The sequence below is a fragment of the Actinocatenispora rupis genome (assembly GCF_016861975.1).
GTDB lineage: Bacteria > Actinomycetota > Actinomycetes > Mycobacteriales > Micromonosporaceae > Actinocatenispora > Actinocatenispora rupis.
In genome coordinates this window covers 1-57,671 of record NZ_BOMB01000033.1, presented here as the reverse complement: position 1 = coordinate 57,671, position 57,671 = coordinate 1, and the positions used below count along the sequence as shown (strand labels likewise).

The 57,671-nt window shown below is 73.1% G+C and carries 39 protein-coding genes and 3 pseudogenes (1 of these 42 running past the window's edge); 25 read left to right on the top strand and 17 right to left on the bottom strand.

The features are described from left to right. Positions 1-339, top strand: the 3' portion of a protein-coding gene (locus Aru02nite_RS28065; RefSeq protein WP_239076999.1) for an Rv2175c family DNA-binding protein. The gene continues 9 nt to the left of window position 1, outside the view; the window shows 339 of its 348 coding nt (coding positions 10-348); its start codon lies off the left edge, out of view; its stop codon occupies positions 337-339. Here the strand turns inward: Aru02nite_RS28065 and mptB are convergent. Further along, positions 308-1,789 (bottom strand): polyprenol phosphomannose-dependent alpha 1,6 mannosyltransferase MptB, encoded by a 1,482-nt coding sequence (gene mptB / locus Aru02nite_RS28060; protein ID WP_203662688.1) that lies wholly within the window; start codon positions 1,787-1,789, stop codon positions 308-310. The genes Aru02nite_RS28065 and mptB overlap by 32 nt on opposite strands. 14 nt (positions 1,790-1,803) lie before the next feature. Between mptB and Aru02nite_RS28055 the strand changes: the two genes are divergently transcribed. After that, positions 1,804-2,214 (top strand): guanyl-specific ribonuclease, encoded by a 411-nt coding sequence (locus Aru02nite_RS28055; protein WP_203662686.1) that lies wholly within the window; start codon positions 1,804-1,806, stop codon positions 2,212-2,214. Between the two features lie 40 nt (positions 2,215-2,254). On the opposite strand, the gene Aru02nite_RS28050 is transcribed toward Aru02nite_RS28055, so the two are convergent. From Aru02nite_RS28050 to Aru02nite_RS28035, 4 genes are all read right to left on the bottom strand, one after another. Next, positions 2,255-4,774, bottom strand: a complete 2,520-nt coding sequence (locus Aru02nite_RS28050; protein ID WP_203662685.1) for a carbohydrate-binding protein — start codon at positions 4,772-4,774, stop codon at positions 2,255-2,257. A gap of 395 nt (positions 4,775-5,169) precedes the next feature. Next, positions 5,170-6,198, bottom strand: a complete 1,029-nt coding sequence (locus Aru02nite_RS28045) for a LacI family DNA-binding transcriptional regulator (RefSeq protein ID WP_203662684.1) — start codon at positions 6,196-6,198, stop codon at positions 5,170-5,172. 10 nt (positions 6,199-6,208) lie between these two features. After that, a complete protein-coding gene (locus tag Aru02nite_RS28040; RefSeq protein ID WP_203662683.1) occupies positions 6,209-6,964 on the bottom strand; it encodes a tyrosine-protein phosphatase in 756 nt (251 codons plus the stop codon). A 96-nt stretch (positions 6,965-7,060) separates the two neighbouring features. Then, a complete protein-coding gene (locus Aru02nite_RS28035; protein ID WP_203662682.1) occupies positions 7,061-8,281 on the bottom strand; it encodes a DUF349 domain-containing protein in 1,221 nt (406 codons plus the stop codon). A 219-nt stretch (positions 8,282-8,500) separates the two neighbouring features. Between Aru02nite_RS28035 and Aru02nite_RS28030 the strand changes: the two genes are divergently transcribed. From Aru02nite_RS28030 to Aru02nite_RS28005, 6 genes are all read left to right on the top strand, one after another. Further along, positions 8,501-9,205, top strand: coding sequence for a class III extradiol ring-cleavage dioxygenase family protein (locus Aru02nite_RS28030; protein ID WP_203662681.1), 705 nt, complete (start codon positions 8,501-8,503; stop codon positions 9,203-9,205). Next, the gene (gene miaA / locus Aru02nite_RS28025; protein WP_203662680.1) at positions 9,202-10,113 is read left to right on the top strand and encodes a tRNA (adenosine(37)-N6)-dimethylallyltransferase MiaA; all 912 of its coding nucleotides are present in this window, start codon (positions 9,202-9,204) and stop codon (positions 10,111-10,113) included. Before Aru02nite_RS28030 ends, miaA begins: the two co-directional genes overlap by 4 nt. A gap of 181 nt (positions 10,114-10,294) precedes the next feature. Beyond that, positions 10,295-13,606, top strand: coding sequence for a lectin (locus Aru02nite_RS28020; protein WP_203662679.1), 3,312 nt, complete (start codon positions 10,295-10,297; stop codon positions 13,604-13,606). 49 nt (positions 13,607-13,655) lie between these two features. Then, the gene (locus Aru02nite_RS28015) at positions 13,656-14,651 is read left to right on the top strand and encodes an asparaginase (RefSeq protein ID WP_203662677.1); all 996 of its coding nucleotides are present in this window, start codon (positions 13,656-13,658) and stop codon (positions 14,649-14,651) included. A gap of 61 nt (positions 14,652-14,712) precedes the next feature. Continuing rightward, on the top strand, positions 14,713-15,531 hold the full coding sequence (gene dapF / locus Aru02nite_RS28010) for a diaminopimelate epimerase (RefSeq protein ID WP_203662859.1): 819 nt from the start codon (positions 14,713-14,715) through the stop codon (positions 15,529-15,531). Further along, a complete protein-coding gene (locus tag Aru02nite_RS28005) occupies positions 15,528-16,100 on the top strand; it encodes a DUF3885 domain-containing protein (RefSeq protein WP_239076998.1) in 573 nt (190 codons plus the stop codon). The genes dapF and Aru02nite_RS28005 overlap by 4 nt, the downstream gene beginning before the upstream one ends. Before the next feature lie 51 nt (positions 16,101-16,151). Here the strand turns inward: Aru02nite_RS28005 and Aru02nite_RS28000 are convergent. After that, positions 16,152-17,724: pseudogene (locus tag Aru02nite_RS28000) on the bottom strand (NAD-dependent malic enzyme). Positions 17,725-17,862: 138 nt separating this feature from the next. Between Aru02nite_RS28000 and hflX the strand changes: the two are divergent. After that, positions 17,863-19,326 (top strand): GTPase HflX, encoded by a 1,464-nt coding sequence (hflX, locus tag Aru02nite_RS27995; RefSeq protein ID WP_203662673.1) that lies wholly within the window; start codon positions 17,863-17,865, stop codon positions 19,324-19,326. Positions 19,327-19,473: 147 nt separating this feature from the next. Beyond that, positions 19,474-21,087, top strand: coding sequence for an NHL repeat-containing protein (locus Aru02nite_RS27990; RefSeq protein ID WP_203662671.1), 1,614 nt, complete (start codon positions 19,474-19,476; stop codon positions 21,085-21,087). A gap of 301 nt (positions 21,088-21,388) precedes the next feature. Here Aru02nite_RS27990 and lexA read toward each other — a convergent pair whose 3' ends face one another. Further along, complete coding sequence (gene lexA, locus Aru02nite_RS27985; RefSeq protein WP_373324995.1) at positions 21,389-22,054, bottom strand: transcriptional repressor LexA; 666 nt, start codon at positions 22,052-22,054, stop codon at positions 21,389-21,391. Between the two features lie 765 nt (positions 22,055-22,819). Here lexA and Aru02nite_RS27980 point away from each other — a divergent pair. From Aru02nite_RS27980 to Aru02nite_RS27970, 3 genes and pseudogenes are all read left to right on the top strand, one after another. Next, positions 22,820-23,113, top strand: coding sequence for a LysM peptidoglycan-binding domain-containing protein (locus Aru02nite_RS27980; protein ID WP_203662669.1), 294 nt, complete (start codon positions 22,820-22,822; stop codon positions 23,111-23,113). A 299-nt stretch (positions 23,114-23,412) separates the two neighbouring features. After that, a pseudogene (gene nrdR, locus Aru02nite_RS27975) lies at positions 23,413-23,865 on the top strand (transcriptional regulator NrdR); the annotation flags it as partial. Positions 23,866-24,395: 530 nt separating this feature from the next. Further along, positions 24,396-27,254, top strand: coding sequence for a vitamin B12-dependent ribonucleotide reductase (locus Aru02nite_RS27970; protein WP_203662666.1), 2,859 nt, complete (start codon positions 24,396-24,398; stop codon positions 27,252-27,254). Positions 27,255-27,762: 508 nt separating this feature from the next. Here the strand turns inward: Aru02nite_RS27970 and Aru02nite_RS27965 are convergent. After that, a complete protein-coding gene (locus Aru02nite_RS27965; RefSeq protein ID WP_203662665.1) occupies positions 27,763-28,218 on the bottom strand; it encodes a QcrA and Rieske domain-containing protein in 456 nt (151 codons plus the stop codon). 236 nt (positions 28,219-28,454) lie between these two features. On the opposite strand from Aru02nite_RS27965, the gene Aru02nite_RS27960 reads away from it, so the two are divergent. The 5 genes from Aru02nite_RS27960 (at position 28,455) to Aru02nite_RS27940 (ending at position 35,320) form a co-directional block, all read left to right on the top strand. Next, complete coding sequence (locus tag Aru02nite_RS27960; protein WP_203662664.1) at positions 28,455-29,423, top strand: GNAT family N-acetyltransferase; 969 nt, start codon at positions 28,455-28,457, stop codon at positions 29,421-29,423. A gap of 573 nt (positions 29,424-29,996) precedes the next feature. Beyond that, positions 29,997-30,332 (top strand): WXG100 family type VII secretion target, encoded by a 336-nt coding sequence (locus Aru02nite_RS27955; protein ID WP_203662663.1) that lies wholly within the window; start codon positions 29,997-29,999, stop codon positions 30,330-30,332. Between the two features lie 141 nt (positions 30,333-30,473). Then, the gene (locus Aru02nite_RS27950) at positions 30,474-30,764 is read left to right on the top strand and encodes a hypothetical protein (protein ID WP_203662662.1); all 291 of its coding nucleotides are present in this window, start codon (positions 30,474-30,476) and stop codon (positions 30,762-30,764) included. A 581-nt stretch (positions 30,765-31,345) separates the two neighbouring features. Then, positions 31,346-32,767, top strand: a complete 1,422-nt coding sequence (locus Aru02nite_RS27945; RefSeq protein WP_203662661.1) for a PP2C family protein-serine/threonine phosphatase — start codon at positions 31,346-31,348, stop codon at positions 32,765-32,767. Between the two features lie 207 nt (positions 32,768-32,974). Further along, positions 32,975-35,320, top strand: a complete 2,346-nt coding sequence (locus Aru02nite_RS27940; RefSeq protein ID WP_203662659.1) for a fibronectin type III domain-containing protein — start codon at positions 32,975-32,977, stop codon at positions 35,318-35,320. 37 nt (positions 35,321-35,357) lie between these two features. Here Aru02nite_RS27940 and Aru02nite_RS27935 read toward each other — a convergent pair whose 3' ends face one another. After that, complete coding sequence (locus Aru02nite_RS27935; RefSeq protein ID WP_203662657.1) at positions 35,358-38,426, bottom strand: protein kinase domain-containing protein; 3,069 nt, start codon at positions 38,424-38,426, stop codon at positions 35,358-35,360. A 275-nt stretch (positions 38,427-38,701) separates the two neighbouring features. Here Aru02nite_RS27935 and pgi point away from each other — a divergent pair, with 275 nt between their 5' ends. Next, the gene (pgi, locus tag Aru02nite_RS27930; RefSeq protein ID WP_203662655.1) at positions 38,702-40,324 is read left to right on the top strand and encodes a glucose-6-phosphate isomerase; all 1,623 of its coding nucleotides are present in this window, start codon (positions 38,702-38,704) and stop codon (positions 40,322-40,324) included. 385 nt (positions 40,325-40,709) lie between these two features. Here the strand turns inward: pgi and Aru02nite_RS27925 are convergent, their stop codons facing one another. The 4 genes from Aru02nite_RS27925 to Aru02nite_RS27910 all read right to left on the bottom strand — a co-directional run bounded on the left by Aru02nite_RS27925 (position 40,710) and on the right by Aru02nite_RS27910 (position 45,668). After that, positions 40,710-42,065 (bottom strand): ADP-ribosylglycohydrolase family protein, encoded by a 1,356-nt coding sequence (locus tag Aru02nite_RS27925; protein ID WP_203662653.1) that lies wholly within the window; start codon positions 42,063-42,065, stop codon positions 40,710-40,712. A gap of 77 nt (positions 42,066-42,142) precedes the next feature. Beyond that, positions 42,143-42,916, bottom strand: a complete 774-nt coding sequence (locus Aru02nite_RS27920) for a LysE family translocator (protein ID WP_203662651.1) — start codon at positions 42,914-42,916, stop codon at positions 42,143-42,145. A gap of 60 nt (positions 42,917-42,976) precedes the next feature. Continuing rightward, positions 42,977-44,767 carry a bifunctional metallophosphatase/5'-nucleotidase gene (locus Aru02nite_RS27915; protein ID WP_203662649.1) on the bottom strand — a complete coding sequence of 597 codons (1,791 nt, stop codon included), beginning with the start codon at positions 44,765-44,767 and terminating at the stop codon, positions 42,977-42,979. Between the two features lie 166 nt (positions 44,768-44,933). Beyond that, on the bottom strand, positions 44,934-45,668 hold the full coding sequence (locus Aru02nite_RS27910) for a hypothetical protein (protein WP_203662647.1): 735 nt from the start codon (positions 45,666-45,668) through the stop codon (positions 44,934-44,936). A gap of 226 nt (positions 45,669-45,894) precedes the next feature. Here Aru02nite_RS27910 and Aru02nite_RS27905 point away from each other — a divergent pair, with 226 nt between their 5' ends. The 5 genes from Aru02nite_RS27905 to Aru02nite_RS27885 all read left to right on the top strand — a co-directional run bounded on the left by Aru02nite_RS27905 (position 45,895) and on the right by Aru02nite_RS27885 (position 53,223). After that, positions 45,895-46,563 carry a response regulator transcription factor gene (locus Aru02nite_RS27905; protein ID WP_203662645.1) on the top strand — a complete coding sequence of 223 codons (669 nt, stop codon included), beginning with the start codon at positions 45,895-45,897 and terminating at the stop codon, positions 46,561-46,563. A 12-nt stretch (positions 46,564-46,575) separates the two neighbouring features. Then, on the top strand, positions 46,576-47,991 hold the full coding sequence (locus Aru02nite_RS27900; RefSeq protein WP_203662643.1) for a sensor histidine kinase: 1,416 nt from the start codon (positions 46,576-46,578) through the stop codon (positions 47,989-47,991). After that, on the top strand, positions 47,988-48,935 hold the full coding sequence (locus tag Aru02nite_RS27895; RefSeq protein WP_203662640.1) for a TAXI family TRAP transporter solute-binding subunit: 948 nt from the start codon (positions 47,988-47,990) through the stop codon (positions 48,933-48,935). Before Aru02nite_RS27900 ends, Aru02nite_RS27895 begins: the two co-directional genes overlap by 4 nt. A gap of 87 nt (positions 48,936-49,022) precedes the next feature. After that, entirely contained in the window at positions 49,023-52,952 is a 3,930-nt protein-coding gene (gene hrpA / locus Aru02nite_RS27890) for an ATP-dependent RNA helicase HrpA (RefSeq protein ID WP_203662638.1), read from the top strand. 31 nt (positions 52,953-52,983) lie between these two features. Then, complete coding sequence (locus Aru02nite_RS27885) at positions 52,984-53,223, top strand: hypothetical protein (RefSeq protein WP_203662636.1); 240 nt, start codon at positions 52,984-52,986, stop codon at positions 53,221-53,223. 32 nt (positions 53,224-53,255) lie between these two features. Here Aru02nite_RS27885 and Aru02nite_RS27880 read toward each other — a convergent pair whose 3' ends face one another. From Aru02nite_RS27880 to Aru02nite_RS27870, 3 genes are read right to left on the bottom strand one after another with little or no spacing between them, the layout of a single operon-like run. Next, positions 53,256-54,146, bottom strand: a complete 891-nt coding sequence (locus Aru02nite_RS27880) for an SDR family oxidoreductase (protein ID WP_203662633.1) — start codon at positions 54,144-54,146, stop codon at positions 53,256-53,258. Beyond that, positions 54,127-55,041: an alpha/beta fold hydrolase gene (locus tag Aru02nite_RS27875; RefSeq protein ID WP_203662631.1), complete on the bottom strand. Its 915-nt coding sequence runs from the start codon at positions 55,039-55,041 to the stop codon at positions 54,127-54,129. Before Aru02nite_RS27875 ends, Aru02nite_RS27880 begins: the two co-directional genes overlap by 20 nt. Continuing rightward, the gene (locus tag Aru02nite_RS27870) at positions 55,038-56,522 is read right to left on the bottom strand and encodes a flavin-containing monooxygenase (protein WP_239076997.1); all 1,485 of its coding nucleotides are present in this window, start codon (positions 56,520-56,522) and stop codon (positions 55,038-55,040) included. Before Aru02nite_RS27870 ends, Aru02nite_RS27875 begins: the two co-directional genes overlap by 4 nt. A gap of 66 nt (positions 56,523-56,588) precedes the next feature. Here Aru02nite_RS27870 and Aru02nite_RS27865 point away from each other — a divergent pair, with 66 nt between their 5' ends. Further along, entirely contained in the window at positions 56,589-57,179 is a 591-nt protein-coding gene (locus tag Aru02nite_RS27865) for a TetR/AcrR family transcriptional regulator (RefSeq protein ID WP_203662628.1), read from the top strand. Positions 57,180-57,200: 21 nt separating this feature from the next. Here the strand turns inward: Aru02nite_RS27865 and Aru02nite_RS27860 are convergent. After that, positions 57,201-57,671 (bottom strand): annotated as a pseudogene (locus tag Aru02nite_RS27860) (hypothetical protein); the annotation flags it as partial.

Here is a 57,671-nt window from a genome sequence, read left to right as displayed (position 1 = left end):
ACGCCGAACGAGCCGGCCGAGTGGCTGGCCCTCCCCGACGTCGCCGAACGACTCGACATGCCCGTGAACCGGGTGCGGCAGTTGGTGCGTGAAGGCAGGCTCCTGGCGCTGCGGAAGGACGGTGTCCTGCGGACACCGGTCGAGCTGGTCGGCTCGCCCACCACGCTGAAGCACCTTCCCGGAGTTCTCACCCTGCTGCACGACGCGGGGTACAACGACGAGGAGGCATTCCGGTGGCTCTACACGCCGGATGATTCACTCCCGGGTGTCCCCGCGGAAGCGCTCGGTGACAACCGGGCGACCGAGGTCAAGCGTCGGGCCCAGGCGCTCGGTTTCTGAGGGTGACCGACGGGGTGACGATCCTCATCCGGCCGTCACCCCGGATCCGCCGCAGCCCGACCACCGCGAACCAGACCACCACCGCCACGTCCAGCGGGGCACCGACCGGGGCCGTCACCCGCGCCAGGTTGAACCCGTCCGGGAGTACGAGGACGGTGAGGACGACGAGCAGCACGGTCAGCGTGCGTACGACGCGGTCGTCGGTGACGGCGGCGGCGAGCACCGCCACCGGCCACAGCACGTACCAGGGATGGACGGTGGGGGAGCACAGCAGCAGCGCCGCCAGCGCCCACCCGGCCCGCGCCACGACGGTACGGGTCGGCGCGCCGTGCCGCAGCGGCCACCACAGCGCGACCAGTACGACCGGGAGTACCGCGTAGAAGGCGACGGCGCGGGAGACGGTGAGGACGCCGCCGGCGCCGGGCAGCCCGGCCAGGTGGAGCGGGAAGCCGAGCACCATGCCGACGCCGGTGGGTACCGACGTCCACTGCACGGACGCCTCGGTGCCGGACAGCGCGGGCAGCCAGCCGAAACCCAGCCCGGCCACCACCGTCACCGCCGCGAACGCCACGGCCGCGGCACCGGCCACCACCGCCGCGGCGCGCGCCAGCTGCCGCCCGGTGGCCGGGTTCGCGGCCAGCAGCAACACCACCGCGAACGGTGCGGCGACCAGCGCGGTGGCCTTGACCGCGACGGCGAGCCCGAGCGCGACGCCGGCGGGCGGTCCACGCCGGTCCGCCGCGTACGCCAGGCCGGCGACCAGCAGGCCGATCATCAGCGCGTCGTTGTGCGCCCCGGACACCAGGTGCACCAGCAGTACGGGGCTGCCCAGGCCCAGCCAGCACGCCGCGCCGGCCGGTACGCCGCAGGCCCGCGCCAGCCGCGGCAGGTACGCCGCCAGCAGGAGCACGCCGAGCAGGGCGGCGAGCCGGAGTACGACCAGCGCCACGGTCAGGTTGCCGGACAGCGCGGCGAGCCGGGTCACCAGCAGCGCCAGCGGCCCGTACGGCACGGGGTTGTCGCGCCAGGACGGCGACATCTCGGCCAGCCAGCGCGACGGCAGCGCCGACGGTCCCACCTGGTACGGGTCGAGGCCGTGCGCGTACAGGTCGCCCTGCGCGGCGTACGCGTAGACGTCGCGGCTGCCGAGCGGTACGGACAGCAGCATCGGCAGCGCCCACAGGCCGACGGTGCCGAGCATCCAGCGCGCCGGCAGCACCCCCCGGTACGCGGGCCGGCGCAGCCGTACCCACGCCGTCAGCAGCAGCACCAGGCCGAACACCCACGCGGCGATGCCCACCGCGTACGCCGGGTGGGCGAGATGTCCCGGGGTGGGTGCCTGACCGGCCGGATCGTGGCCCGGTAGCGCGCCCGCGCCGAAGCCCGCGGCGGCGAGCAGGACCGCGCCGGCCAGCCCGACGTACCGCTCCGCACGACCGTCCCCCGACACGGCACCATGCTCCCATGGCGTTCGTTCGGCTCCGCGGCGTGATCGCCGCCCTGGCCCTGGCCCTCGTCGTGACCGGCTGCGGTGGCCCCGCGACCACCCCGCCGGCACCGTCCGGCCCCGCCACCGCGTCCGCCACCCCGGCGTCCACCCTGCCGACGGTACGCACGGCCGAGCTGCCGGCGCAGGCCCGGCGGACGCTGGCGCTCATCGACGCCGGCGGACCCTTCCCGTACCGGCAGGACGGGGTGGTGTTCGGCAACCGGGAGCACGTCCTGCCGGGGCGCCCGACCGGCTACTACCACGAGTACACGGTGCCGACGCCGGGCGCGTCGACCCGGGGAGCCCGCCGCCTCGTCACGGGCCAGCGCGGCGACGTGTACTACACGGCCGACCACTACGCCACGTTCCGCCAGGTGTTGCGCTGACGTGGCCGGGCCGGCGCGGTGGCCGGCCCGGCCGCTCGGGTCAGCGCCCGAGGGTGATCGTCACGTGCCCGGTACCGGCGGGCAGCGTCACCGTGCCGTCGGCGTACGTGCCGGCGGAGACGGCGGTGACGCCGCGGGCGAGTACCGGGAGCTGGACGAGGATCCGCTGCCGGCCGGCGCCGGTGACGGTCACGGACAGCTGCCGCTGGGTGCCCGAGATGGCGAGCGACACGCGCCCGCCGTCGAGGGTCGGCACGTTCGACACGCGGACCGGCCGGCCGGTCCACGAGACGGGGATGCCGCGGCCGACGAGCAGGTCGCCGTTCATGCGCTGGGCGACCAGCGAGTCGAGCAGCGCCTTGTTCGCGGTGGAGATGCCCCAGGCGTGCGGCGCGGAACCGTTGCCGTGACCGGGATGCGAGCCCGTCCAGGCGCTGTCCGGGTCGGGCGCGGACGTCGACTCCCACCAGGAGTACGGGCCGGCCTGGGTGTACCGGATCATCATCTGGTACGCCCGGATCGCCTCGTCGCGGTGCGTGCTGCCGCGCAGGCCGGCGGCGCCGTACCCGGCGTTGTAGGCGGAGGAGTAGAGCGCGCCGGGGTAGCCGCCGAAGTCGTGCGCGGGCAGGCTGTCGCCGATCCGGCCGAAGCCGTACGCGTAGGTGGCGTCGACCGCGTCGAGTGCCGGTCCGTCCTGCCGGGCGCCGAGCAGGTACCCGTCCCAGTTCCAGCGGCCGAACAGGAACGGCGCCGCCCAGTTCGCGTCGGTGGCGACGTTGCACCGGTTGGCGGTGTTCGGCTCCAGGATGGAGCACGGCAGGTAGTCGATTCCGTTGTCCCCCATGGTTTTCGTCAGCGTCGCGTTGGTCGCGTCGAGCAGCGCGTCGTACTCCTTCGCCGCCCAGTCCGCCTCGCCCGTCTCGCCGAGCCGCTGCGCCAGGTACCGGTAGGACGCCAGCCCGGTCAGCGCCGAGAAGTCGTCGATCGTCCAGTAGCCGTTGGAGTCGATGTCGTTGGTCATCCTCATGATGCCGCCCGGCCCGGTCCGGTCGGCCGCGATCTGGTGCGCGGTGTCCATGATGGACGGTTGGCTGCGCCCGGCCGGTCCCTCGGTCGCGAAGTGCGCCCGCACGGTGTCCACGTCACCGGTCTTCGCCAGGTACACCGCCCACGGCCACGCGTACTTCCAGACCCCGTCGACGTACTGCGGCTGGCCGCCGATCAGGTCGCGGAGCCGCAGCAGCAGCGCCGACGCGTCGTCGAAGTCGCCGAGACCGAACTGGGTGGCGAGGATGCCGATGCTGTCGTGGCTGTACTCCTCGTCGTAGCCGTTCTCGCCGGTGTTGAGCCGCACGCCGTCCTTGGCGATCAGCGTGGACACGTACCCCGACTTGTACGCCTCGGCGAGGCTCGGGTCCGGCAGCGCGTCCAGGTGGGCGAGTTGCCCGAGCCGGCCGTCCCAGTAGCGCTTCATGTGCCCGAAGTGCGGGTCGTACCCGCCGGCGGCGGTGAGCGCGGCGGCGTCCGGCCACGGCTGCGTGCCGCCGAACCGGTCCGCGGCCACCACGTAGTCGTGCCGCACCGTACCGCCCGGGGCGACGGTGTTCCCGTTGCGGTCCAAGGGAACCAGGTCCCTGGTCGGCGCCGGGTCGACGGTCAGCGGCCGGGTCGTCGGGTTGTGCACCGACACCCGGCTGTACACCGCGACGTAGTCCGCGCCGCCGACCGTCACCCGGTCCGCGAAGTCGGTCACGGTCACCCGCGCCCCGTCCGCCGTCGTGAACGTACTCGCCAGCGCCGGCAGGTAACCGTCCACAGTGGACCAGGTGAGCCGGGTCGGCGCCGCGGCGACACCGAAGCCCTCCGCGGTGTTCCGCCCGTCCCGCAGGTAGAACGAGCCGTTGCGGCAGACGACCACGCCGTCGGTGTCGCCCTCCCAGCCGATCAGCCCCGCGTCGTCGTGCAGCCCGCCCGTACGCCGGCACTGCTCCGCCGGCTGCGGAACCGGCGCGCCCGGCGCGGACAGCGCCAGGTAGTCCAGGTTCACCATGCAGCCGTCACCCGCGCCGCAGCGCAACCCGACCGTCCCGGTACCGGCCGGCAGCGTCACCGTGACGTGCGCCGTCGCCCAGGCGTCCCAGCTGCCCGTCGGCGGCAACGTGAGCGTGCCGAGCCGCGTGTCGTCCCCGTACACGCCGAGGGTGCGGGCGGCGGAACTCCCGTCACCCGGATCGGCGTTCGCGTACCGCACCGTCGCGACGTACTCGCCGGCCGCGGTCACCGGCCACCGGGTGTCCGCGCCGACCACCGGACGCGCCTGCGTCCCGTACCCGTCGACGAACCCGGTCCCCGCGTACCCCCGGTGGTTGGTGGTGGCATGCGCGCCGCCCGACAGCTGGGCGGTCTCGGTCTGGCAGACGGTGCCGACGGTGCAGGTGTCGGCCGCGGCGGCCGGCGCGGTGGCCGTCGCGACCAGCGTGCCGGCGAGCAGTGCGCTGGCGGCCACGGCGACGACCAGGCGCTGCGGCCGGCGTCGGCGGGCGGGGGCAGGGGATCGCATCCATCCTCCACAACGTTGACGACTCCGCATACTTAAGGGCTTAAGTACGGTCGCTGTCAAGACTCGTCCCGAACCGCGCGCCGAGTACCGGACGTCCGGTCACGGCGCCGGGACGGGGCAGTCGGAGGCGATCGCCCGGGCCCGCCACGGGCGATTCCGACCCGGCGGTGCCCGTCCGTCCACTATGGACTGATGCGTGTCGGGATGCAGAGCCACTCTGCAACCGTCGAGGTGTGGGGCGCGATCGGGACGCCGCACGGCGAACGGAGGCCACCGACCGGTGTACCGGCGGAAACGGCCTGGCGGCGCCGATCGCCGGCGACGAAGGACGGTCGACGACCGGCGCCCGACGGTGCGGTTTGGGCAGGGCAGTCGGCGCGCCGGGGACGGGCGGGTCAGGGTGGGGGTGCGGTGGAGCCGCGGACGACCAGTTCGGCGGAGATCGGCTCGGGGCTGGGGCGGGGGGTGTCGAGCAGGGTGGCGAGCAGCAGCTCGGCGCAGTCCCGGCCGAGGCGTACGTAGTCGACCCGGACGGTGGTGAGCGGTGGCGTCAGGTGCGCGGCGAGCCGTACGTCGTCGAAGCCCACGACGGACACGTCGGCCGGCACCCGCAGTCCGGCGTCGCGCAGGGCGCCGAGTCCGGCGATGGCCATCAGGTCCGAGGCGTACACGACGGCGGTGGGGCGCGGGGTGGCGGCGAGGACGGCGCGGGTGGCGCGGGCGCCGCCGAGTTCGGTGGCGTCGTCGTGGACGGCGGGACCGGGCGGCAGGCCGGCGCCGGCGAGCGTCTCCTGCCAGGCGGCGCGGCGGTCGGCGACGTGTCGCAGGACGGCCGGACCGCCCACGAACGCGATCCGCCGGTGGCCCAGCCCGACCAGATGCCGCACCGCGCGGGCCACCCCGGCCGCGTGGTTCGAGTCGAGGGTGAGGAAGCCGGCGGCCGGGTCGAGCCGGTCGACGACCACCGCCGGCATGCCCGTCTCGGCCAGGAACCGCAGCCGAGGGTCCGGCTCCCGGACGTCCGCCACGAGTACGCCGTCGACCTGGTGCTGCTGCCACATCCGTTGGTACGCCCGGACCTCCGCGTCCTGCCCGCTGCCCACCGCGCGCAGCAGCAGCGCGTACTCCCGGGCCGACAGCGCCTGCTCCACGCCGGTCACGAACGGCGCGAAGAAGTCGTTGCCGTCGAGCAGGTGGGTGGCGGCGAGCACCAGCCCGACCGCCTGCACCCGCTGCCGCATCAGCGCCCGCGCGTTGCTGCTCGGCTCCCAGCCCAGCTCGGCCGCGGCCCGCCGGATCCGCTCCCGGGTGCGGTCGCTGACGCCGGGCCGCCCGTTCATCGCGTACGACACCGCGCCGGTGGACACCCCGGCGAGGCGTGCCACGTCGGCGATCGTCGGCGCCCGCCGCGGTTCCCGCCCCACGCCGGCAACCCTAGTCGGCGGCGGCCGGCTCCGTGTCGACGAGCAGCCGGGCGCGCAGGGCCGCCCGGACGGCGCGGTCCGCCCCGGCCCGTTCCGCGTACCCGGCGACCGATCCGTACCGGGTGCGCAGGCCGGCGAGGAACGTCAGGATCGCCTCCGCCGGCGCCGCGTCCCCCGTACCGGTGGGCGCCGGCGCGTCCGGCCGCTGGCTCGCCCGCCACGCGAAGTACTGCTCCTCGGCGGCCTGGCTGAGCGCGTAGTCCGCGGCGATCGTCTCGTCGGGCACGTCGAGCAGGGCCAGCAGGACGGCCGCGACGACGCCGGTGCGGTCCTTGCCGGCCATGCAGTGGAACACCGTGCCGCCGGGCGTGTCGTCGGCGATCAGCCGCAGCACCGTGCCCATCGCCCCGCCGACCGCCTCGTCGGCGATCTCTCCGTACCGCGCGGCCAGGTACTCGGCCATCGCGCCCGGCCGGACGTCGGTCGCGGTCCACGCGGTCGTCTGCAGGCACACGTTGTGGTACGTCAGGCCCGGCACCTCCGGCACCCGACCGTACGTGCCGACCTCGTCGGCCCGGCGCAGGTCGATGACGCGGCGCACGCGCAGCCCGGCGAACCGGTCCACGTCGGCGCCGGTCAGCCGGTGCAGCCCGTCCGCCCGGTACACCAGGCCGGACCGGACGCTCCGCCCGTCGGCCGCTTCGTACCCACCCAGGTCACGGAAGTTGAACACCGCCGAGAACGTGACACATCGACCCGTATCCATGCGGATCAACGTACCCGCCGGTTGTGACAAGGCCGCGCGCCGAGGCCCCGGGTGGTCCGGTGCCCCGGCGCGCGGCGGGGTCTCGCGTGTCGGTCGTCAGCCGGTGTGCTCGGCCAACTCCAGGAACCGGCGCTTGCCGGCCAGCGACTCCTCGGCCTCCTTGATCCGCCGGGTGTCGCCCGCCGCCTTCGCCCGCTCCAGCCGCTGCTCGGCCTCGGCGACCTGCTCGCGCATCTGCGCCAGCAGCGGGTTCTGCTCGATCGGCGTACGCCGCCAGGCGGTGTCCATGGCCGCCCGTACCTTCTCGTCCACGGCCCGCAGCCGGCGCTCCAGCCCCGACACGGCCTCCCGCGGCACCCGGCCGATCTCGTGCCAGCGGCCCTGGATCTCCCGCAGCTTCTGCTGCGCGGCCTTCGGATCGGCGTCCACGTCCAGCGCCTCGGCCTCGGCGAGCAGCTCCCGCTTCGCCGTCAGGTTCCCCTGGTACTCCGCGTCCCGCGCGCTGAACACCTCGCTGCGGCGCGAGAAGAACGTGTCCTGCGCGCTCCGGAACCGGTCCCACAGCCGCTGCTCGGACTCCTTGGAGGCGCGCCCGGCGGCCTTCCAGTCGGCCATCAGCTGCTTGAGCCGCGCCGCGGTCTGCGCCCAGTCCTCGGAGTTCGCCAGCGACTCGGCCTCGGCGACCAGCTGCTCCTTGACCGACTGGACCTCCTTACGGCTCGCGTCCAGGCTGGCGAAGTGCGTTCCGCGGCGGCGGGCGAACGCGTCCCGGGCCGCCGAGTACCGCTTCCAGAGCTCGCCGTCGGTCTTGCGGTCGACGCCGTGGATGGTCTTCCACTCGTCGAGGATCTCCTTGAGCCGGTCGCCGGCCGCCTTCCACTGGGTGGAGTCGGTCGCGATGTGCTCCGCCTCGACGACCAGCGCCTGCTTGCGCTCGACGGCCTCGACCTTGGCCGCCTCGCGCGCGGCCTTGGCCTCCTCGGCCTTCTTCTGGGCGACCACGGCCAGCTCGTCGAGCCGGCCGGACAGCATGTCGATGTCGCCCACCACGTGCGCGGTGGACAGCTCGTTGCGCAGCCGGCGGATGGTGGCCGCCGAGTGGCTCGCGTCCGCCTTGCCCGAGGCGAGCCGGCTGCCCAGCAGGTCGACCTCGGTCACCAGGTCGGCGAACCGACGGGCGAACAGCGCGAGCCCTTCCTCGGGCGTCCCGGCCTGCCAGGAACCGACCGGCCGTTCACCGGCCGCCGTCTTGACGTAGACCGTGCCGTTCGCGTCGACCCGACCGAATGTCGTCCAGTCGCGCCCGTCACCGCTCATCGAAATCCACCTTCAGGTTCCTTCCGGTCCGGTGCCGCGTGCCCCGGTCCGCCGGCCGGCTCGACCGGCCCATGAGTCTCGTGTGTCTCGGAGCATTGTCACAGGTCTGTCCAGCCCCTCGGGAACCGGTCGAAGCCGAACCGTGATCTGATCGCCGCGTCGGACGACCGCGCGTCGCCGACCCGGGGTCGTACCGGCGGGGCCGCTACCGTGGTCCGCGTGATCGTCTCCGCCGCCGTCTGCCCGCACCCGCCCCTGCTCGTCCCGGAGCTCGCCACGGGCGGTGCCGCCGACCTCGCCGAGGTACGGGCCGCGGCCGGTGCGGCGGTCCGGGCGCTGCTCGACCCGGGTGTCGAGGAGGTCTGGATCCTCGGCGCCGGCGCGGACCGTACGGTCTGGGAGGCGGACGACCGCGGCACGTTCGCCGGGTACGGGCGGGACGTACCGGTCGGGCTCGGCGGAACCGGCACCGGGCGGACGTTCACCGATCTGTCCGTACTGGTGGGCGCCTGGCTGCTGCGCCGTACGGGGGTGCGCCGGCGCGCGTTCACGGTGCCGGTCGACCTCGCGCCGGCGGAGTGCGCGGCGATCGGCCGGGAGCTGGCCGCCCGCAGCGGCGCGCGGCGGGTCGGCCTGCTGGCCATGGGCGACGCGGCGGCCCGGCGGGCGGTGGCGGCGCCGGGCGCGGCCGACCCCGACGCCGACCGGTACGACGCGTCCGCGCTCGCCGCGGTCGGTTCCGGCGATCCCGCGGCGCTGCTGGGTCTGGACCCGGATCTCGCCACCCGGGTGGACGCCGCCGGCCGCGCCGCCTGGCAGGTACTGGCCGGTGCGCTCGGCAACCGCCGGTACGTGGCCGAGGTCCGGTACGCGGGCACCCCCGCCGAGGTGACGTACCTGGTGGCGACGTGGGTGCCGGCATGAGGGTGCGGCCGGTGGCGGTGGTGGGCCCGACGGCGGTGGGCAAGTCGGCGCTGGGTGTCGCGCTGGCGCGGGCGCTGTCCGGCGAGGTGGTGAACGCCGACTCGATGCAGCTGTACCGGGGGATGGACATCGGGACGGCGAAGGTGACCGCGGCGGAGGCCGGCGGGGTGCCGCACCACCTGCTGGACATCTGGCCGGTGACGGAGCCGGCGAGCGTCGCGGCGTACCAGGGGTTGGCGCGGGCGGTGCTGGACCGGTTGCTGGCGGCTGGGCGTACGCCGGTGCTGGTGGGCGGGTCCGGGCTGTACGTGCGGGCGGTGCTGGACGCGTTCGAGTTCCCGGGCACCGATCCGGTACTGCGCGCGGAGCTGGAGGCGGAGCTGGCGCGCGTCGGCCCGGCCGCGCTGTACGAGCGGCTCGCGGCGCGGGATCCGGCCGCGGCGGCGAACATCCTGCCGAGCAACGGGCGCCGGATCGTCCGGGCGCTGGAGGTGCTGGCGCTGACGGGCGGCCCGTTCGCCGCGACGCTGCCCGAGGGCGCCGCCCCGGTGTACGACGCGGTCCGGATCGGCCTGGACTGCCCGCCGGAGCTGCTGGACGAGCGGGTCGCGGCGCGGGTGGACCGGATGTGGGCGGCCGGCTTCGTCGAGGAGGTACGGACGCTGGCCGAGCAGGGCCTGCGCGCGGGGCGTACGGCGAGCCGGGCGCTGGGATACCAGCAGGTGTTGCGGTTCCTGGACGGTGAGCTGACGGAGGACACGGCGCGCGAGGAGACCGTGCGGGCGACGAAGCGGTTCGTGCGGCGGCAGCGGTCGTGGTTCCGGCGGGACCGGCAGATCGTGTGGCTGGACGCGACCCGGCCGGATCTCGTGGACGCCGCTCTCGCGTGCATAACCGACAGATCTTGATACGAGGTACAGAACGGGCCTAGCATCCGGGATCGGTGGGATTCCCGGCGCCTCCTGACAACGATGTCAGTCGAGGCGGGTGGTGCCGGCCCCGCCGACCTCGGACGACGACCCGAGGCCTGCTCCTTCGACCCCTCGCGGTCCGCTCCGGGCACGGCGCGGACCGCCGAAAGGACGGGCAATGAGACTCCGAACCCGCCGGCGCGCGGCACTCGTCGCGCTCGGCACCCTCGCCGCCGTGCTCCCCTTCGCCGGCACGGCGAACGCCGCACCCGCCCCCGTCGCCGACCCCGCATCCCTCGTCAACCCCCTCATCGGTACGTCCGGCGCGGTGGACACGTTCCCCGGTGCCGACGCGCCGTTCGGAATGGTGCAGTGGAGCCCGGACACGTCGCCGCACCGTACCGACGGCGGCGGCTACGAGTACGACGACACGAACCTGCTCGGGTACAGCCTCACGCACATCTCCGGGCCCTGCTGCGGGGCGCTCGGCGACGTGCCGATCCTGCCGACGGTCGGCGACATCGGTACGAAGCCGGGCAGTACGACGGACACGTACAGCCACATCAACGAGCGGGCCACGGCCGGGTCGTACACGGTGACGCAGGGGTCGGGGGTGACGACGACGCTGAGCGCGACGACCCGGGCCGGCATCGGCACGTTCGCGTTTCCCCGTACCAGCAAGGCGAACCTGCTGCTGAAGGTGTCCGGCAGCGCGAGCACGGTGGACGGGACGAGCGCGACGGTGGTCGGCGACCGGGAGGTGACCGGGTCGGTCACGTCCGGGCACTTCTGCGGCCAGTCCAGCACCCGGGAGCGCGACTACACGCTGCACTTCGACATCACGTTCGACCGGCCGTTCAGCGCGTACGGCACGTGGCAGGACGGGGACGTCGCGGCGCAGGACCGTACACTGTCGCAGCACGCGACGAAGGCGACGCCGAAGCCGACCGCACCGGCGGACGCCCGGCCGCACGGCGCCGCCACGAAACCCTTCCACGGTACGGCGAAGCCGGACTTCCGCGCCCCCGTACGGGACGCGCCGCGGGCGCACGACAGCGCCACGCCGACCGCGGCGACCGGCCCCGGCGGCGTGTACCTGACGTTCGACGCGACCGGCGACCAGACGGTCACGGCGAAGGTCGGCATCTCGTTCACCAGCGACGCCAACGCGAAGGCGAACCTGGCCACCGAGATCCCCGGCTGGAACCTCGGCGCGGTGCGGCGCCAGACCCACGACGCCTGGAACGCGCTGCTCAAGCGCATCGCCGTCGCCGGCGGTTCGACCGCGCAGCAGCAGCAGTTCTACACCGCGCTCTACCACGTTCTGTTGCACCCCAACGTGTTCAGCGACGTGAACGGCCAGTACACGGGGTCGGACGGGGCGGTGCACCAGGCCGCGGCGGGGCACCAGGAGTACGCGAACTATTCGGGGTGGGACATCTACCGGTCGCAGGTGCAGCTCGCGTCGATCGTGGCGCCGAAGCAGACCAGCGACTCGATCCGGTCCATGCTCGACGACTACGGCCAGTCCGGGACGATGCCGAAGTGGTCGCTGGCCAACGGCGAGAGCTACGTGATGGTCGGTGACCCGGCCGACCCGATCATCGCCGGGGCGTACGCGTTCGGTGCGCGCGACTTCGACCGGCAGCACGCGCTGGCCGCGATGGTCGACGAGGCCACCAACCCCAACAACGTCCGGCCCGGCCAGGCCGAACTCGACTCCTACGGATACCTGCCGTACGACCTGAAGTACGGGTGCTGCAACTTCTACGGGCCGGTCTCCACGCAGCTGGAGTACGACAGCGCCGACTACGCGATCGCCGCGTACGCCAAGGCGTTGGGGAAGTCCGACACGTACACGAGGTTCGCGACGCGCTCGCAGAACTGGCAGAACACCTTCAACGCCGGATCCGGCTACGTGCAGGCGAAGCAGTCCGACGGGCAGTTCGTCGCGGGCTTCTCCCCGGGTACCGGCACCGGCATGGTGGAGGGCACGGCCGCGCAGTACACGCCGATGGTGCCGCACAACCTGCGGGCGCTGATCCTCGCCAAGGGCGGCGACGCCGCCTACGAGAAGTACCTGGACAGCCTGTTCACGTCGATCGACCATCCCGGCCCGACCAACGCCGGCCTGTCCAACGAGCCCAGCATCGAGATCCCCTGGGAGTACGACTACGTCGGCGCGCCGTGGAAGACGCAGCAGGTGGTGCGCGAGGCGCAGCAGAAGCTGTACTTCGACGCGCCCGTCGGCCAGTTCGGCAACGACGACCTCGGCGCCATGAGCTCCTGGTACGTGTTCAGCGAGCTGGGCATGTACCCGGAGACGCCCGGCACCGACATCCTGACGCTCGGCAGCCCGGTCTTTCCGAAGGCCGTCGTCACCCTGCCGAACGGCAAGACGCTGACCATCTCCGCCCCGAACGCCACCACCGAGAACATGTACGTGCACGGGCTGACCGTGAACGGGACGGCGTCGCAGCGGCCGTGGCTGCGGTACGCGGACCTGGCCGGCGGCGGCACCCTCGGGTACGACCTGGCGGCCACGCCGGACAAGGACTGGGGCGCCGACCCGGCCGACGCGCCGCCGTCCGACGGTACGGGGCAGCAGTCGACGTTCACCGCGGCGAGCCCGTCCGACGGGCTGGTCGTCGCGCCCGGCGGGCACGACACGCTGACCGTGTCGGTCACGAACGTGTCGGACAGCCCGATGTCGGTGCGCTGGACCGGATCCGGCGACGGGGTGACGCTGTCGCCGACGTCCGGATCGTTCGACGTACCGGCACGGTCCACCGGCAGCGCGCCGGTCACCGTCACCGCCGGCCAGACCGAGGGCCGGTACACGGTGACGTTCGGGTTGACGACCGCGGACGGTACCGCGCTCGCGCCGGCGTCCGCGCACCTGTCCGTGGCGAAGCCCGGCGAACTCTGGCCGTACTACACCAACGCCGGCGTCTCCGACGACGGCAAGGCCAGCTCCGCCAGCCTCGACACCAGCGGGTACGCGTACTCCGCGCAGGCGCTCGCCGCGAACGGTCTCACCCCGGGCGGCACGGTGCACGCCGGCGGCGTGACGTACACGTGGCCGGACGCGGCGAGCGGGGAACTCGACAACATCGAGGCGTCCGGGCAGACCGTGCCGCTCACCGCGCCCGCCGGCGCGACCCGGCTCGGGCTGCTCGGCTCCGGTACCAACGCGGACGCCTCCGGCGCGGTCGGCGACCTCGTCGTCCACTACACCGACGGCAGTACGCAGACGCTCACGCTCGGGTTCAGCGACTGGACCCTCGGCGCCGGCGGCTACGACCCGCTGCCGGGCGACACGACCGTCGCCACCATGGCGTACCGGAACGCCACGAACGGTACGTCGGAGAAGGTGACCACGTACGTGTTCGCCACCTCCGGCGCGCTCACGGCCGGCAAGACGGTCGCCTCGGTGACCCTGCCCAGCCCGTCCGCGACGATGCACGTGTTCGCGATCGGGCTCGGTTGAGCCGGACCGGCCCCGGGGCACCGTCCCGGGGCCGGTTACCGTGTCCGGCATGGACATCGGCGTTCCGGTACGGGTCGCGCTGTGCACCCTTGGCGGCACCATCGCGATGGCCGGCACGGACGGCGGCGTGGTCACCCGGCTGACCGGCGCGGAGCTGACCGCGGCGGTGCCCGGCCTCGCCGACACCGGCGTCACCCTCGACGTCCGCGACGTGCACGCGGTACCGAGCGCGAGCCTCACGTTCCGGGACATCCTGGCGGTGGTGGCGGACGCCGAGGCGGCCGTCGACGCGGGCGCCACCGGGATCGTAGTCACGCAGGGCACCGACTCCCTGGAGGAGACCGCGTACCTGGCGGACCTGGTGTGGCGGCGGCCCGAGCCGATCGTGTTCACCGGCGCGATGCGCAACCCGACGCTGGCCGGTGCCGACGGCCCCGCCAACCTCCTCGCCGCGGTACGGGTCGCCGCCGCGCCCGCCGCCCGTGGACTCGGCGCGCTCGTCGCGTTCGACGACGAGATCCACGCCGCCCGCTGGGTACGCAAGACGCACAGTACGAGTACCGGGACGTTCGCGTCGCCGGACGTGGGGCCCGTCGGGCACGTCGTCGAGGGCCGCGTGCGGGTCCTGACCCGGCCCGACCGGCGGCCACCGCTGCCGGCCGCGCCTCTCGACCTCGACCGGGCCCGTACCGCGCTGTACGCGGTGACGTTCGACGACGACGGCGGGCTGCTGGCGGGGCTCGCCGACACCCACCGGGGCCTGGTGGTCGCCGCGTTCGGCGTCGGTCACGCCCCCGCACCCCTCGCCCCGGTACTCGGCGAGCTGGCCGCCCGCATCCCCGTCGTCCTCACCTCCCGTACGGGGGCGGGTTCGGCGCTGCGCGCCACGTACGGGGCGGTCGGGTCGGAGCGGGACCTGCGGCGGCGCGGGCTGATCGACGGCGGGCTGCTGCACCCGTACAAGGCGCGGGTACTGCTGCGGCTGCTGCTCGCCACCGGCGCCGACCGGGACGCCGTCGCCGCCGCCTTCGACGACCACGGCTGACCCGGGCGCCCGACCACGGCCGGGCGTGTCAGAGTTGAGGGTGATGAACGAGCTGGCTGGGGTGGAGTTTGCCAAGGGGCACGGCACCCGGAACGATTTCGTGATCCTGCCGGACCCGGACGGCGCGCTGCCGCTGACCGCCGGGTCCGTCGCCGCGCTGTGCGACCGGCGCGGCGGCATCGGCGCCGACGGGCTGCTGCGGGTGGTCCGGTGCGCCAAGCACCCCGACGCCACCCGGTACGCCGCCGACGCCGAATGGTTCATGGACTACTGGAACGCCGACGGCTCGATCGCCGAGATGTGCGGCAACGGCATCCGCGTCTTCCTGCGGTACCTGGTCACGAACGGTCTCGCGGACGGCCCGACGGTCACCATCGCCACCCGCTCCGGCCTGCGTACCGGGACGGTCGGGGAGACCATCGCGGTCCAGATGGGCCCGCCGACGCTGCTCGGCACCACCGGCGCCACGATCGGCGAGGCGGGCTACCCGGGCGTCGCCGTCGACGCCGGCAACCCGCACCTGGTCTGCCCGGTACCGGCGGCCGAGCTGGCCGCGCTCGACCTGACCCGAGCCCCGCGCCTCGACCCGGCCGTCTTCCCGGCCGGCGCCAACGTCGAGTTCGTCACCGTACTCGACGAGCCGGTGGCCGGCGCCGACCGGCACGTCCGCATGCGCGTGTACGAGCGAGGCGCCGGGGAGACGGAGTCCTGCGGTTCCGGCGCCGTCGCGGTGGCCGCGGTGACGCTGCGGGAGGCCGGCCGCGACGCCGGCACCGTCGCCGTCGACGTACCGGGCGGGCGGCTGACGGCGACCGTCACGCCCGACTCGCTGACCCTCGCCGGCCCCGCCGTCATCGTCGCCACCGGCACCCTGCGGTGACGGTCGACGCCGCCGCCCTGCGCCGCGCGTGGCATGAGCGGTGGCCGGAGGTCATGCCGCTCGGATACCTGTTCCGCCACCACGTGACCGACCGGTGGGTACGGTTCCACAGCCTGCCCGGCTCGAAGCGGTACGCCGAGGACGAACCGGAGTACCGGACGATCCTGGGGCGGCAGGAGACGCTGCTGGACGAGCTGGGCGCCGACGACGTGTACCTGATCACCCCGGCGTTCCACCCGCCCGGCGACCCCGCGGACCAGTGGTCCCCGGTACGCGTCGGGCTGCACCCGGGCGCCGTGCCGTGGTGGGAGCTGACCGACCCGGCCGACCCCGAATGGGCCGCCTGGACGTACGTCAGCCGCATCCGGTACCGGCCCGGCTCGCTGGACCCGCTGCTGCGGTACGTGGCCGACGACGGCGGCTACGCCCTGATCACCCCGCCCGATCTGCGGTGGGTCTTCGCCCCGTACGACGGCGGGGTCGACCTCGTACTGGCCGATCCCGCCGCGCGGGACGCGTTGCGGGACCGGCACCGCGACTGGTTGTCGGCGCACCCGCTCGGCTGGTGACACCGCACCCGGCCGGCCCGCCGCTCCTGGCCGGTCCCGCCTGCCGGTCGGTCACTCCCGGCCGGTCAGCCGCCGGCGGCCCGCCACCTCCGGCCGGCCCGCCGCTGGTGACACCGCTTCCGGGCCGTTCGACGCCGGGCGGTCAGCGTACGGCGAGCGGGCCGTCCGGCTCGTTCTCGTCGGACCCGGCGCCCTTGGCGACGGCGCGGACCGCGGCGGCGACCGCCGGCGCGACCTTCGCGTCGAAGACGCTGGGCACGATGACGCTGGCGTTCAGCTTCTCCTCGCCGACCGCGTCGGCGATCGCGTGCGCGGCGGCGAGCGCCATGTCGTCGGTCCACTTCGGCGCCTGCGCGTCGAGCAGCCCGCGGAACACGCCCGGGAACGCCAGCAGGTTGTTGATCTGGTTCGGCTGGTCGGAGCGCCCGGTCGCCACGACCGTCGCGTACTGCCGGGCCTCCCGCGGGTCGACCTCCGGGTCGGGGTTGGCCAGCGCGAACACGATCGCGTCGGACGCCATGGTCTTGACGTCGTCGCCGGTGAGCAGGTTCGGCGCGGACACGCCGATGAACACGTCGGCGCCGGCGAGCGCGCCGGCCAGGCTGCCCGCGTAGTTGTCGGCGTTGGTGTGCTCGACCAGCCACTGCCAGCTGTCGTTGAGCCCGTCCATGCCGCGGTGCAGGGCACCCGGCCGGTCGCACGCGATGATGTCGCCGACGCCCTGCTTGAGCAGCAACTTCATGATCGCCGTACCGGCCGCGCCGGCGCCGGACACGACGACCTTCACGTCGCTCATCCGCTTGCCGACGACGCGCAGCGCGTTGGTCAGCGCGGCCAGTACGCAGATGGCGGTGCCGTGCTGGTCGTCGTGGAACACCGGGATGTCGAGCGCCTCGCGCAGTTTCGCCTCGATCTCGAAGCAGCGCGGCGCCGCGATGTCCTCCAGGTTGATCCCGCCGTACGCCGGGGCGAGCGCCTTGACGATGGACACGATCTCGTCGGTGTCCTGCGTGTCCAGTACGACCGGCCAGGCGTCGACGCCGCCGAACCGCTTGAACAGCGCCGCCTTGCCCTCCATCACCGGCATCGCCGCGGCCGGGCCGATGTTGCCGAGCCCGAGCACCGCCGTACCGTCCGAGACGACCGCGATGGTGTTGCGCTTGATGGTCAGCCGGCGCGCGTCCTCCGGGTTCTCCGCGATCGCCATGCACACCCGGGCCACCCCCGGCGTGTACGCCCGGGACAGCTCGTCCCGGTTGCGCAGGCTGACCTTGGAGCTGACCTCGATCTTGCCGCCGAGGTGCAGCAGGAACGTCCGGTCCGACACCTTCCGCACCTGGACGCCGTCCAGCGCCTCCAGCTGCCGTACCACCGTCTCGGCGTGCGCGGCGTCCGCGGTGTCGCAGGTGAGGTCGACGATGACGGCCTGGTGGTCGGAGTCGACCACGTCGAGCGCGGTGACGATCGCGTCGGCGGTACCGACCGCGGTGGTGAGCCGGCCGATGGCGGTGGAGTCGGCGGGCACCGACACCCGCACGGTGATCGAGAATCCGGCGCTCGGCAGGCTGCGGGTGGTCACGGTCGTATCCCTCCGGGTCCGCGGGCCGGCGTTGTGCCGCCGGATGTCCGCTTCATGTCGACGTTGACACGGGTCACCAGGACCCCTGGTCGGACAGTATCGCCTCAGCGGCCCGGCGCGGTCGGTGCGGGTGGGTGCAATAGAGGTGCGGTCGGGCGGTGCGGCGTGACACGATCGAACGCGATGGCTGATTCCGCATTCGTACCCCGCACCGACGCCGACGCGTTCGACGTCGACACCGAGACCGACCTCGACGACGCGACGGTCGGCGAGCTCGAACTGGCCGACCGGCACGCGCTGCGTCGGGTCGTCGGGCTGTCCACCGAGCTGTCCGACGTCACCGAGGTCGAGTACCGGCAGCTGCGGTTGGAGCGGGTCGTCCTGGTCGGTGTCTGGACGGACGGCACGCTCGTCGAGGCCGAGCACTCGCTGGCCGAGCTGGCCGCGCTCGCCGAGACCGCCGGCTCCCAGGTACTGGAAGGGCTGATCCAGCGCCGCGGCCGCCCCGACCCCGCGACGTACGTGGGCCGCGGCAAGGTCGACGAGCTGCGTGACGTGGTGGTCGAGTCGGGCGCCGACACGGTGGTGTGCGACGGCGAGCTGTCGCCCAGCCAGCTGCGCAACCTGGAGACCCGGGTCAAGGTCAAGGTCATCGACCGCACGGCGCTGATCCTCGACATCTTCGCGCAGCACGCCAAGAGCCGTGAGGGTAAGGCGCAGGTCGAGCTGGCGCAGCTGGAGTACCTGATCCCGCGGCTGCGCGGCTGGGGCGAGAGCCTGTCCCGGCAGGCGGGTGGCCGGGCCGGCGGTGCCAGCGGCGGCGTCGGTACGCGTGGTCCCGGTGAGACGAAGCTGGAGACCGACCGGCGGCGCATCCGGCACCGGGTGGCGAAGCTGCGCCGGGAGATCAAGGGCATGCGCGCGGCCCGCGACACGAAGCGGGCCGACCGGCGGCGGCACGAGATCCCGGCCGTCGCGATCGCCGGGTACACCAACGCGGGCAAGTCCAGCCTGCTCAACCGGATCACCGGCGCCGGCGTACTGGTGGAGGACGCGCTGTTCGCCACCCTCGATCCGACGACCCGCCGGGCCCGCGCCACCGACGGCCGGATCTACACGCTGTCCGACACGGTGGGCTTCGTCCGGCACCTGCCGCACCAGCTGGTGGAGGCGTTCCGGTCGACGCTGGAGGAGGTCGCCGACGCCGACCTGGTGCTGCACGTCGTCGACGGCTCGCACCCGGACCCGGAGTCGCAGGTGGCCGCGGTCCGTGAGGTACTCGCGGAGATCGACGCGGCGGAGCGGCCCGAGCTGCTCGCGATCAACAAGGTCGACGCGGCCGACGAGGAGACGCTGTTGCGGCTGCGGCGGATCTGGCCGGACGCGGTGTTCTGCTCGGCGCGTACCGGGGTGGGCGTGGCGGAGCTGCGGGCGGCGATCGAGGCGCGGCTGCCGCGGCCGGCGGTCCCGATGCTCGTCCGCCTGCCGTACGGGCGGGGCGACCTGGAGAACCGGGCCCGCAAGTACGGCGAGGTGCTGTCGGCGGAGCACACGCCGGAGGGCACCGTGCTGGACGTACGGGTCGATCCGCTCCTCGCGGCCGAGCTTGCGCCGTTCGTGGTGTCCGAGTCGCCGGCGGCCCCGTAGCGTCGAACATGTCCGTTCCGTTGGCGCAGTTGTGCGCAGAGTGATCCGAGCAAATCGGAAACAACATCCGGTTACCGGACGATTATCGCTGTGTTGCCTGGCCGGGCCACCTGTCCGGGAGGCCGAAGTCTCTGCCACACTTGCGCCGTGATGGAGCGTGAACAGCCGTTGAACCGCCGGCCCGCCGGTCGTCCGACCACTCGGCGGGCCGTCGGCGTCGCCGCGGCGCTGCTGACCGCGACGGTCACCGTCGGTACCGCGGTCCCGGCGACGGCCGCTCCGGCCAAGGCGGGCAGCAAGGTCTGCACGATCAACGACCAGCGGATCACCGCGATCTCCGGCCTCGCGGCCACCTCCTCGGGATACGCGGTCATCAACAACACCGGCGGCGGCAGCATGTCGGTGTACCAGCTGGACAGCTCCTGCCAGGTCACCAACGTCGTCACGGACCCGAACACGCCGCGCGACCCGGAGGACCTGGCCGCCACGTCCGACGGCAGCATGTGGGTCGCCGACTTCGGCGACAAGGACAAGTCGCGCGACACCATCGCGCTGTGGAAGTTCAGCTCCGGCAACAGCCAGGCCACCCTCTACCGGATGAAGTACCCGTCGGGTGCCGGCCCGGTCGACGCGCGCTCGCTGCTCATGCAGCCGAACGGCACGCCCGTCGTCGTGACGTACCAGGCGGGCGCCGGCAAGGTGTTCGTACCGACCGGCAAGCTCTCCGCGGACTCGCCGACCCCGCTGAAGGCGGCCGGGTCCATCCCGCTCACCGCCACCGGCACGCCCGGCAGCCCGATCGGCCAGATCGGCCAGCGCGTCTTCACCGGCGGCGCCGTCTCGCCGGACGGCAAGCGCGCCGTCCTCCGCACCTACACCGACGCGTACGAGTGGGACGTGACCGGCGGCGACGTCGCCAAGAGCATCACCGCAGGCAAGCCCCGACGCACCGCGCTGCCGAACGAGACCGGTTCCGGCGAGTCCATCACGTACACCAAGGACAGCTCGTCGTTCCTCACCGTCGGCGACACGGAGAACATCCAGAGCCCGTCGCAGATCGTGAAGTACACGCCGTCGACGCAGTCCGCGCCGACCAAGGCGGCGCCGAGCGCGGCCGGCAAGGCGACGTCCGACGGTGGCGGCCTGTTCTCCGGCAACATCAGCCTGTCCGACATCACCACGCTGGTGGTCGCCGTCGGCATCGCCGGCCTGCTCCTGGTCATCGTCGGTGTCGTCGGCATCCGCCGGTCGCGTCGCCGCGGTCCGCCCGACGACGGCCGCAAGCGCGGCAACGACCCCAACCCCCGCGGCCCGGCACCACGCCGCTCCGGCACACCGCAGTCGGACGACGTCGAGACCGCGTACATCCCGCGGGTCACCGACTCCGCGCCGTCCGAGCGCCGCGCGTCCACGCTGCGCGGCGAGGCGCCGCCGCGGTCCCGCCGGCACGCCGCGCCGGCCGACGACGACGCCGACACCGAGGTCTTCGGCCGCATCACCGACAGCACCCCGCCGCCGCGGAACGCGCCGCCGCCTCGCGGTGCACCGCATCGCAACGTGCCGCCGCCACCACCCCGGAACGCGCCGCCGCCGTCGCGCAACGCCCCGCCGCCACCGCCCCGGAACGTACCGCCGCCGGCCGAACCGATGCGGCGTCCGCCCCGGCGGTCCGAGCCGGAACCCCCGCCGTACCGGTCGGGTCGGGGTGCCCCGCAGGACGAGGGTCGCCGCGAGATCGACTGGCTCGACGACCTGCGCTGACCGCGCCGCGCCCGGCAACGACGGGACGCACCACGCCGGAAGCCAAGCGCTCCAGCCGGGAGCTCCGTGCTCCGTGCCGGGAGCTGTGCGCTCCACGCCGGAAGCTCCGCTCCACGCCGGGAGCGGCCGAGGCGCTTGACACCGGAAACGACGGTTCGCTGACGCCGAAAGCGCGGGGCGCTTGACGCCGGGAACGACGGTTCGCCGACGCCGGAAGCACGGGCGCTGGCCCCCGAAATGGGGCGGGCGCAACGGGCACACGACGGGCCGGCACGTACGTGAGCGGCCGGCCCGGTCGGTGTCAGATGCGCCGCAGCACCGTGACGACGCGGCCGAGGATGGTCGCCTCGTCACCGGGGATCGGCTCGTACGCCGGGTTGTGCGGGACCAGGCTCACGTGCCCGTCCCGCAGCCGGTACGTCTTCACGGTGGCCTCACCGTCGATCATCGCGGCCACCACGTCGCCGGACTCGGCGACCGGTTGCTGCCGCACCACGACCCAGTCGCCGTCGCAGATGGCCGCGTCGACCATCGAGTCACCGCTGACCCGCAGCAGGAACAGGGTGCCCTCGCCGACCAGCTCGCGCGGCAGCGGGAACACGTCCTCGATCGCCTGCTCGGCCAGGATCGGCCCACCGGCGGCGATCCGACCCACCATCGGCACGTACGCCGGCTCGGGCGCCGGGTTGATCGGCGCGCCGTCCGTGCCGGCGACCTCCTCGGTGTCCCGCACCGGTCGGATGTCGACGGCGCGCGGCCGGTTCGGGTCGCGACGCAGATAACCCCGCCGCTGCAAGATCCCCATCTGGTACGCCACGCTGGACGGTGAGGTGAGCCCCACCGCCTCGCCGATCTCGCGCACGCTCGGCGGGTAGCCCCGGCGGTCGATCGAGTCGCGGATCACCTCAAGGATCCGCCGCTGCCGCACCGTCAGGTCGCCGGTCTGGGCGTCCGGGAACGACGCCACGTCCGAACCGCCGGGCTCCTTGCCCTTGCGTCCGGCCGACCGTGTCGACAGCGGGGTGACCCGGGCGGACCGCCGCCGAGATTTACTGGTGGGCTGGCTGTCCCCGGAACGGGTGTCCCGGCCGTCGTCGGCGTCCACGTCCGCATCCCTTCATCGGTCTGGGTGAGCCCTCGCGGGCTCCCGCCGGCACCGCGGCAGCCACGGAACCGACCCGCGCGGCGACCACACCGGCCGACCCGACCGGAACGTCGGACGCCGCGCATCCTCGTCACCGTTGACCGTATCGGCACATCCGCCACATGCCAAACATGTGTTCGAGAGACACGCCGACAAGCTCTCGATATCCGGGCCCGACCGCTGGTATGAATCGTACGTGCGTTCGATCGAACGTGCGTTCGATCTTGCGGAAGTCGTTCCTTTGGGGGAGTAACGATGGCGGCAGGGTACGGAGCGACGTCGGGACGGAGTACACCCGGCGGACGCGACCGGTCGGCCCACCGGCTGCACGGCCTGGACGATCCGGGCCGACCGCGGCTCCGGCTGATCCAGGGCTGTGCCGGCCGGTCCGCCGACGCCGCGGGCGGCCGGGTGCGCCGGGCGGCGTCCACGGTCGGCCAGGACAGGCGCGGGCGTACCACCGCGGGCCGGCGTACCGGGGGGTCCGTGGGTCGTGGTGGCTGGCGTCGGTCGCCCGGCCGGGTGGGGGCGTCGGGGCGCGGTGCAATGACGAAGAGTGCGGAGCGGCCGGCGGTGCGTGCCCGGGCCGTGCGACGACCGCGGCCGCCGGTGCGGCTGACCCGGCGCGGCCGGTTGGTGGTCGGTCTGGCGGTGGCGCTGCTCGCGATCGGGCTGGGACTGCTGGTCGGCACGCCCGGCGGGGCCGAGGCGACCCCGCGGCGGGTCGAGGTGCGGCAGGGCGACACGCTCTGGTCCCTTGCCGACCGGTACGCTCCCTCCCGCGATCCCGTGGGCACGATCGAGCGGATCCGCCACCTCAACCACCTCTCCGGGTACACCATCTATCCGGGACAGGAACTGACCTTCCCGGTCGTCGACTGAACGGCCGTCGCGGGTCGGTGGGCGTCTTCTGTCCGGCATCGCCGGTGCTGTCACCAGGGTGGGTGGAAGTGACACGCCGAACTGCCTGTCAGCTTGCGATATCTGGGCCGACGGAATAGCGTCAGACCCAACATCTAGTAGTTACAGCCCTGTAAGATATCCACAAGTTGGGGTTAGCGACCCCGACGTCCAGTTCCGAACGATCAGCCGCGAGCCCACGAGTGGGCCTCTTCGCGTTGCCCGGATTCCGGGTGTGCCGCGGCGGGTCGGGCAGGTCGCGACGACAGGAGGTGTTCGACATGCGGTGTCCGTACTGTCGGCATCCCGAGTCCCGGGTGGTCGACTCCCGGGAGGCCGAGGACGGTCAGCTCATCCGTCGCCGGCGGGCCTGCCAGGAGTGTGGCAAGCGGTTCACCACGGTCGAGGAGGCGGTCCTCGCGGTCGTCAAGCGCAGCGGGGTGACCGAGCCGTTCAGCCGGTCGAAGGTGATGTCCGGCGTGCGCAAGGCGTGCCAGGGCCGGCCGGTGAACGACGACGACCTCGCGGTGCTGTCGCAGCGGGTGGAGGAGAGCGTCCGGGCGCGTGGTGCGGCCGAGGTGCCGAGCCACGACGTGGGCCTGGCCATCCTCGGGCCGTTGCGCGAGCTGGACGAGGTGGCGTACCTGCGGTTCGCCAGTGTGTACCGCTCGTTCGACACGCTGGCCGACTTCGAGCGGGAGATCGCCACCCTGCGGGACGCCCGCGGCGGTGGGGACGACCAGGGCGACGGTGGTGGCGGCGGTTCCGGTGAGCGCGCCGGACCCGAGCCGGACCCCGGCCGGCAGCGGGTGGCGACGGCCCGGTCGGGCGTCGGCTCCGCGGACGGCGCGGGTGGCAGACCGGCCAAGGTCCCCAGCGGCTGAGCCACCGGAACCAGCGATGCGGCGGAGCCGTGTCAGGCCGGCGTACCAGGCCGGTCGGGTGGGCCGGAGCGGCAGGCCGGGCCGGTGGTGGCGCGGAGCCGGACCGTGGCGGCCCTCGAACAAGGCGGATATCAGGCACCGGGCGGGGCCCGGGCAGCCAGTAGTACGGCAACACGACCGAACCGAACGGACCGTGGCTCGCCGCGGCGACCGGGCGTGGTCGTGCGTCAGGTGGTGCGCCGACGTCGGCGTACGACCGCAGCAGCACGAACGCACAACGCACAGCGGCCGAGGCGAAGACGCCGGGCGGGTGACCGGCCGGCGGCGGAACGGGACACGGAGCGATGCGCGGAGCACGCGCGGCGAAGAGGGGGAAGGCGATGACCGAGGCGGTGGGCACCTCGCCCGATGCGACAGGCAGTAGGAGCCAGCGGGGGGCGAAGAAGCGGCAGGGCAAGGGCCTGACGATCGAGCGGGTGTGGACGACCGACGGTGTCCACCCGTACGACGAGATCACCTGGGAGCGCCGGGACGTCGTCATGACGAACTGGCGGGACGGGTCGGTCAACTTCGAGCAGCGCGGCGTGGAGTACCCCGACTTCTGGAGCGTCAACGCCACCAACATCGTCACCTCGAAGTACTTCCGCGGGGCGGTCGGTTCGGCGGAGCGCGAGTGGAGCCTCAAGCAGCTCGTCGACCGGGTCGTGAAGACGTACCGGAAGGCGGGGGAGGAGAACGGCTACTTCGCCACGCCGGCGGACGCCGAGATCTTCGAGCACGAGCTGACCTGGATGCTCGTGCACCAGTTCTTCAGCTTCAACTCGCCGGTCTGGTTCAACGTCGGGACGTCGTCGGCGCAGCAGGTCAGCGCCTGTTTCATCCTGTCGGTGGACGACTCGATGGACTCGATCCTGAACTGGTACCGGGAGGAGGGGCTGATCTTCAAGGGCGGCTCCGGCGCCGGGCTGAACCTGTCGCGGATCCGGTCGTCGAAGGAGCTGCTGTCCTCGGGCGGGACGGCGTCCGGGCCGGTCAGCTTCATGCGCGGGGCGGACGCGAGCGCCGGGACGATCAAGTCCGGCGGTGCGACGCGGCGCGCGGCGAAGATGGTCGTGCTCGACGTGGACCACCCGGACGTCGAGGAGTTCGTGCAGACCAAGGCGCGCGAGGAGGACAAGGTCCGCGCGCTGCGGGACGCCGGGTTCGACATGGACCTGGGTGGCAAGGACATCACCAGCGTCCAGTACCAGAACGCGAACAACTCGGTACGGGTGTCCGACGAGTTCATGCGGGCGGTGGAGGCGGACGGTGAGTTCGGGCTGCGGTCCCGGACCAGCGGCGAGGTCATCGAGACGATCCGCGCGCGGGATCTGTTCGGCAAGATCGCGCAGGCCGCGTGGGAGTGCGCCGACCCGGGCCTGCAGTACGACGACACGATCAACGACTGGCACACCAACCCGGAGACCGGCCGGATCACCGCGTCGAACCCGTGCTCGGAGTACCTGTCGCTGGACAACTCGTCCTGCAACCTCGCGTCGATGAACCTGATGAAGTTCCTGCGCGACGACAACACGTTCGACGTGCCGGCGTTCGTCAAGTCGGTGGAGCTGGTCTTCACCGCGATGGACATCTCGATCTGCTTCGCGGACTTCCCGACCGAGAAGATCGGCGAGACGACCCGGGCGTACCGGCAGCTGGGTATCGGGTACGCGAACCTCGGCGCGCTGCTGATGGCGACCGCCCACGCGTACGACTCGGACGGCGGCCGGGCGGTGGCGGCGGCGATCACGTCGCTGATGACCGGCGTGTCGTACCGGCGGTCGGCGGAGCTGGCGGGCGTCGTCGGCGCGTACGACGGGTACGCCCGCAACGCCGCCGCGCACACCCGCGTGATGCGCAAGCACGCCGCCGCCAACGACGAGGTGCGTCCGGTCGGTGACGAGGACCGCCGGATCCTGGCCGCGGCGGGCGAGGAGTGGCAGCGCGGTCTCGCCATCGGCGAGCGCAACGGCTGGCGCAACGCGCAGGCGTCGCTGCTGGCGCCGACCGGCACGATCGGTCTGGCGATGGACTGCGACACCACCGGCGTCGAGCCGGACCTGGCGCTGGTCAAGTTCAAGAAGCTGGTCGGCGGCGGCTCGATGCAGATCGTCAACCAGACCGTGCCGCGCGCGCTGCGTTCCCTGGGGTACCAGGAGGAGCAGGTCGAGGCGATCGTCGAGTACATCTCCGAGCACGGGCACGTGGTGGACGCGCCGGGCCTGCGCCCGGAGCACTACGAGGTGTTCGACTGCGCGATGGGTGAGCGGTCGATCCGGCCGATGGGGCACGTGCGGATGATGGCGGCGCTGCAGCCGTTCCTGTCCGGCGCGATCTCCAAGACGGTGAACCTGCCGGAGTCCGCGACCGTCGCCGACATCGAGGACGTGTACCTGCAGGGCTGGAAGCTCGGCCTGAAGGCGCTCGCCATCTACCGCGACAACTGCAAGGTCGGGCAGCCGCTGTCGGCGAAGAAGAAGGAGCCGGCGAAGGCGGAGGCGCCGAAGAGCGAGGTCGTCGAGTACCGGCCAGTGCGCAAGCGGCTGCCGAAGTCGCGGCCGTCGCGGACCACGTCGTTCTCCGTGGCCGGCGCCGAGGGCTACCTGACCGCGTCGTCGTACCCGGACGACGGCATCGGCGAGGTGTTCCTCAAGCTGGGCAAGCAGGGGTCGACCCTGGCCGGCGTGATGGACGCGTTCTCGGTGGCGATCTCGGTGGCCCTGCAGTACGGGGTGCCGCTGGAGACGTACGTGGAGAAGTTCGTCAACATGCGGTTCGAGCCGGCCGGCATGACCGACGACCCGGACATCCGCATCGCGAACTCGGTCATGGACTACGTGTTCCGCCGGCTGGCGCTGGACTTCCTGCCGTTCGAGCAGCGGTCCGAGCTGGGCATCCTCACCTCCGCGGAGCGGGCGGCCGAGGTACGCGGCGAGGACCCGGCGTCGGTGCACGTCGTCGACGACGGTGTCGACCTGGCCGGGCTGGCCGCGTCGGCGCCCACCGTGGAGCGTCGCGTCGAGGAACCGGCGCCGGCACCCGCGCCGACCGCGCGCGCCGGTTCGTCCACCGAACTGCTGGAAGCGGTGCAGGGCAAGGCCGCGGACGCGCCGCTGTGCTTCACCTGCGGTACGAAGATGCGCCCGGCCGGTAGCTGCTACGTGTGCGAGGGCTGCGGGTCCACCTCGGGCTGCAGCTGACCGGGGACCGCGCCGCATCCGGGAGTACCGGGTGCGGCGCGGACACCGCGACGTGACGGAAGGGGAGCCGGTGCGTTCACCGGCTCCCCTTCCCGTGTGCTCACACGGCAACCGCGCACCGTCGGCGGCCCGGTCGACGCACCGCGACCGGCGGCGGCACGAGGCCGCCCGAGACAGCCCGGCGCAGGCCGGGGCCGGGGCACCCCGCGGCTGCCCGCGGCGCCGGCCCGGGACAGCCCGAGGCGACCCGCTGCGACGTGCGAAGCCCGCAACGACACCGTGCTGGATGAGTGAAGCCCCCGCAACGAATCGGCGCGGGAGCGCGAAGACCTGCGACCCAGCGCGGCTCACCGCAGCCTGCGGCAACTCGCGGTCACCCACCCGCCGTCGCGGCTCACCGGCGTTCGCGGGCGCCGCTGCGACGTGCCGTGGCCCGCGACGTGTCGTGGCCCGCGAGGTGTCCCCGCCCGCGACGTGCCGTGGCCCGCGGCGTACTGCGGTGCTCCGGTCAGGCGGAGCCGGTGACGACCTGGCCGTTGGCGACGTGTACGTCGACCTTGTCGAGCGGGCGGGGCGCCGGCCCGGAGACGTTCTTGCCGGTGGTGGCCTGGTAGACCGAGCCGTGGCAGGGGCAGTGCAGTTCCTTGCCGGCGGGCGCGACCGTACAGCCCTGGTGGGTGCAGATGGCGCTGAAGCAGACGGCGGTCTGCGCGGTGGGCCGGGCGACGATGAGCGGTTTGCCGTCGGGGCTCTTGGCGGAGACGGCCTGGCCGACCTGCACCTTGTCGAGCGCGACGAGGGTCGTACCGGCCTTGACGGACGGTGCCTTGCTCTGCCCGGACCCGGACTGCCCGGTGCCGGACTGCCCGGAGTTGCCGCCGCAGCCGGCAAGGGCGGTGACGCCGGCGGCGCCGGCGATTCCGGCTCCGGCGGCAAGTACTCGTCGTCGACTGGTGTCTGGCATTCCGGCCTCCCGTTTCGTCGGTCAGTGTCTCCGACCGGACACGGAGCGGGCGCCGGAACGGTTCAAATTCCTTGACGGCGCGGGCCGGGTGACCTAGCGTCCCCGCCCGGGAGCCGCCGACGGGGCGGCCGTGCACGAGAGGGGGCGTGCGATGTCGGTCTGTCGTACGGCGCTTCCGGGCCGGGACGTCTCGTCCTGAGCCGGTCGCCGTTCACCTTGTCGTGTACGGAGGCTTCATGTTGTTTCGTCCCACCGCCGCCGCGGAGTTGGATCGCGTGTCGGCGTTGTTCAGCACGGGTGATCCGGTCAACTGGGTCGACGCGGCGCGGTACCGGTCGGATTTCGCCGATCGGCAGTACCGGCCGGAGTGGACGTGGGTGGCGGAGGAGCGCGGCGAGCTGCTCGCGCTGGCGGTGTGGTGGTCGCAGCCGACCAACGACACCCCGACCACCCTCGATCACCTGTACGTGTCGGATCGGGTGGCGGACCGGGCGGGTGTCGCGGCGGGCCTGTTGACGGCGGCGCACGAGGCGTACGCGGCGGCCGGTGCGAGCACGCCGCCGGAGTACCAGCTGCGGTTGCCGAACGAGTGGCGTCGCCGGGATCCGGTGCAGGCCGAGATGGCGTGGCGCCGCGCGGCGGTGGAGCGGGTCGGGCTGACCGAGGATCTGGAGCGCCTGCAGTACGTGTGGACCGCGGACAGCGGGGTGCCGGAGTCGCGCGGTCGGCTGGTGTTCGAGCCGGAGCCGTCGGACGAGGCGTTCGTGGACGTGTTCCGGCAGGTGTCGGTGGGCAGCTTGGACACGACGACGCGGCGGCACGTCGAGGCGTACGGGCGGGCCGCGGCGGCGCGGGAGGATCTGGACTTCTACCTGAGCGCGCCCGCGACCCGCGACTGGTGGCGGTTGGCGCGGGACGCGGACGGCGCGCTGGTCGGGTTCGGCATCCCGTGGCACAACCCGGGCGGGCCGAACGTCGGATACCTGGGCGTGCTGCCGGAGTCGCGCGGCAACGGGTACATCGACGAGATCCTGGTGGAGATCACGCGGTTCCACGCGGCGAACGGGGCGCGCCGGATCACGGCGACGACGGATCTGGTCAACGTGCCGATGCAGAAGGCGTTCGAGCGCAACCGGTACCGCAACACCGAGGTGCGGCTGATCCTGTCCGCACCAGTACCGTCCACAGTGGATGGTCCACAGTAGACCTCAGCGCGAACCGGTGACGGCGGCGGCTTTCCGAACTGGTACACGTCGATGCCGTGGTGACACTGCCGGTGGCCGCGGTGGCGCGGATCGTCGGTGTGGCACCGATCCGGACGATGCTGCCGTCCGCGTCCTGCACGGGGATCGGCGTATGACCCGGTCTCCGCGGTGGGCTTGCGCAGCGGTTCGCGGTGCCCCGACGGCGAGGTCCTGCACAGCCTGCGGTACGACAGGGGCACGCCGTCGCGGCTGCCGGCGAGCCTGCTGCTGCGGATACCGGAGGGACCGGCGCTCGATTGCGCGGCGGGCCACGGCGCAGGAGTACCAGGACCGGACGGCGACAACCGACCGCTGCCGTCCGGTCGGCGCAGCGTCCGGTTCGCTTCAGGCTCCCTGACGAACCTTCAGAATCCCTTATGTACTAGGGAAAACAGGTCTGCCAGTGCCTGGCGTCGGGGTTGCCTGGGCGATATCGTCGTGGATGACCGAAGCGTGATCGGGAGGTGCTGGCCCGCCGGCGGCCGCCGTGCGTCGGCACCTCGCCGGGGGCAGCCCCGCAGAGGAGGTGTCCCCATGGGGGATGCGACGAACATGAGGGTCAGCAAGACCCAGCTGGCGCACGCCATCGAGACGTTCGAGACCCACCACACGGCACTCGCGAGCGCGGCGCAGCAGGTCGTCGGCACGGTCGAGCCGGTCCTCAACGTGTGGTCCAGCGAGGGGGCGATCGCCGCCGCCACCACCCACATGGACGTGCGGGACACGTGCAACCGCCTGATGAACGCGCTGAACCTGCTGCAGGCCGCGGTGTCGAAGGCCAGCCACAGCTACGACAGCAACGACACGCTGGTGGCGCAGGAGCACGACGAGGTCGCGGCGCAGGCGCCCCCGGAGCTCGACCGGGCATGACGACCGGGGTGGCCGGGCCCGCCGTACGGCACGATCCGCGACCACCCTCCGGGGCAACGCCCCGCGCCGTCGTCCGGGTGGTATCGCCGCGCCGGACGCCGGACGCGGACGGGATCGAGGACGCAGACCAGGAGGAGCACGATGAACGACCCGGATCTGCTCTACGTCGTCGGCGGTGACCTGACGCTCGCCGCCGCCGCGCTCAGTACGATGCACGGCCAGATCGTCGCGATCGACGACGAGATCAGGAAGATCCGCGCGTTGGAGCGGGACAGCGCCGCCGGCACCGACTTCACGACAGCGGTCACCCAATGGAACTCGGCGGCCGGCGAGCTGGAGGCGCTGTACCAGCAGTTCTCCGGGACGACAACCGCCGGCGACGACCGCTACACCGCGGCCGACGGCGCCGCGCGCGCCGCCGTCCCGCACTGACCGCGGCGCGTACGCCGACCGGGTCACCGGGTCACCGCATCTGGCTGCGTGGTGGCCCGGAGACCCGGTTTCGCCTGCACGGTCCCGAGTTCGGACCGGTTCGCGGACCGTCGCATGTGGACCGTCCACCCCGGACGGCGGTGTTGGCGGACCGTCCACTGCGGACGGTGCGACCGGGGCCGCGGCGTGGTACCGGTCTGCCGGGCGTACGCGGCGGTCGCGGTGGGGGCGAGCACCCCGCGCCACGGGGTCGACGGGGTCGCCGAGCTGGGAACCCTCGCTGTGGCTGTCGATGGCGCCGACGCCGACCATGCCTGACGGCCTCGCGACCGACCCGCCGAACTGTCCGGCCGCATTACCCGTCGTGCTGGTTGCCGACCGCGGCGACGACCGCGACGTCGGCGCGCCGCGCGACAGTACCGGGGAGTTCAGCGCCGCCGTCGGGAACCGTTGTGTGGCAACGGGACTCGGAGGTGACGGCGAACGCGGGTGGTACGACGGGGGAGGACCCGGGCACGGTGGACGGCGCGTCGGGAGTGTCGGACGTTGACGCGGCGGGCACGGGGGGCGAGGCTCGCGTGGTGGACGTGTCGGGGGGTGGGCCGGGCGTGGCGCGGGTCCGGGCCGAGGTGGCGGCGTGGGCCGGCGGGCACGGGATCGGGCGGCCGGCGGTGGAGGTCGTGGATATACCGGGCGGCGACCCGGGTTCGGTGGGCGCGCTGTCGTTCGGGGTACGGACCGGGCAGGGCGACCGCGACTACCAGCAGGACTCGGCGTTGACCGGCGCGGTGGCGGGGGTGGCGGACGGGCTCGGCGGCGGCCCTGCCGGCGACGTGGCGTCCGGGCTGACGGTACGGGAGCTGGCCGAGGTGGCCGAGGGTGCCGGCCCGGCGGACCTGCTCGGCGGCGTGGCCGCGGCCCAGGGTCGGCTGCTGGCGGAGGCGCCGGTGGGGTCGGCGACCACGCTGGTCGCCGGCGTCGTCCGGGACGGCGTACTGACCGTGGTCAACGTCGGCGACTCGCGGGCGTACCTGGTGCGGGCGGGGGAGTCGGAGGCGCGGCAGCTCACCGTGGACCAGGAGACCGCGGACGGGCTGCTGACGCAGGCGCTGTCCGGACCGGGCTGGGACCGTACGGTGGTGCCGCAGTTGGTCGCGGTGGAGCTGGCGCCCGGCGACACCGTCCTGTACGTCAGCGACGGCGTCTTCCAGGCGCTGCCGGACGGGCGGGAGGCGTTGTCTCCGCGGGAGCTGGCCGCGCTGGTGACGACGGACCCGCAGCGTACGGCGACGGCGATCCACGACGCGGCGCGGGAACGTACGGCGCCGACTGGGATGGGCGACAACGTCACGGTGGTGGCGGTACGCGTCGGCGGCCACGGCGAGACGCTGGACGGCCTGCGCGGCACGGTGCGCGTGCTGCCGGACGGCACCGCCGACGAGTCCGGCACGCCGTCGCCCGCCCTCGACGCCGTGGTACGCGACAGCACGCCGGTGGCGCCGGCCCCGCCGGTCGCCGTGCCCGTCTCGATGTACCGGTCCGCTCTGGTCGCCGCGATCCTGCGGGACGTCCCGGACGCCGCCGGCACGCTGTTCGACTTCGCCGACGAGCGCGCCATGGCCCATCTGGTGCTCGGCGATCCACCGAACCTGCGGCTGTCGCGCGAGTACACGGTGTTGTCGGGGTTGCTCGACGGGCCGGGGCCGGTGGACCGGGAGGCGCTGGTCCGCTGCCACAACCGGATCACCTGGCTCGAACGGCAGTTCGTCCGGCTGGCCCTGGACGTCGAGGCCGGGTGGGAGCCGCCGGCGGCGGACAACGGTGCCGACGGTCGGACCGTGGCGCCGGACACGGACGGCGACCGGCCCGCCGACGCGCAAGGTGGTCCCCGACCGTCCACATCGGATGGTCCCGGCATCGGCCGCCGCCGACTGCTGAACTGGTACGACGTACCGCTCGGCGACACCGACGACCCACCCGACCCATCGGGTACGGGCCGGTGAGCGCGGGTCCGCCGGGGTCGCGGGATCGGCCGGCGGGCAACGGATCCCGCGCCCGCGTCCCCTCCGGTACTTCCGGTTACCTCAACGGTGTCCAAAGCCGTTGCGGGGCTGTAACGGGACTTGGGGTGCGTTCCGTACCCGAATATGATCGGCGGGTCCGCCACAGGTGTTCGGTGCCGGATCGTCGGCGTCGGTGAGGGGTGACCCATGCGGGTGCCGGATGTGTCGGTGACGCTGCACCGGTTGGTACCACGGCGGTTCCGCGGCCTGCCGGTCGCCGCGCCGGTGCTCGTGACGACCGTGTTCCTGGTGGCGACGGTACTGGGCAGCGGCGCGGTGAGCCGGGCGCTGGACATCGACTCCGGCAACGTCTGGTTGTGGAGCAGCAGGCCGGCCGAGGTCGGCCGGGTCAACGCGGGCGCCGCGCGGGTGGATGTCACGCAGGCCGTCACCGACTCCCGCGGCCACCGGGTCCGCGTCGTGCAGAACGACCGCTACCTCCTGCTGTACGACCTGGACACGGGCCGGATCTCGTCGGTGAACCTGACCCTGCTCGGGTTCACGAGTTGGTTGACGGTGGGCAAGGACCGGGACCTGACGCTCGCGCTGTCCGGTGACCAGGCCGCGATCGTCGACCACGACGCCGGCACCGTGCACGGCATCGATCCCGGTACCCTGCGCGGCCGGGACCGGCGGGTGCAGTTGGCCGGGCGGATCGTGGGCGGCGCGTTCGACGCGGACGGCGGGCTGTGGGTGGGGGTGCCGGCGGCGGGCACCGTCGTACGGCTGCGTTTCCCGGTGCACGTCGCCACCGTCGACCGTACGGTGACCGTCGCCCCGCCCGGCCACGACCTGCGCCTCACCGTCCTCGACCACGGCGCGCTGGCGGTCGACCGTACCGCGGGGCGCTTCGCGCTCGTCGACCCGACCGCCACCCGTACGGTGCGGTCGCCGGTGGGGCTGGCGAAGGCGAGCGTCCCGGACCGTACGGTCGGGTCGCTGGTCGCGGTGACCGCGACGCCGCCGGACCGGGTCGTCGCGGTGTCCACCGACCGGGGCGCCCGACCGTCGGCGTTCGCGCTGCCGACCGGGATGGACCTCGGCACGGCGGTCCCGTTCGCCGGCCGCATCTACGTCCCCTGCACCAGCCACCACGTCGTGTACGTGTTCGACCGGACGGGTCGGCGTACCGCGACGCTCGGGTTGGCCGGCGCGACCGGGCCGCTGGAGCTGGAGGTGCACGGCGACCACCTGATGATCAACGCGCCGGACTCGTCGGTGGCGCGGGTCGTCGACGCGAACGGAGTCACCCGGGTGATCACCAAGTACCAGACGAGCCGGCCGGGGGACTCGGGGCCGCCGGCGCTGATCGCCGCTCCGGGACAGTCGGAGACCGCCGCCCCGTCCGGGCACGGGCGCGGGCACGGCGACGCCGACGCCGGGCGCGGCAACCGGCCGGACACCACCCGCGCGACCGGCCCGCCCGGCCCGCCGGTACCGGTCACCGCGGTCGCCGGGGACGCCCGCGTCGACCTGTCCTGGCGTACGCCGGTGGACAACGGCGCGCCGGTCACGTCGTACCGGCTGTCGTGGGGCGGCGGGCACCGCACCCTGGCCGGCGCCGCCACCGGCACCCGGATCACCGGGCTGCGCAACGGAACCAGCTACACCTTCCGCCTCACCGCGCTCAACCGGTACGGTCGCAGCCCGGACGCGCTGTCCGAACCCGTCACCCCGTCCGGCACCGTACTGGCCGCGCCCGTCGGGGTCGTCGCGTCCACGCCGGCCGCCGGCACCGTGCACGTCGTCTGGTCCGCCGTACGCGGCGCGACGAGTTACGTGGTGCGCTCCGGCGGCACCGTCGTCGGCGTGTTCGACTCGCCGGACGGCGACCTGACCAACCTCACCGCCGGCCGGTCGTACACGTTCACCGTGGTGGCACGCAACGGATCCGACGCGGCGAGCGGACCGTCCACCCCCAGCAACGCGGTCACGCCCTACGACGCGCCCGGCGCGGTGTCGTCGCTCGACGTACAGGTCAACAACGCCAACAGCATCACGGTCAGCTGGGGCGCCGCGCCGGGCAACGGCCGCACCCCGGTCACGTACCTGATCGACAAGACCGACCACGGCACCGACTCCACCGGCACCACCCGCACCAAGACGTACGACACGCTCACGCCGGGCGCGACGTACACGGTGACGGTGTGGGCGCGGAACTCGGTGGGCGACGGGCAGAAGACGTCGAAGACGGTCACCATGCCGTCGTCCGGGCCGGCGCTGGCGATGGACGTCAGCGTCGACTCGACCACGTCGGACACGGTCACGCTCACCGTGTCGCTGGCCGGTACCGGACTGAAGACGTGCGCGGTCACGCTGGCGCAGGCGCACTGGACATGGGACTGCTTCGAGGGCGGCAACCGGGGCGCCGGCACCTACACCCACACGTTCACCACGCTGACCGCGGACACGCAGTACGACATCACGGCGACGGTCACGGACACCGCGGGCGGCAGCAAGTCCTGGACCGGCACCGCCCGTACCGAACCGTGAGGAGTCCACATCGCACCGTCCGATGTGGACGCTCCGGCTACCGGGTGGTGCACGCCGGCGCGCTGCTCAACGGGTCCGCGCCCGCGACCAGCCCCACCACGGTGAAGCAGTAGTTCGTGCCGGGGGCCAGGCCGTCGATCCGTTGCGACGTCTGCCGACCCGGCCGCGCCATCCGGGTCTTCGTGCCCCCGTTCGCCCGGCCCAGGATCACGTAGTCCGCCGACCCTCCACTGTGGTCGGTCCAGCTCAGCACCACGTACGCCCCGCGGTCCGTCAACCGTACGTCCGTGGCCGCGCGCGGGCCCGCTGTCGGCGCCGCCGTACGGCCCGGCGCCGGCGGGTCCGCCGCCGACAACCGCGTCACCGCCACCACACCCGTTCCCAGCGCGACCCCCACCACGGCGGCCGCCGCCAACGCCGCCCAGGTACGCCGACGCGTCGCACGCGGCGCGAACCGTACCGGGGCCGGCGCCGGCGCGGCGACCGACTCCGGGCGCCGTGCCCGACGCCGCGCCTGCTGCCCGCCCGGGGGCGCCGCCGGCCCCGCCGGGCCCGTGAACACCACGATCGGCTCCACCGGCCGCGCCCACTTCGACCGTGCCGCACCCGTACTCCCCGCCGCGCGGTCACCGTCGCGCTCCGCGGCCGTCCCGGTCCCGCCGGATGATGCCGACTTGCCCTGCGGTACAAGGGAATCCGCCGGGTCGTACGCGGCACCACGACCGCCGGCGCCGCGGTGCGTCTCGGCCGTCGCGTACTCGGCGGGCGTCGCAGTCCCTGGCTGCCCCGGTTCACCGCGTGTCGTCGCACCGGCCCCGGCACGCGACGCCGTCGTACCGCGTCCGGTCGGTTCCGCGGCGTCCACGGCACCGTTTCTGCTGAGCGGCATGGGGCCGGCAGCACCGTTCCCGGGCAGCGATGCGGAGTCGGCCGCACCGTTCCCGGGCAGCCATGCGGAGTCGGCCGCACCGTTCCCAGGCAGCGATGCGGAGTCGGCCGCACCGTTGCCGGCCGGCGGCGGGGCGTTCACTGCACCGTTCCCGGTCGGCGGCGGGGCGTTCACTGCACCGGTCTCGGCCGGCGGCGCGGCGTCCACCGCATCGTTTCCGGTCACGTTCGCGGGCAGTGGTGCGGATCCCGGCGTGCCGGTCCCCGTCGTACTCGTCGCGTCGGCCGGCGGTGCGGCGTCGGCCCACGGCGCGACCGGGGGTGCCGCCTCCATCCAGGGGCGCGACATGGTCGGTAGCGCGGAGTCGTGCCACGGCCGGGATCCCGTTGGTGGAGCCGAATCCGCCCATCGCAGGAACCCGGCCGACGGCATGTCCCCCGAGCCCGCCGTTCCGCCCGCGCCCAGCATGTCGTCGGCCGGATCCGCGGGGACGTCGTAGCCGCTTCCGGCGTGCGCTACGTGCGCGGCGTCCCGGCCATCCACGGCGTCCGGGGCGTCCGCGGAGCCAGTGGCGTCCCTGGCGTCCGTGGTGCGCGTCGCGTCGGTGGTGCCCTCGGCGCCCGGTGCGCCCGTGGCGTACGGAGCGTTCACGGCGGCTGTGGAGTCAGTGGCGTCCGCGGGGTCAGTGGATTCAGTGGAGTCTGGAGCGTTCGTGGGGCCTGCGGAGTCCGTGGCGTTCCCCGCAGCGCTGGTGCCCGTACTGCCGCATGTGGCGGCCGAGGCCGCGGTGACCGCCGATGTTTCCGTGCCGGAACCGTACTGTTGGGCGGATCCGGCTTCCGGTACGGCGACCGCACGCCCGCCCGGTGCGGCGCCCGCGGCGAGCACCCCGCCGTCGGAGGGGCCGGTGCCCGTTGCAGGCGGAGCGCCTCCGATGGCGCTCGTACCCGATGGGGCGGTCGCGGGTGTTGTCACATCGCCGGCGAATCCGCCGTGCAGCGGGGATCCCCCGTCGACGGCCGGCGCCGTGTCGGCCCCGTGGCCGGCGACCGCGGCCGGCGCGGGTTGCGTGGGTACGGCTGGCGTGGACGCGAGAGACGCGGGTGCGGGTCGCGCGGGCGCGAGGAAAGGCGTGGCCGGTACCGAATCCGGCACCGCACACGGTTCCGCGCGGTCGCCCGCGACCGACGCCGCATCCCCCGGGGCCGACGACGCATCTCCCGAGGCCGACGCCGCAGTACCGGGTGCCGACGACGCGTCCCCGGCGGCCGGTACCGGATCGACATCCGGGCCGGCAGGTGTCGCGGTACCCGACACCGTGGCGGGGCCGAGGGGGAGGTAGATGGTGGGCGGTACCCAGGGCTCGCCGAGCCACTGCGACCAGCCGCGTTGCAGCGCGGCGGCGAGTTCGGTGCCGCCCGCGTACCGGTGGGCGGGGTCGGTGGCGAGCGCGCGGGCGAGTACGTCCTGGAGCCAGTGCGGGACGTCGCCGCGGGGTACCGGCGGGGCGGGGCGGCCGAGCACGGCGTTGCGGTACTCGAAGACGTCGGGTCTGGGTTGGCCGGGTGGGGCGAGCGGCGGCCAGCCGGCGAGGAGTGTCCACATGGTGGAGCCGAGGCCGTAGATGTCGGAGCGGGGGCACTGCGGTTCGCGGCGCAGCGCCTCGGGGGACGCGTGGTAGGGGCTCATCTTGATGAGCGTCAGGCTGCTCATCTCCTCGCGTACGCCGCGGGAGATGCCGAAGTCGGTGAGTGCGGGGCCGAACCGGGAGCGCAGCACGTTCTGCGGTTTGACGTCGCGGTGGACGATGCCGGCGGCGTGTGCGGCCGCGAGCGCCTCGCCGACCTTGATGCCGAGGTCGACGACCTCGTCGACGGCGACCGGCCCGTGCCGGTGCAGGATCCCCGCGTACGACCCGTCCTCGCAGTACTCCATCGCCAGGTACGGCTCGCCGCCGGTGGTGCTGCCGGTGTCGATGACGCTGACGATGTGCGGTTGGGCGGACAGTTCGACCATGGTGGCGAGTTCGCGCTCGACGTGGGTGACGGTGGTGAGCACGTCGTCGAGGCGGAGGACCTTGAGCGCGACCGTACGGCCGGGCCCGTCCTGCACCGCGCGGTACACCCGGGCGGTGGAGCCGCGGCTGATGAGGCGGAGCGCGGAGTACCCGGGCACCTCGGGCGGTACGTCGTGGCCGAGGTCGGAAAGCATGCTCATGGGCCGCTCCGGGTGCTTCCGGTCCGCGCGCCGCCGTCCGGCGTTGCCTCGACGGCCTGCGGTTCGTGCGGGTGGTGTGTCCCCATTCTGCCCCGCGGTACGGTTCCGCACGCACCGCCCTGGCCGCGGTTCGGTTCGGCCTCCGATCAGCGATGAGGCATGATCGGACCGGTGAGAATGCGCTGAGCGGGGCGTGACGGGGGCCGCCGCGGTGACCCTGGGCGTGGCCGCGAGGCACCACCGACGACAACACGCGCCGAGCGTTGGAGCGAACAGTGAGTGCTGACATCACCACGACCGAGGAGTGGGCGGCGCTGGCCGCGCACGCCGAGAAGATCCGGACGATCCACCTGCGGGACGAGTTCGCGGCGGACCCGGAGCGCGTGACGCGGATGACGGCGCAGGCCGCCGATCTGTACGTGGACTACAGCAAGAACCTCGTCACCGACGAGACGGTCCGGTTGCTGGTGGCGCTGGCCGGGCGGGTGGCGCTGGGGGACCGGATCCAGGCGATGTTCCGCGGTGAGCACATCAACACCTCCGAGGACCGCGCCGTGCTGCACACCGCGCTGCGGCTGCCGCGGGACGCGAGCCTCGTCGTGGACGGCCAGGACGTGGTGCGGGACGTGCACGCGGTGCTGGACCAGATGGCCGCGTTCGCCGAGCGGGTACGGTCGGGCGAGTGGGTGGGCCACACCGGCCAGCGGATCCGTACGGTGGTGAACATCGGCATCGGCGGCTCCGACCTCGGCCCCGTCATGGCGTACGAGGCGCTCGCGCCGTACCGGGACGCGGGCATCGAGTGCCGGTACGTGTCGAACATCGACCCGACCGACCTGTCGGTGACGCTCGCCGACCTGGACCCGGCGACGACGATGTTCGTGATCGTGTCGAAGACGTTCTCCACGCTGGAGACGCTGACGAACGCGACCGAGGCGCGTACCTGGCTGCTGGCCGGGCTGGGCGGTGACGACGCGGCGGTGGCGAAGCACTTCGTCGCGGTCAGTACCAACGAGCAGCGGGTGCGCGACTTCGGCATCGACCCGGCGAACATGTTCGGCTTCTGGGACTGGGTCGGCGGTCGCTACTCGTACGACTCGGCGGTCGGGCTGTCGCTGATGCTCGCGATCGGCCCGGACGGGTTCCGCGAGATGCTGGCCGGGTTCCACGCCGTCGACGAGCACTTCCGCACCGCGCGGCTGGAGAGCAACGTGCCGGCGCTGCTCGGCCTGCTCAACGTCTGGTACAACAACTTCCTCGGCGCGCAGACCCACGCCGTCCTGCCGTACTCCCAGCTGCTGCACCGGTTCCCGGCGTACCTGCAGCAGTTGACGATGGAGTCGAACGGCAAGTCGGTGACGCGGGACGGGCAGCCCGTGTCGTACCAGACCGGCGAGGTGTTCTGGGGTGAGCCGGGCACGAACGGGCAGCACGCGTTCTACCAGCTGATCCACCAGGGTACGAAGACCGTCCCGGCCGACTTCATCGGCTTCAGCGAGCCGAACTACGACCTGGGCGACATGCACGACGCGTTCATGGCGAACTTCTTCGCGCAGACCTCGGCGCTCGCGTTCGGGCGTACGGCGGAGGAGATCGAGGCGCAGGGTGTGGCGGCGGACGTGGTGCCGCACAAGGTGATGCCGGGCAACCACCCGACGACGTCGATCCTGGTACCGAAGCTGACCCCGGCGACGCTCGGTCAGCTCGTCGCGCTGTACGAGCACATCGTGTTCACCGAGGGCACGGTGTGGGGTATCGACTCGTTCGACCAGTGGGGCGTCGAGCTGGGCAAGGAGATGGCCAAGCAGCTGACCCCGCTGCTGCACGGCGAGCCCGGCGAGGCGGACCCGTCGACCGCGACCCTGATCGCCCGGTACCGGGAGCAGCGCGGCCGCTGAGTCCACATCGGACAGTCCGATGTGGACGTGCCGAGGGCGCCCGGTTGGATACCGGGCGCCCTTCGGCGTCTGTCACCGGTGGCCGGTCACAGCCACCAGGAGCGGAGGAAGAACGCGAACCCGTGCGAGAAGATTGCGATCATGATGGCTCCCTGAGAGGTGTGTTCCGGCGGCCGTATCGCCGTCGGTAAGCAAGACGCTACTCGATGTAGCCATCTATCGGCGTCGTTTTCGGCAACTCCCGCCGGATCCTTCCGAAACACCGGAACCGCTGGGACACAAGGGATCCCGGGCCCGGTCGACACCGTACCCGAGGGTACGGTGGGCGCGCCGCCGCCGGTACCGGCAGCGGTCGGGCCATCGGCGCCGATCGCTGCCGGAACAGTCACGAACCGGTCGACACCGGTGCATCCGCCGATCGGGTACGCAGGCGGCGGGCGAGCGCGGCGGTGCGCGCGGCCAGGTCGCTGATCCGTACGCCGTCGAAGCCGAACAGCGCGCTGCGTACCCGGTCGCGCAGCGGTTCCGTCCACTGTGGAGGGATGCCGGCCGCGCCGGTCAGGATGCCGGCGACCGAGCCCGCGGTCGCGCCGTTCGAGTCGGTGTCCAGCCCGCCCTGTACGGTCAGCGCCACGGTCCGGGTGAAGTCGCCGCCGCCCCACAGCAGGCCCGCCGCGAGTACGCCGGCGTTGTTGACCGTGTGCACCCACGAGTAGTGCCCGGTGGTCGCGTCCAGTTCGGCCATCGCCTCCTCCCAACCCGCCCCCCGCCGGTACGACGCGAGCACCGCGGCGAGCGTCTCCGCGAGCCGGGACCGCGCCGGCACGTACCGCAGGGAACGGCGCAGCAGCTCGGCCGGATCGGGCTCCACGAACGCCAGCGACACCAACGCCGCCGCCCACATCTCGCCGTAGATCCCGTTCGCCACATGGGACAGCGCCGCGTCCTGGTACGCCAGCCGCGCCGCCGCGGCCGGCTCGCCCGGGTACACGTAGCCGAAGACGTCCGCGCGGATCAGCGCACCGATCCACTCCCGGTACGGGTTGCGCACCGTCGCCGTGTCCGGCGCGGCCAGCCCGTCGACCAGGTTCCGGTACGCGACGCGTTCCGCGGTGTAGGTCTGGTGGTACGGCAGGAGATGCAGCCAGCCGGCGGCGACGTGGTCGGGCCGCAGACCGGCGCCGTGCAGCTCCAGCAGGTGCAGCCCGAGGATCGTGTAGTCGACGTCGTCGTCCCGCGAGCTGCCGTCCACCCGCCCGCGCGTGGTCTCCGTCCAGTTGTCGCGCAGCACATATCCGGCCGGCACCGGGTCGGGCACCGGCACGTAGTCCGTCAGCGGGTACGCGCCGGACAGTTCCAGGAACGACCGGATCCGGTCGCGGGTCCAGTGGTCGCCCTCCTCGATCGGCTTGCCCAGCATGTTTCCGGCGATCCGGCCCAGCCACGCCCCGCGCACCGCCTCGTCGTACCGGTCGTCGAGCGGCGCGGGTGTGTCGTCGTCGCCGGGCCAGCCGGCGGTGATCGCGGCCAGCGCCGACGGCTCCTCGTACCGGTCGGCGCCCGGCCCGAGGTGGTCCGCCCCGGCCAGCTCGTCCAGCAGTACGGCCAGGTCGGCGGCGGCGGGCGTGGCACCGAGCGCCGCGTACCGGGCGCGGACGGCGGTCACGTCGTGGCCGGTCTCCGCGGCCTGGTCCAGTTCGGCGTCCAGCAGGTCGGCCAGGTGTGTCGCGTCGTGCGGCATGGCGGTCCCCTCGGTGGTGTGGTGTGCCCGCGGACGCCCGGCGGTACGGCGCTGTGCCCGGCCGGCGCCCGCGGCGGTCACTCGGTCGCGACGCGGACGCCGAGCGCGACCAGCGTCGTACCGAGCAGGGCGTCCTGGATCCGGCGGACCCGGCGGGACCGCAGCAGGTGGCGGACCCGGTGCACCGCGAGCGCGACCGCGCTCAGGCCGGTGAGGCTGAACAGGACGGCGATGCAGGCCAGTCCCAGCGCGGTCGGAACCGCGACCGCCGGCCGGTCCGCCGGCACGAACTGCGGCAGGCTGGCGACGAAGAACAGCGTCGCCTTCGGGTTGGTCAGGTTGCACAGCAACCCCTGCAGGAACGGCGTCCCGCCGCGCACCCGACCCGATCCGGTGTCCGAACCGGCGGAATCCGTTGCGGCCACGGCCATCCCGGGCCCCACGGACGCCCCGGTACGCGGGTCCGCCCCGGGAGGCGTCGCGGCCGTCCCGAGTGCCGCCGGTCGCCCGGACGTCCCGGCCTCCGCTCCGGTCGTCGCCGGCGGCGCGAGTGTGTCCGATGTGGACGGTCGTAGGGCGGACCAGAGGGAGCGGCCGCCCAGTACGACGAGCAGCGCCGCGCCCGTCACCTTCACCACCTCGAACGCGGTCGCGCTGCGCAGCAACAGTTCGGCCAGCCCGACCGCGACGAGCGTGGCGTGTACGAACAGCCCCGCGGCACAGCCCACCGCCGTACGCAGGCCAGCGTCGCGGCCGCCGCGCAGCACCCCGCGTACGACGACCGCGGTGTCCAGGCCGGGGGTAACGGTGATCAGCACGCACAACCCGAGGAACGGCAGCAGATGCCCCATCCGCCGACCCTATCGCGGATCCGGCCCCCGGTCGTGGTGCCGACCGGGGGCCGGCGCGCGTCAACCGGTGACCTGGACCGGCTGGCCGTCGGCGACGAGTCGCCAGTCGGTCGCGGGGAACTGCGCCGGGTCGATGGTGCCCTTGGCCTGCACCCAGTCGATCAGCGACTGCCGGATCTCCACCTGCGCGTTGTACACCACCGGCGCGGTCGTCACGCCGGGGAAGTTGCCCCCGCCGGACTGCCGGTAGTTGTTGACGGCGAGCACGAACTTCGCGTCGTCGGCGACCGGCTTCCCTTGGTACGCAAGGTTCTCGATGCGCTGGCCGGCCGGCTTGGCGATGTCCACGTCGTACGTCACGCCGGACATCACGTCGTACAGGTAGTCCGGGGTGCCGTTGGGGGAGTCGGTGGTCGGCGCGTTGGTGATGTCGTCCGCGGCGTACGGTCCCGTCCCGGACACCTGCCGGTAGTACTCCGCCGACTTCTCCAGGTACGGCTTGAGCTGCGCGCCGGTCAGCTCGACGCCCAGCAGCGTGTTGTCGTACTCGTACAGCCCGGCGATGTCCCGCACGGTGACGTCACCGGAGTGCACTCCGCCGTCCCGGTTGAACGGTGCCGCGATCGAGAGTACCGGCACGTCGGCGTCGGGGCCGCCGGCGAGCGCGGCGTGCACCGTCTCGGTCTGTACCTGGTTGATGAAATGCAGTGCGGCGCAGTCGGAGTAGCGGCACGGCCCGGCCGGCATGTCCCCGGTGGACGACCCGATCACCGAGTTGACGTACGAGATGGTGGCGGCGTGCTGGGTCTTCGTGGCCGCGACGACCGCCGGGTCCGGCGCGGCCTTCGCCGGGTCCAGCAGCGACGAGTCCACTGTGGACACCGAGTACCGGCCGTGGCTGCGGGTCAGGGTCAGGTCGAAGCGGGACACCCGCTCGCCCCACAGGCCGGGCTGCGAGATGACGACCCGCTTGCCGGTCTGCTTGTTGGTGGCGACCACCTCGGCGTTGTTCAGGTGCGTGTGGCCGGCGAGGATCGCGTCGATCCCCGGTACCTCCTCGGCGATCTGCTTCGACGCGTTCTCCGGCCACGGCAACGCGTCCCCGTACGAGGAGGAGGTGTCGATGCCGGAGTGCGCGAGCACGATCACCACGTCGGCGCCGGCCGCGCGGACCCGCGGCACCCACTTCTTCGCGCCCTCGACGACACCGGTGAAGTCGAGCCGGCCGGACACCTTGTCCTTGTCCCAGATGGCGCTGCCGGGCGTGGTCAACCCGAGCAGGCCGACCTTCACCGGCGGCGCGCCCTTCGGGTGCATCGTCCGGATCACGTACGGCTCGAACGCGGGCGCGCCGGTCCGGTGGTCGGTGACGTTGCCCGCCAGCAACGGAAACCCGAGCTGCTTCTGGTACGCCCGCAGGTAGTCCACGCCGAAGTTGAACTCGTGGTTGCCGACCGCGCCCGCGTCGTAGTGCATCGCGTTCATCGCGGCGGACATCGGGTGCGTCGCGCCGGTCTTCGTGATCGGGTCGACCGTCGCGTAGTACGAGTCGAGCGGGGTGCCCTGGATGACGTCGCCGTTGTCCACCAACAGGGTCGAGCCGGCGCCGCGCTCCGCGCGTACCTGATTGACCACTGTGGACACCTGCGCCAGCCCGACGCTGTTGCCCTTCGCGTCGGAGTACGGCGCGTTCTTGAAGTAGTCCCAGTTGAGCACGTGCCCGTGCACGTCGGTCGTACCGAGCACGGTGAGGTGCACGTCGCGCGGCGCGGCACTCGCCGCCGTCGTACCGCCGGCGAGCACGCCCACCACGCACGCGCTCGCGGCCACCGCCGCCAGAACCTGTCTCATGTGTCCCTCCCGAGGTCGACAGGCGAACCGCACAGGGTATCGCCTCGGACCTCCGGCGGGTGCGCGCCGTGGACGCGACACTGCCGGCGCCGCCGGACGGGTGTGGGCGGGGGGTGCCTACCCGTGCGGCGACGCCGGCAGCGATGGGGAGGGGACGAGGGGGCGCTCAGCGTACGGCGGTGAGCCGACGGCCGGGCGCGAGGGGCCGGGTCGTACCGGCGGGTCGGGTGGTGGCGCCGCGACGCTGGCCGGGGATGCGCGGCAGCAGGCGTTCCAGCAGCCGGTTCACCGACTCCTGCTCCTCGACGCAGAGGATGCCGAGGCCGGAGGTGGCGCGGGCGCGGGTGACGACACCGAGCGTCTGCGCGGACCGTACGGCGAGGGCCAGCAGGTCGGTGTCGCGGATCCGCAGCCGCAGCCCGGCGGCGTTGCGGACCGGGGTGGTGGTGAGCAGCAGGCCGCGCCAGATCGCGGCGGCGGTGGCGGGGGCGCGCCGGCTCGCGGGCGTACCGAGGCCGACCGGTGCCATGCTGACGGCCGCGGTCGCGCCGCGCCACCCGCCGGACAGGGCGCCGAGTACGGCGGTGTGGTTCTCGGGCGCGGCGAGGACGAAGTGCATCTCGTGCCGGTGCCGGATGCCGAGTACGCGGCTGTCGACGCGGGCGGCGACCCCGGTGCCCTGCCGTACGGCGCCGGCGAAGCGGTGGGCCGCGTCGGCGGTGTCGAACGAGGTCAGCGTCTCGGGCTCGGCCAGTACGCCGATGGCGGAGCCGCGCGGCTCACGGCCGCCGCTGGGGGGTGTCACCGCGCGGTAGAGCACGGCGGCCTCGGCCAGCGCGGTACGGGCGTCGATGGGACCGGCCGACAGTCGTCGGCGCAACGCCGCCAGATCTGGAAGCATGGTGTCCTCCTCGGTCGGCTGGAGAGGTCCGGCCGGGATGGGTTGTCGGCGCCATCCCTGTCGGCACCCCTGCGGGAGCCTTCGGGCCCGGAACCGCCGGGTCCGCGCACTCCGATTGATCGTGACCATAGGTGTATCTGGACTGCTGGGCGCGCCTCGGGGACGATCGTTGAGCAAACATTGAGCAGCCCACGTGCAGCACCGGTGATCGAGTACGGAGCGTGATGTGGAAATCCTCGTGGTCGAAGACGACGTGCGACTGGCCGACGCGTTGTGCGTCGCACTGCGACGACGTGGCTACGGGGTGACACATGTCGGGACGGGTGCCGAGGCGCTCGCCGCGCCGCCCTGCGATCTCGTACTGCTGGATCTCGGCCTGCCGGACATGGACGGGCTCGCGGTCTGCAAACAGTTGCAGGGCCGTTCCGACGTGGCGGTGATCGTGCTGACCGCGCGCGGCGAGGAACGCGACCGCGTACTCGGCCTGCGTACCGGTGCGGACGACTACCTGGTCAAGCCGTTCAGCATGGCGGAGCTGACCGCGCGGATCGAGGCGGTGCTGCGCCGGCACCGGCCGCGGCCCGCCGGCCCGGTCGCGGTCGGCGCGCTGCGCATCGACCTGGACGCGCGGCAGGTGTCGGTCGCCGACGCCCCGGTCGCGTTGCGCCCCAAGGAGTACGAGCTGCTCGTGGTGTTGGCGCGGGAGGCGGGTGCGGTCGTCCCGCGGCACCGGTTGATCATGGAGGTGTGGCGGGCCACCTGGCCGGGCGCCGCGCGGACCCTGGAGGTGCACATCGGCTCGCTGCGCTCGAAGATCTCGGCCGCCGGCCGGATCGAGGCGGTGCACGGCGTCGGCTACCGGTTCGACCCGGAGGGCGCCGGGCATGTCTCGTAGCGGGAGGGCCTGATGCGGCGCCGGTTGCTCATCGCGTACCTGTCGCTGCTGGGTGTGGCGCTCGTGGCGTTCCTGGTGCCGCTGTCGGTGGCGATCGCGCAGCGGGAGACGCAGAGCGTGTTCATCGACCGGGTCAACGACACGACCCGGTTCGCCTCGATCGCCGAGCAGGCGCTGCCCAGCCGGTACACGTCGGTGCTCCAGACCGAGATGACCGAGTACGACCGGCTGTACGGGGTGGGTGTCGCGATCGTGTTGCCGGACGGCACGATCCGGCTCGCCTCGCGCGGCGGCATCGACCCGTTCTCCGAGGGCGTGCGCGGCGCGTTCCAGGCGGCGCTGTCCGGTACCCGGGCGCAGGCCAGCGGCGTGGTGTGGCCGTGGCAGGACGCGCCGATGGTGGTCGCGGAGCCGATCGGCAACTCCGGCATGATCACCGGCGTCGTGGTGACGGTGTCGCCGACCGGCAGCCTGCGCGCCACGATCGCCCAGCAGCTGGCGGTCCTCGCCGCGATCGGCCTGGTGATCCTGGCGATCGGCGCGGCGCTCGCGGTGCCGATCACCCGCTGGCTGGCCCGCCCGCTCAACGAACTCGACGAGGTCACGCACGCGATCAGTCGCGGCGAGCTGACCGAACGTGTACACGACGACACGGGTCCGCCCGAGTTACGCCGGTTCGCCACGTCGTTCAACACCATGGCGGACCGGCTCGCCACCCTGATCGAACGCCAGCGCGGCTTCATCTCGTACGCCAGCCACCAGTTGCGGACGCCGCTCGCGACCGTACGGCTGCGGGTGGAGAACCTGGGCGACGCGGTACCGGTCGAGGCGGCGGAGGACCACCGGCTCGTCCTGGAGGAGGTGGACCGGCTCGCCGCGATCTTCGAGTCGCTGCTGACGTTCGTGCGGACCGGGGCCGAGCAGGCGGAGCTGGTCGACCTGGACGCCGGCGCGATCGCCGACGCGCGGGTCGCGTCCTGGCAGCCGGTCGCGGAGGCGGAGGGCGTGACGCTGACCCGTTCCGGCGTCGACACCGCCCCGGTACGCGCCGCGTCCGAGACGCTCGACCAGGTGATCGACGCCCTGGTGCACAACGCGATCAAGAACGGCGGACGAGGGTCCACAGTGGACATAGCGGTACGTACCGGCCGGGCGTGGGTGGACGTGCACGTCACCGACGACGGCCCGGGCATGACCGACGACCAGCTCGCGAGCGCGGTGAAACCGTTCTGGCGCCGGCATTCCGACCGTAACCAGGCCGGCGCCGGGCTCGGCCTCGCCATCGCCGACGCCCTCGTCACGGCGTCCGGCGGCCAGCTCGAACTCCGCCACGCGTTCCCCACCGGAGTCGACGCCCGGGTACGGCTCGCCGCCCGGCCACCCGACCCCGCCCCGTACGACGAGCAGTACGCGGAGGTGGCGGGGTGAAGCGGCGCCGACTGCTGGGCGGGCTCGTCGCCGCGGGCGCCGCCGCACTGCTGCCCGGCTGTACCGAGGAGGAGGTGCCGCGGCCGCCGCTGCCGCTGTCCGCCGGCGAGGACGGCGGGGTGTACTGGCCGCTCGGCCGTGCGCTGTCGGTCACCCTCCGCACCCGGTGGCGCTCCGATCCGCTCGTCACCAGCGGATCCGCCGACAACCAGGAACGGCTCCGCGACGGCCGGGCCCGGCTCGCCTTCAGTACGGTCGACGTGGCGGACGAGGCGCAGTCCGGGCGCGGACCGTTCGACGCCAAGTACCCGCTGCGCGCCCTCGCCGGGCTCTACTCCGACTACGTGCACCTGGTGGTCCGCGCGGAGAGCCAGATGAAGGACCTGGACGGGCTGGCCGGGCGACCGGTGTCCACCGGCGCGCCCGGCTCCGGCACGGAGATCGTCGCGACCCGGATGCTCGCCGCCGCCGGCATCACCCTGCGCGGGTTCGAACGGCACCGGCTCGACCTGCACGACTCGATCGCCGCGCTGCGGGCCGGCGTCGTCGACGCGTTCTTCTTCTCCGGCGGGCTGCCCACGCCGGCCATCGCCAAGTTCGTCACCGACGGCGACTCCCCGGTACGCCTGCTCGACCTCGGCCAGTACCTCGACACCATGCGCAGCCAGTACGGCGAGGTGTACGCCTCGGGCTGGATCCCGACCAACGCGTACGGCCTGTCGTCGGTGACCACGGTGTCGATCCCGAACATCCTGGCCGTACCGCACACCATCGGCGCCGAGTCCGCGTACCAGCTCACCCGGCTGCTGTTCGTCGCCAAACCGCGGCTCGCCCGCGCGCACCCGGAGGGCCGGCAGCTCGACCCGCGCTCCGCGATCGACACGTACCCGGTGCCGCTGCATCCCGGCGCCGAGCGCTACTACCGCGAGCAGAAGCGCGCCTGAGCCGGCGCGTTCCGCCGCCCTGCTGCGGCGGGGTGGCGGAAATCCCGGGGCGGGCGCCGTCGGCGGATGCCTATGCTTGGCGGCGATATGGACACGCCGCCCGCCTCCCCGCCGTCCCTTTCCGACCTGAAGTCCCGTCTGGGCGATCTGATGCTCGTCGACCGGCGGCGGCTGGCGCGTCGGCTGGACTCCGCGCGCGGCGGTACCGGGCTGGCGAAGCTGGCGGGCGAGGTCGCGGCGGCCGAGCGGCGGGTCGCGGACCGGCGCGCGGCGGTGCCGACGATCACGTACCCGGCGGAGCTGCCGGTCAGCGCGCACCGCGAGGACATCGCCGCCGCGATCCGGGACCACCAGGTCGTGATCGTCGCGGGCGAGACCGGGTCGGGCAAGACCACCCAGATCCCGAAGATCTGTCTCGAACTGGGCCGCGGCATCCACGGCCAGATCGGGCACACCCAGCCGCGCCGGATCGCCGCGCGTACGGTGGCCGAGCGCATCGCCGAGGAGCTGGACGTACCGCTGGGCAACGCGGTCGGCTACCAGGTGCGGTTCACCGACCAGGTCGGGCCGCGCACGCTGGTGAAGCTGATGACCGACGGCATCCTGCTCGCCGAGATCCAGCGCGACCGCATGCTCCGGCGGTACGACACGATCATCATCGACGAGGCGCACGAGCGCAGCCTCAACATCGACTTCCTCCTCGGGTACCTGAAGCGGCTGCTGCCGAGCCGGCCGGACCTCAAGGTGGTCATCACCTCGGCCACCATCGAGACGCAGCGGTTCGCGGAGCACTTCGCCCCGGTCGGGGGGAAGCCAGGGGACACGGCGCCGGTCGTCGAGGTCTCCGGCCGGACGTACCCGGTGGAGGTGCGCTACCGGCCGCTGGTGGAGGAGGCGGACGCCGGCGCGGTGGAGCGCGGCGGCACCGACCGGGACCGCGACCAGGTGCAGGCGATCAGCGACGCGGTGGACGAGCTGATGGCCGAGGGGCCGGGCGACATCCTGGTGTTCCTGTCCGGCGAGCGGGAGATCCGGGACACCGCCGACGCGCTCGGCAAGCGGGAGCTGCGGCACACCGAGATCCTTCCCCTGTACGCGCGGCTCTCCGCGGCGGAGCAGCACCGCGTGTTCCAGCGGCACGGTGGTCGCCGGATCGTCCTGGCGACGAACGTCGCGGAGACGTCCCTGACCGTCCCCGGCATCCGGTACGTGATCGATCCGGGCACGGCGCGCATCTCCCGGTACAGCCACCGGTTGAAGGTGCAGCGGCTGCCGATCGAGGCGATCTCGCAGGCGTCGGCGAACCAGCGGAAGGGCCGCTGCGGGCGTACCGCGGACGGCATCTGCATCCGGCTGTACGACGAGGAGGACTTCCTCGGCCGGCCGGAGTTCACCGATCCGGAGATCCTGCGGACGAACCTGGCGTCGGTGATCCTGGCGATGGCCGCCGCGCAGCTCGGCGACATCGACGACTTCCCGTTCCTCGACCCGCCGGACCACCGGCAGGTACGCGCGGGCGTGCAGTTGCTGGAGGAGCTGGGCGCGATCGCCGGGAAGGAGCAGCGGCTGACGGCGTTGGGGCGCAAGCTGTCGCAGCTGCCGATCGACCCGCGGCTGGCCCGGATGGTACTGGAGGCGGAGCGTACCGACGCGGTGCGCGAGGTGATGGTGGTCGCGGCGGCACTGTCCATTCAGGACCCGCGGGAGCGGCCGAGCGACGCGCAGCAGCAGGCGTCGCAGTCGCACGCCCGGTTCGTGGACAAGGAGTCCGACTTCCTGTCCTACCTGAACCTGTGGAAGTACGTGCGGGAGAAGCAGAAGGAGCTGTCGGGCAACCAGTTCCGGAAGCTGTGCCGCGCGGAGTACCTGAACTACCTGCGGGTGCGGGAGTGGCAGGACCTGCACGGCCAGCTGAAACAGGTCGTGCAGGGCATGGGGATCGCGCGCAACACCCTGGACGCGCCGTCCGACCGGGTACACCAGGCGTTGCTGTCCGGGCTGTTGAGCCACATCGGCGTCAAGGACACCGAACGCAAGCGCAAGGACGCGCGCGGCCCGGTGGAGTACCTGGGGGCGCGGGGTGCGAAGTTCTCGATCTTCCCGGGCTCGGCGCTGTCGAAGAAGCAGCCGCAGTGGGTGATGGCCGCGGAGCTGGTCGAGACGTCCCGGCTGTGGGGGCGGGTGGTCGCGGCGATCGATCCGTCCACTGTGGAGCGTCTGGCCGGGCACCTGGTCAAGCGCACGTACTCGGAGCCGCACTGGGAGAAGAACCAGGCCGCGGTCGTCGCGTACGAGAAGGTCACGCTGTACGGGGTGCCGATCGTGCCGCGCCGCAAGGTGAACTACGGCCGGATCGACCCGGAGGTGTCCCGGGACCTGTTCATCCGGCACGCGCTGGTCGAGGGCGACTGGGAGACGCACCACGAGTTCTTCGCCGCGAACCGGGCGTTGCTGTCCGAAGTGGAGGGTCTGGAGAGCCGGGCCCGGCGGCGCGACATCCTGGTCGACGACGAGACGCTGTACGCGTTCTACGACGAGCGCGTCCCCGCCGACGTGGTGTCCGGCCGGCACTTCGACGCGTGGTGGAAGAAGACCCGGCGGGAGCGGCCGGAGCTGCTGACGTTCACCGCGGCGATGCTCGTCAACGACAACGCCGGCGAGGTCAGCGCCGCCGCGTACCCGGATGTCTGGTCGCACAACGGTTTGCGCCTCGACCTGTCGTACGAGTTCGAGCCGGGTGCGCCGGACGACGGCGTGACGGTACGGGTGCCGCTGGCGGTGCTCGGCCAGGTACGCGCCGAGGAGCTGGAGTGGCAGGTGCCGGGCCTGCGCGAGGAGCTGCTCACCGCGCTGCTGAAGTCGCTGCCGAAGCAGATCCGCCGCAACCTGGTGCCGGTACCGGACACCGCGCGGGCGCTGTTGGCGCGGATCTCGCCGGACGACGGCCCGCTTCTGTCCACTGTGGAGCGTGGGCTGCGGTCGATGCTCGGCGTGTCCGTACCGCGCGACGCGTGGCAGCTCGACACCCTGCCCGACCACCTCCGGCCGAACTACCGGGTGGTGGACACCGAGGGCCACGAGCTGGCCGAGGGCAAGGATCTGGCCTCGCTGAAGGAGAAGCTGGCCGACCAGGCCCGCTCGGCGCTGTCCGCGTCCGCCGCCGACATCGAGCGCACCGGCCTGCGCGACTGGACCATCGGCACCCTGCCCGCCGTGTACGAGCGGACCGTGGCCGGGCAGCACGTCCGGGCGTACCCGGCGCTGACGGACGACGGGGACCGGGTGTCCGTGCGGCTGACCGAATCGCCTGCGGCGCAACAGGAACAGCACTGGCGCGGGCTGCGGCGGCTGATCCTGCTGACCGTCGGCTCGCCCGCGAAGTACGTGCTGGCGAACCTGTCGAACACCTCGAAGCTGGCACTGTCGGCGAACCCGCACGGCAGCGTCGCCGCACTGCTCGCCGACTGTACCGACTGCGCCGCTGACAAGCTGATGGCCGAGAACGGCGGCGCCGTGTGGGACGAGGCGGGATTCCGGCGCCTGCGCGACGCGGTCCGTGCCGGCCTCAACCCGACCGTACTCGGGGCGCTCACCGCGGTGGAGAAGATCCTCGCCACGCACCGGCGGATCCTCGGCCGGGTCGGCAACACCGGCAACGTCCTCCTGCTCCCCGCGTACTCCGACATCAAGGCGCAGCTCGCCGGGCTCGTACACCCCGGCTTCGTCACGGAGACCGGCTGGCAGCGCCTCGCCGACCTCCCGCGGTACCTGACGGCGATCGACAAGCGGCTCGACCGGCTCCCCGCCAACCCGAACAAGGACCGGCAGGCCATGCAGCGGGTCGGCGAGCTGACCCGGGAGTACACGGACGCGGTGGCGAGCCACGGGCCGTCGGACCGGCTGACGGCGATCCGCTGGATGCTGGAGGAGCTGCGGGTCAGCTACTTCGCGCAGGGCCTGGGCACGCCGTACCCGATCTCGGACCGGCGGATCGAACGCGCCCTCGACGAACTGTGACACCGGTGCCCGCGGCGGCTATCGTGGCGGGATGCGCGATCTGGTGATGCTGCTGGCCGTGGTCGCGGTGTTCGGCCCGGTCCTGGTCGTCCTGTGGCGGATGGCGGGATGGGTGCGCCGCCGCGGTGTCGGCGGTGCGGTCGTGGGCCCCGCCGAGGAGATCTGGCATCCGAACGCGCGGGAGTACCGGTTCGTGATCGAGGCGCAGGACGAGCGGATGGCGCCGCGCCCGGAGACCGGTGGCCGCCCCGAGGACGGCCCGCCCGCCTGATCGTCGACCGTATCGCCCGGCGCCGGTGACGGTCAGCGCGGGTCGGTGCCGGACGGGATGGCGGCGCTGTGCCGGCCGAACGCGTGGCCCAGCGCGCGCACCTCGTCCTCCAGGCGGGGCACCAGGGTCCGCGCCTTGCGGGCGAGTACGGCACCCGCGATCGGGCCGGTGAGCACGGTACGCACGGCCTGCACTGCGGCGAGGCTGCGCGGCACGTACACCCGGCGGCGGCGGTGTTCGATGCCGTCCACGAGCAGCGCCGCGCACCGCTCCACCGGTACCGTCGACGACAGCGGCCACGGCAGGTGGCGGATCGACTCGCGGAACACCGACAGGTCCTGCTGCTGGTCGCGGACCAGGTCGGTGTCGACCCAGACCGGGTGCGCGGTGCCGACCCGTACGCCGTGGTGCGCGACCTCCAGCCGCAGCGCGTTGCCGAACTGCTCGACGCCGGCCTTCGACGCGCAGTACGCGGCCATGCCGGGGAGTACGGTGAAGGCCGCGGCGGACGAGACGAGCAGCACGTATCCCTTGCGGGACACCACATGTGGCAGCGTCGCCGAGACCGTACGGACGACGCCGGTGAGGTTCACGTCGATCGTGCGGGCGAGCGCGTCGGGCGGGTTGACCGCGACTGTGCCGTTGTTGGCGATGCCGGCGTTGGCGACCACGGTGTCGATGCCGCCGAGGTCACGCACCGCGCCGGCGACCGCGTCGTCCACCGACGCCTGGTCCGTCACATCGCACTCGTACCAGGCGTGTCCGTCGCCGAGGTCGGCGGCGAGGGCGCGCAGCCGGTCCGGTTCCAGGCCGGCGAGGGCGAGCCGGGCGCCACGGGCGGCGGCGAGCCGGGCGACGCGCTCGCCGATGCCGCGGGCCGGCCCGGTCACGAACACGACGGTGTCACGCAGGGAGCGACGCATCCTTGCCACCTTCCCGCGCGGCGAGCGCGATCAGCGTACTGGCAACGGTTTCCGGATCCTCCAGGGCGAGCATGTGCCCACGCCCGGGCAGTACGGTCAGGTCGGCGCCGGGGATGTGCTCGGCGAGGAACCGGGCGTGCCGCGGCGGCGTGAGCCGGTCCTCGGTCCCGACCAGCACCCGCACCGGTACGCCCGCCAGCGGCGCCAGCGCCGTCCGCTTGTCGTGCGCGTCCAGCGCCGGGACGAACTCGACGATCGTCCGAATCGGACAGTGGTGGATCGCGGCGGCGCCGGCCCGTACCACCTCGGGTGCCGTGGTGTGCCCGAACAGCAGGCGCGCCATACGATCCCGGTGTGCCGGTACGGACGGCGGCAGCAGCCGGCGCGCACCATCCACAAGGGACGGACAGCGCAGGATGGTGCGTCCGAGCCGCCCGCGCAACGCGCGCAGCAGTCCCGGGGTGTCCCTGGCCAGGTCGCCCGCCGAGGTCGACACCAGCGCCACACCGTCCACTCTGGACTCGACCACCTCCGGGTACGCCGCGGCGAAGGCCAGCAGCGTCATCCCGCCCATCGAGTGCCCGCCGAGCAGGATCCGGCCGCGCGGCGCGGTTTCCGCCAGTACGCGGGCCAGGTCGGTGCCGAGCAGGTCGACCGACAGCGCGCTGCGGCCCCGGCCCGACCCGCCGTGGTGCCGCTGGTCGTACGCGACGACGCGGAGCCCGGGTACGGCCCGGGCCACCCGTCGTACCACGGGATTCCAGTAGGCGGAGGTGAGCGCCCAGCCGTGCGCGAGCACCAAAGTACGGTCGGCGTCGGTGGGGCCGACCGTGCGCACCGCCAGCGGAGTACCGTCCGCGGCGGGCACCGTCGTCGTGGTCGCGGGGCCGGTCACGCCGGCACCTCCGTACGCGGCGTCAACCGGTACCCGTGCGGGTCGAAGTGCCGGGTCAGTGCCCGGAACCGCCAGGTGAACGACGGCCACAGCGTCGTGTTGCGCCCCGTGTCGTCCAGGTACCAGCTGCGGCAGCCGCCGGTGTTCCACACGGTCGGCCCGAGCCGCGCCTGCACCTCGTCGTTGTACGCGTCCTGCGTGCCGGCCTCCACCTCGACCGCGGCCACCCGGTACGTGTCCATCTTGGACAGTGCGTCGAGCAGGTAGTTCAGCTGCGACTCGATGACGTGGATCATCGAGTTGTGGCCGAGCCCGGTGTTCGGGCCGATCAGCATGAACATGTTGGGGAAGCCCGCAACGGTGGTTCCGCGGTACGCGGCCATGCCGTCGCGCCAGGCGTCCGCGAGGAGCAGCCCGTCGCGCCCGGTGAGCCGCCGCGCGATCGGCGGCCGGGTGGCGGTGAAACCGGTGCCGAGGATGATCGTGTCGACCTCGTGCCGCCGCCCGTCCACGGTACGCACCGCGTCCGGTTCGACGCGCTCGATCGGCGCCGTCTCCAGCCGGGTGTTGGTCCGGGCGAGCGCCGGATAGTAGTCGTTGGAGATCAGGACGCGCTTGCAGCCGATGGTGTAGTCGGGCCGGAGTTCCTTGCGCAGCACCGGATCCGACACCTGCTTGTGCAGGTGCGAGCGGGCGATGCGGGCCATCACGCCGAGCAGCGCGGGCCGCATCGTGAACCCGACCGCCGACACCTCCCGCCCGGTGTAGATGCCGGCGCGCGCCAGCAGCCGGGCCCCCGGTACGTTCCGGTAGAGCCAGTGCTCGACCGGCGTGATGCCCCGGTCCATCCGCGGGATGATCCACGGTGCCGTCCGCTGGAACACCGTCAGCCGCCGTACGGTGCCGGCGATCCTTGGTACGAACTGGATCGCCGAGGCGCCGGTGCCGACGACCGCGACGCGCGCGCCGGCCAGGTCGTGGTCGTGCCGCCAGCGCGACGAGTGGAACACCGTACCGGCAAAGGAATCCAGGCCGTCGATCGGTGGCGTCGCCGGCTCGCTGAGCGGTCCCGTGCCGATCACGAGCACCCGTCCGGTGAACGTGCCGCGCCCGGTGCGCACCCGCCACCGCGCCGCCGCGTTGTCCCACTCGGCCGACTCCAGCTCGTGCCCGAGGCGCAGGTGCGGCGCCAGCTCGAAGCGCCGCACGCAGTCCAGCAGGTACCGCTGGATCTCGGGCTGCCCGGAGAACGACCGGGACCAGTCCGGGTTGGGCGCGAAGGACAGCGAGTACAGATGCGACGGTACGTCGCAGGCGGCGCCGGGGTAGGAGTTGTCGCGCCAAGTGCCGCCGATCTCGTCGGCGCGCTCCAGGATCGCGAAGTCGGTGCGTCCGGCGAGGCGGAGCCGGATCGCGGCGCCGAGACCGGCGAAGCCCGCGCCGACGATCAGCACGTCGTGGTGTTCGTCCATGATGGCCATCGCTTTCCGCTATTGACGAATAGTCAATAAGCTAGGCCCGGTACAGTGACACGTCAAGGGGGGACCGTGACCGCACAGCGCCGTACCAGACTCGACCCGGACGCCCGCCGGTCGCAGCTCGTGGAGATCGGCGTCCGGGCCCTGTCCCGCGACAGCCTCTACGACCTGAGCCTGGACGAGATCGCCGCCGAGGCCGGCATCTCGCGATCGCTGCTGTTCCACTACTTCGGCTCCAAGCGGCGGTTCCAGCTCGCGGTCGTCGAGGCCGCCGCCGCGGGCCTGCTCACCCATACCGAGCCGGACCGCAGCCGGCCGCCGTCCGTCCAGTTGCGACAGTCCATCGAGGACTCCGTGGCGTACGTGTCGGCCCGCCGCGGCCTCTACCTCTCCCTGGTACGCGGTGCGGCCAGCGGCGACGAGGCGATGCGCGAGATCTTCGACCGTACCCGGGGCGCGCTGGTCGACCGGATCATGGACGGCATCGCCGACCTCGGCGGTACGCCCGGCGACCCGCTGCTGCCGATCGCCGTGCGATCCTGGCTGGCGCTCACCGAGGAGGCGATCATCTCGTGGTCGCCGGACGGGCCGGTCGACCGGGACCGGCTCATCACGTTCGTGGAAACCGCGTTCTACCGGGCGGTCCTCGACCCGCCCTGATCGCTTGCGGCGCAACGGTTCTCAGTGCACGCTGACCGTCGCGCCGCGCAGGATGGGCCCCCACAACAGATCCGTGATGTCGCCCAGCCGGGTCACCTGGTCGCCGGTCGCCGCGGCCACGAGCGGGTCGACCAGTTCACGTTCCTCGGCCGTACCGGCGTAGCCCATGTCGACGGAGCCGGTGCCGCCGCCCTGCCCGGCCGCCGGACCCGGCGGGATGTCGGGCTCCTGCAGGATCGGCACCTGCGGCAGGCCCATCGTGACCCCGCCGTGGTCCTTGCTCCGGTCGTACCCGTCGTGCACCGGTGCCTCCGGCGCAGGCACGGGCGGGTGGTTCGGCTGGCCCCAGCAGCGCGGGCCGATGTCGGTGCCGTACGCGGGTTCGTCGCCCGGTAGGTACTTCCCGGAGTCGCGGCTGATCTCCAGCGTGATGTGCAGCCGCCCGGTGTCGAACGCGCCCTCGATGTTGCGCTGCAACCGAACCACCGCGGC

Bases quoted from the DNA above. Each gene is read 5' to 3' on its own strand.
- Aru02nite_RS28050 (WP_203662685.1), bottom strand. From the start codon at position 4,774: ATGCGATCCCCTGCCCCCGCCCGCCGACGCCGGCCGCAGCGCCTGGTC.
- miaA (WP_203662680.1), top strand. From the start codon at position 9,202: ATGAGGGTGCGGCCGGTGGCGGTGGTGGGCCCGACGGCGGTGGGCAAG.
- Aru02nite_RS27970 (WP_203662666.1), top strand. From the start codon at position 24,396: ATGACCGAGGCGGTGGGCACCTCGCCCGATGCGACAGGCAGTAGGAGC.
- Aru02nite_RS27910 (WP_203662647.1), bottom strand. From the start codon at position 45,668: ATGCTTCCAGATCTGGCGGCGTTGCGCCGACGACTGTCGGCCGGTCCC.
- Aru02nite_RS28020 (WP_203662679.1), top strand. From the start codon at position 10,295: ATGAGACTCCGAACCCGCCGGCGCGCGGCACTCGTCGCGCTCGGCACC.
- Aru02nite_RS27880 (WP_203662633.1), bottom strand. From the start codon at position 54,146: ATGCGTCGCTCCCTGCGTGACACCGTCGTGTTCGTGACCGGGCCGGCC.
- Aru02nite_RS27950 (WP_203662662.1), top strand. From the start codon at position 30,474: ATGAACGACCCGGATCTGCTCTACGTCGTCGGCGGTGACCTGACGCTC.
- Aru02nite_RS27960 (WP_203662664.1), top strand. From the start codon at position 28,455: ATGTTGTTTCGTCCCACCGCCGCCGCGGAGTTGGATCGCGTGTCGGCG.
- Aru02nite_RS27870 (WP_239076997.1), bottom strand. From the start codon at position 56,522: ATGGCCATCATGGACGAACACCACGACGTGCTGATCGTCGGCGCGGGC.
- Aru02nite_RS28055 (WP_203662686.1), top strand. From the start codon at position 1,804: ATGGCGTTCGTTCGGCTCCGCGGCGTGATCGCCGCCCTGGCCCTGGCC.
- hrpA (WP_203662638.1), top strand. From the start codon at position 49,023: ATGGACACGCCGCCCGCCTCCCCGCCGTCCCTTTCCGACCTGAAGTCC.
- Aru02nite_RS27955 (WP_203662663.1), top strand. From the start codon at position 29,997: ATGGGGGATGCGACGAACATGAGGGTCAGCAAGACCCAGCTGGCGCAC.
- Aru02nite_RS27935 (WP_203662657.1), bottom strand. From the start codon at position 38,426: ATGAGCATGCTTTCCGACCTCGGCCACGACGTACCGCCCGAGGTGCCC.
- Aru02nite_RS27940 (WP_203662659.1), top strand. From the start codon at position 32,975: ATGCGGGTGCCGGATGTGTCGGTGACGCTGCACCGGTTGGTACCACGG.
- Aru02nite_RS27925 (WP_203662653.1), bottom strand. From the start codon at position 42,065: ATGCCGCACGACGCGACACACCTGGCCGACCTGCTGGACGCCGAACTG.
- Aru02nite_RS28035 (WP_203662682.1), bottom strand. From the start codon at position 8,281: ATGAGCGGTGACGGGCGCGACTGGACGACATTCGGTCGGGTCGACGCG.
- Aru02nite_RS28015 (WP_203662677.1), top strand. From the start codon at position 13,656: ATGGACATCGGCGTTCCGGTACGGGTCGCGCTGTGCACCCTTGGCGGC.
- Aru02nite_RS27915 (WP_203662649.1), bottom strand. From the start codon at position 44,767: ATGAGACAGGTTCTGGCGGCGGTGGCCGCGAGCGCGTGCGTGGTGGGC.
- Aru02nite_RS27920 (WP_203662651.1), bottom strand. From the start codon at position 42,916: ATGGGGCATCTGCTGCCGTTCCTCGGGTTGTGCGTGCTGATCACCGTT.
- Aru02nite_RS27900 (WP_203662643.1), top strand. From the start codon at position 46,576: ATGCGGCGCCGGTTGCTCATCGCGTACCTGTCGCTGCTGGGTGTGGCG.
- Aru02nite_RS27885 (WP_203662636.1), top strand. From the start codon at position 52,984: ATGCGCGATCTGGTGATGCTGCTGGCCGTGGTCGCGGTGTTCGGCCCG.
- Aru02nite_RS27965 (WP_203662665.1), bottom strand. From the start codon at position 28,218: ATGCCAGACACCAGTCGACGACGAGTACTTGCCGCCGGAGCCGGAATC.
- hflX (WP_203662673.1), top strand. From the start codon at position 17,863: ATGGCTGATTCCGCATTCGTACCCCGCACCGACGCCGACGCGTTCGAC.
- Aru02nite_RS28040 (WP_203662683.1), bottom strand. From the start codon at position 6,964: ATGGATACGGGTCGATGTGTCACGTTCTCGGCGGTGTTCAACTTCCGT.